This window comes from Mycobacterium sp. IS-1742, from assembly GCF_001500125.1.
Lineage (GTDB): Bacteria > Actinomycetota > Actinomycetes > Mycobacteriales > Mycobacteriaceae > Mycobacterium.
Genome location: NZ_LQIV01000034.1, coordinates 172,646 through 230,316 on the forward strand (window position 1 = coordinate 172,646; position 57,671 = coordinate 230,316).

Consider the following 57,671-nt stretch of genomic DNA (forward strand, 5'->3'; position numbering starts at 1 on the left):
CATCGAGGTCACACGCGAATTCTAGTTGTTTCGCAGATGTGAACTCGACGTGGATGCGCGCATTTCGCAACGGTTGACCTGCCTTTATCATCGATCTCACCGTGTAGCGGCAATGTCGATGTTTCAATGTTGTAGGAAACGATGCTGTTGTCGAATTTGGTCACCAGTAGACGGCGCTTTGAACACTCTGTGTTCCGGTTGACACCGCCACTACAGTCTGGGAAGCTTTGCTCACAAAGGTCGTTCTAATAAAGGGGGGGAAATGTCGACAATGACGACACCTTTTCGTGCGGGATTCACTCGACTGCAGGTGGGAACGGCAGCGTGCGCGGTCGCTGCCGCTGCTGCTTTCCCGGCGGTAGTTGCCAACGCCGAACCTGCCGTGCCGGCGCCCATGGCGCCGGTGACGCAGATCCTGATCGACGCGCCGCTCAGCCCGATCATGGACAAGGTCATGCCGCTGAGCCCGGTCATGAACCTCGCTGAGCAGCCCGCATGGCTGGAGAACGGTCGTAGGATCATCGATCGGTTCGGAGCGTTGGTGTTCGAAGTCGCTCGAGGATTCATTGCACCGATCGTGGAATTCGCCCAGGCGGTCATCACCGCCGTTCAGCGCTTCTTCCAGATCGGCCCCTACTCCACGGGCCGCGGCTAAACCTGCCCTCACGACACGTCAGGTGCGGTTCGCTCACTGAGCGGACCGCATCTGTACTGGCGGATATGCGAACTAGAGCTTCGAACGAACGCGGTTCATCACTGAGTCCACGTATTTGCTATTTGGTTGTCAATGCGTGAACTAAGCGGTGACGGCGATGCGCTAGGCGATTCTTCATTTACTGACAAGGGAGAGGGGCGGCCGAAGATGCTGCGACATCTTCGGCGGCGTCATATCGCCTTGGCGGGGTTGATCCTCATAGTGGTCGGCGTGGTATTCGTGAGTTGGCTTGCATTCCGTGCCTTCGAGGCGAAATCGAATCTCGAGGCGGCACGCAACAGCGCTCAGCAGGCGAAAGACGCGCTGTTGGAGGGCGACACCGACGTTGCCACTGAGCGCGCAGATCAGGCCTATGCGCACGCCCAGGAAGCGCGCGACGCGACCCATTCGATTCCCTGGAATGTTGTTTCGGCAATCCCGTGGTTAGGCGATCCGTTCACCACGGGTCAGGAAATCTCGGACGTGGTTCTCGGACTCGCGACTGATGTGCTTCAGCCGGCCGCAAAGGTCGGCGCCGTCCTGTCGCCTGACCAGCTGCTCCAGGGCAGCAGGGTGGATGTCGAGGTGCTTCGCGAGCGCGAACCGCAGCTGACCACATTGGCCGCGGCCGCCACCAAACTGAACGACAACGCCCGAGCAATCTCAGACCCGGGATTCGTCTCGCTTCTGGGTGACGCGCGTTCGCAATTGCAGGAACAGACCGCCAACGTCGCCGGCTTGCTCGACAACACCGCAATGGCCGCCCGTCTCGCGCCCTCCATGATGGGAGCGGACGGCACACGCACGTATTTCATGGCGTTCCAGACGAACGCCGAGGCGCGAGGCACGGGGGGCTTGCTCGGAGGCTTCGGACTGCTGCGGTTCGAGAACGGCACTGCGACCGTGGACACGTTGGCATCGAACCGAGATCTGGATACGGCGAAGGCGTCAGTGGATCTCGGTCGTGAGTTCACCGAGATGTACGGGTTCACCAATCCCACAACGGATTTCCGAAACAGCAACCTGAGCTCGCACTTCCCGTACGCGGCGCAGATCTGGAGGTCCATGTGGGCCGAGCAGACCGGGACGAACGTCGACGGGGTGATCGCGTTGGACCCTGTGGCGCTGAGTTACATCCTTGGCGCGGTTGGTTCGGTGCGAATGCCTGATGGTGAGGTGATCACCAAGGACAACGTCGTTGAACTCACCGAATCCACCGCGTACGCCCGCTTCCCCACGGATCAGACGGCGCGCAAGATGTACCTCCAGGACATCGCCAGCGAGGTGGTCCGAAAGATCACGGGGCGGGTTGAATCGCCGCAGAAGTTGCTCGACGCCCTGGGGAAGGCGGTGGGCGAACGGCGGATCGCGGTGTGGAGCTCGGCGCCCGCTGATCAGGAGTTGCTCGAAGAGACTCCATTGGCGCACGTCGTCCCCGACGACGCCGCACCTTACGCAGGAGTCGTGATCAACAATCTCGGTGGAAACAAGCTCGACTATTACTTGAGAAGGCAGATCGAGTACGTCGCCGACAGCTGCAACGGTGACAATCGGAACACCACCGTCACGATCCGGCTATCGAATGAAGCGCCTTCGTCTGGGCTTCCGGATTATGTTGCGGCGGCACCTGGAATCCGCCCCGATATTCCCCTTGATGTACCGAAGGGTGCGATGGTGACCTCCGTTCGTCTGCTGGCGACCACAGGTGCGACGCTGGTCAGCGCATTGGTCGACGGACAACAAGTTCCCGTCTTCAGCGGGATGGAACGGGGTCATCCGACCTTCGAAGTGCAGCTCGGTATACCTCCCGGGCAATCCGGAGAACTCACATTCCGCCTTTCCGAACCGACGCCACCCGGCCAAGCGCGTGTCCCGGTGCAGCCACTGATCGATACTGTCGAACCCAAGGTCTCGGTGCCGCAGTGTTCGGGCTAGACCGCATTTCGAGAGTCGATAGTCACTCCTGTACCGGCGCGGTGGCGAGCGGCTCTTGCCGAGGCTGCGGCGTTCTGAATTTCGACGACCAAGCTTCGACTACGGAACTCGACCATCGAAGGCATAAAGTGCAGGTCGCTGTACCGCCGGGTAAGTTGGTTGAGCCGACCTTTCGACTTTTCGAACTGACATCTGCCAGCGAAGCGCGCGTGCGTGTTCAACCCCTCATCGACGACGTCTCACCCGCAGAATCGGTGCCTGCATGCCGGATATGAGTATTCCATTGCTGGGAGTAAGCATTGCACCTGAGTGCCGGCCTGGACTGCGAAACACCTCTACTCCAGATCCGTCCGGGTCGGAGCAAAACGTGCCTTCTGATTTGAAAACCGGTGGGATACGGGTGCAGCCGTTTCTTCTAACGGTGAAAGGGCTGTTTTGACTCTGCAGGACTTCGTAAAGACTATGCGCGCCCGATGGATGACCATCTGCGTGACGGTTATCGCAGCGGGCCTATGCGCAGTTGCCTTCTCCCTCGCAACAACACCTTTGTACCAAGCTACAACGAGGCTTTTCGTCTCAACCAACGGCGGATCAACGCTGACGGAGACTTACCAAGGAAACCGATTTTCTCAGGAGCGCGTCATCTCGTACGCCCAGCTGCTCATGGGCGAGACGCTCGCCCAACGCACCATCGACAAGCTCGGCCTTGCTATGAGTGCCGAACAACTGCGTGAGAACGTGACGGCGAGCTCAAAGCTTGACACGGTATTGATCAATGTTGCGGTGCTCGATGAATCTGCAGTTCGGGCGCGTGACGTCGCGAATGCACTATCCGACGAGTTCGTCGTATTGGTGCGTGAGCTCGAAACGCCAGAGAGTGGAGCGACCCCCGAGGCTCGCGTTGTTGTCGAGCAACGGGCGTCAGTACCGAGTCAGCCCGTCGTGCCGAAAACCGGACGCAACATCGGGATTGGGCTTGCTGTTGGAATATTCTTAGGGATCTGCCTGGCTGTGATGCGCGAATTGCTCGACAATACGGTGAAGGACCGCCAGGTTCTGGAAGAGATCACCGGCGCCGGCTTGGTGGGCACAATACCGCTGGACAAGGAACGCCGTAAGGAGGCGGCAATATCCTTTGAAGCGGACAATTCTCCGACCGCCGAAGCTTTCCGTAAGATCAGGACAAACCTTCAGTTTCTATCCGTGGACAACCCGCCACGAACTATCGTCGTGACTAGTTCGACGCCTAGCGAGGGAAAGTCGATCACGGCGATTAACATCGCACTCGCGCTCGCTGAGGCTGAACACAATGTGGTCCTCGTCGATGGTGATATGCGGCGTCCGACTGTGCATAAGAATCTTAAGCTAGTGGGACCGGTGGGATTTAGCACGGTCCTCAGCGGCCAAGCGTCTCTTGACGAAGCTCTACAGAAGACTGGATTCCCCGGGCTGACCGTTTTGACCTCAGGGGCCATCCCTCCGAACCCGAGTGAGCTCTTGGGTTCCCAAACGGCTAAGAAACTATTAGGCGAGCTCGCGGCTCAGTTCGACTATGTGATCGTAGATTCGACGCCATTGCTTGCCGTGACAGACGCGGCCATTCTCGCAGCAGAGGCCGATGGTGTGCTCGTTATGACGAAGTTTGGTCAGACTAAACGCGATCAGCTCACGCACGCTGTGGGCAATCTCAGAGACGTGGGTGCATCTGTGCTCGGCGCGGTGTTCACAATGACTCCGAGTCGAGGCGGGTCTTCCTACAGTTACAGCTATAGCTACTACGGCGACGAAGGGAGTAGACGGTCGCCGCGGCATGGCGGCTCGCCCGATACGCCTAAGACGCCGGAGAGATTTTCAGGTGCCGCGAGTTCTCGCTCTAGCGCTCGTGACACCGCGGCGCAGTCGGTCGGCAATAGAGCATCCGAGAATCCTGACTGATGCCGCGTCGTTCAGAACCCCCGACGGTAGATGGCAGCCCGGCCAAGAGGGCTGAGCCGGCCCAGAGGGAGAGCAGTCCTTGGCCGCTGAAGAGCCTCATTCCGTTAGGCCTCAGGACGGCTGGTGTTCTGCTGAGGGCGCTCCTTGAGCGGTCGACCGGATTCCATTTGATCCATGGTGCGCATCTATTTCTGTGGCGTTTGTTCTCGATAAGTTCCCTTCTTCTCAAGCGGTCTAATGCAAATGCGCGGCAAGGTGTGTTGGTCGTATGCCCGCCCGGTGGGGGAAACATCGGAGACCAAGCGCTGGTTGAATCCGCGGCCTGGAACTTAGAGGGGCCGGTCACATTGGCTGTTCGCAGCGAGAGCAACTATGCCATCCCGCAGTGGTTAGTAGGCAAAAAGATTACAACGGTCCCCCTCGTTGACTTGGTGTACGGCGTGGGCTTTAAGCACCTGCGGGATGTGATTAGGTTTTTTGCTACCGCACAACGCGTGATATCAGTAGTAATCATCGGTGCGGATATTATGGACGGCAATTACAAGACCATTGCCTCGATAAACAGGTGGTCACTCGCTGTTCTCGCTAGCCGGTGTGGCGCGCGTGTATCAGTAATAGGATTCAGTTGGAATGCCACACCCAGTGAGTCGAGTAAAGCAGGCCTGTTAGAAGCAGGTAAGTCCGCGTATCTCTGGGTTCGGGATCCAACATCCCTACGTAGGGTAGAGGAGGCGGGCGCCTTGAACGCGCGATTATGTGCCGACATTGTGTTCGCGCACCCGGCAGCCGATGGTGATTTAGGATTAGATAAAATACCCGACGATATTGCAGCCCAAGTGCGCGCTTACCCGGAGTATGTGATACTCAATGCAAGTGGCTATATCGGCGATGATCAAACCGTTCATTCGGAATATCGGTCGATCGTGAAAATGTGTCAGGATGCGGGAGTCGGCGTTGTACTACTGCCGCACGTGATGCGCGGAAGCAGCGACTTCGACTGCTTACGCAGGCTCCGTGATGCCTGCGATGGTCAACTCATTCTGGTCGACAGACTGCTCACGCCGGCCCAAGTCACGCGGCTTGCAAGCGAAGCGAAACTAGTCGTAACGGGGCGAATGCATCTGGCTGTGCTGGCGTCGATGGCGGGGACGCCTGTGTTGACACTCGCCACACAGGGCAAGGTCGACGGTCTGTACGACCTGTTAGGGCGTCCTGATTGGGTGCTTGACGGGCACACCGATTTCAGCACCACTGTCAACCGTGCATTCGCGGAATCTAATGAGTCAGGTTTCGACTTCCCAGGTGACGATGCGCTCAGCCGAATACGGAAACTGTCTCGTCTTCCGTTCAACTGACTCAAAATGCACCTGAACTACGAACAAGCAAGTGGTAGCGGGCGCGGAAATAAAGAAGACGAATCTGACGGCAATCCGTTGACTCGTGCAGCATCGAGCAAGCGCTGCGCCACTGACCGATCGTCGGATACGATAAGAACGCCCCGAGACAGCTCAAGATTGCGGGATTGGCGAGTCCCTTACAACTGAGTGTCGCGGGGGTCGTGGACTCGTTCCGCTAGGGCGGAACAGAGGGGCGTATGGAAGCAGCAAGGCGGGCTTGGGGGTGAAGTGTCTGCTGATTTATCAAGAGCCCGCGCAAACGCGCGCCTAAACCTTGAAGCCCACGGTTGAGCATTCGTCTGAATGAAGTCAGGATTGCCAAGAATCAGACGAAGCACATGCTGAGTGAAAGTTAGAAGATGACCGCATTTGCAACACCTCGCGCCGAAGTGGATCACGGTGACGCCACAGTGCGCGTGCAAATACCGTTGACCGGCGTTACCGTAACTCCGATGACGGCAGCTGAGGTCACGGAGTACATCGACAGACTAATTCAGCAGCGACGCGGAGCGTGGATCGCCAATCACAACCTGCATTCACTTTATGTCCACCTCACTAACGTCAGCTTCGCGACGGCGTATCGCTACGCGGACCGCGTGTTGATCGACGGGTGGCCTGTGCTTGCACTCGCGCGTGCCACCCGGGAGGGACGAACACTCACAACGGATCATCGGATTGGTTCGACCGACTGGCTTTTTCGTCTGCTCGAGTGCTCTAAGCGGGAACTGAATATCGTCGCTATTGGAGGAACGCCCAGCTCGTCGGCTCGCGCAGCCGAGGTGGTTTCACGGCTCCACCCGAACCACACTTGGATCGCCTTCGACGGCTACCGATTCGCGCGGCGTGACGACGTTAACTCGCTGGAGTCACTCGACACCGCGTTGAAAGCAGCAGATCTCGTGGTCGTCGGTATGGGGATGCCCCAACAAGAACTTTGGATTGACAAGAACAGAGCGAAGCTCGACAGATGTGTCGTAGCGAACGTTGGTGGATGCATTGACTATCTCAGTGGCAGTCAGCCGCTGGCCCCGCGATGGATGGGAAAGTTGGGGTGCGAGTGGTTGTTTCGTCTTGCGCGTTCTCCGCGGCGGCTGTTCTACCGTTACATAATCGAGCCGCACCTCCTAGGCTTCCTGCTGATCCGGCGAGCTCTCCTTCGAAAGTTGAGGCAGACCTGTGGCTGATAGCAGATTTGAAGTGCAAGCCGTTATACCAACTACGGGGCGCCCCTCACTGGCGGCTGCTGTGAAGTCAGTTATGAGGCAAACGATTCCGGTGCACCCGATCATCGTGCTTGATCGTCCAGAGAAAGCTGACGACGTTCGCTCGGTCCTTGATCCCTTCGATCACACACTCGTCATTACCGAAGGAGCAACTGGGGGAGCAGCGGCACGGAACCTCGGGATAGAACATTCCGAAGCTGACTATATCTGTTTTCTCGATGACGATGACACCTGGTTACCCCACAAGACGGAGACTCAGCTAGAGGCGTGCTCGAAAGTGCAGAGTCCCTTCCTCCTGTCAGCATCGGCGATGGTTTTTGATCGGAGCTTCGATCACGTCGTTATACCTAGGAGACCGCCAGAGACACAAGACGGCATTGGAAGCTACATGGTGCAACGGCCCGAACTGCGCTTTGGAAGCAATGTTGTCCAAAGTAGTACGCTGCTCATGAGTAAGCTTCTTGTCCAACGTTGTACGTGGAACGCCAACCTACGTAAGCACCAGGACTGGGACTATGTAACCCGGTGCCTATCGTTCGAGGACGTAAATTTCGTGTGGGTGAACGAGCCTTTGGCCATCGTTACCAAGGGCTCTCAGGAGTCGATTTCCATGACATGCGATTGGCGTGCGAGTGCCGAATTTCTTCGTGATCACAGAAACGAACTTTCGCGAAAAGCGGCAGCAGATTTCGTGTGGAGTCAAATCATCCGTGCGTCGCTACAAAAGGGCGACTTCGCTGGCGTACGTTTTGCCCTTTCGCAACGAGAACTTATGCGGCCGCACTGGACCGCCGCAGTCGTAGGCCTCAGTGGGGCCGCCGAGCGGCTTAAGCAGAACTATAGAGCCAGCCGGAAGCGAAGCTGTTGACTAAGCGCGAGGAGCAGACCAGAATAACCGTCCTGCTGTCGATGAAGGCGCCAGACGGAACTACGCGCTTCGTCGACCAGATAGTCACCTTCAAGCCGCCGCAAGAAGTTATCAGGTATTTCTCTTGGCGAACAGCGGTACTCGGCGCTTACGACGTCTTGCATGTTCACTGGCCTGAGTGGATGTTACGGCATAGTCGACGTGCCGTTCGCTGGGCGAAGTACGTTCTCATGCTGTTGCTATTGCTCAGGCTCAGACTCAAATCTACTGCTGTCGTCCGTACTATCCATAATGTCGAGCCACACCGGGCTGGCGGATCGATCGAACGCTTCCTGGTGGCGGCACTTGACAGACGCACTACAGAGTACGTGATCCTGAACCCGTTTACGCCTAGTTCAGGGCCGACGACCCTGATCCGCCATGGAAGTTATGTCACGCGTTTCGCGGGCTATGCAAAGCAGCCGGTAATACCGGGTCGGATTTTATTTTTCGGTCGTATTGAGCCGTACAAGAATGTGAACGCGTTAATTGACGTATTCGCCGCAATGCGGTCGGAACGGCACACGCTCCGCATCGTTGGATCGCTCGATGAATCGGCATTCCCTGACCGTGGCGAGCGGCTGCGGCGGGCGGTGGAAGACACACCTCGCGTGACGGCGCGGTTCGAATTTGTTTCCGATGAAGCGCTCGTCGAAGAGATTACCAAGTCGCAGCTTGTGGTGCTCCACTACACTCAAATGCACAACTCGGGGGCCCTTCTTGTTGCACTTTCTCTGGGGCGCGTCGTCTACACCGTCCCGTCAGAGGTCAATGATTGGATCCAAGGAGAGGTAGGTCCCGACTGGCTCATTCTTGATCAAGAGCTGACGGGCGAACGGCTGTCGAAAGCGCTTGCGCAGGCAGAGTCAGTGGGCGTTGGCTCTGACCGCGCCCCGAACCTCGACAATCGGGAGTGGACCGCGGTGGCACACGAGCATTATGCGGTTTACAAGAAGGCTCTTATGTCGGTTCGTCGGCGTGGTTTTCGATGAGAGGCGTAATCCCAGGAAACGCCTCGGTAAAGACTCAGGCAGCGCGGGGCGCGTTAGCAACGCTCGCCGGTCAAGTCGTCCGGTTCGTAATTCAACTTGCGAGTATCGTAGTGCTCTCTCGCATCTTGGGCCCATCGGTTATTGGGTTGTTCGCGATGATCGTCATGATTGTCGCATTCGGGGAAGTTGTTCGGGATTTCGGTATGTCGTCGGCGATGATACAAGCGGAGGTGGTTACGCAGGGTCAACGGTCGAACTTGTTTTGGGTGAACTCGACGATAGGGCTGGTTCTGACCGTTGCGTGCGCCGCATCCGCGCCGTTGACTGCAAGTTTCTACGAATCGCCCGATCTGGCGCCAGCATGCGTCGCAATATCGGTTGTCTTCTTACTCGGCGGGATCGGTACGCAATTCAGGGCGCAACTGACGCGCGATTTTCGCTTCACCGCTATCTCGAGTATCGATGTGTTTGCGGCTCTCTCCGCGTTGATCGTCGCGGTCGTACTGGCTCTCTTGGGCGCCGGGCTGTGGGCCCTTGTGATCCAGCAGATCACCACTGCCGCTACAACAACACTCCTCAATATGGCAGCCGCACGCTGGATGCCCTCCCTTCCGTCACGGCATGCCGGCACTCGCGCGCTTCTCAAGTTCGGATGGCATGTGGGGTTGACGCAGGTCATCAATTACGTGTCAAGGAACGTGGACACAGTTGTTGTCGGCAGTATGTTCGGTGCAACTTCGCTTGGCTTCTATAACCGCGCTTACCAGCTCATGACGGTGCCGATCAATCAACTGAGTACGCCAGCGACGAAGGTCGCCTTCCCGGTCTTATCCCGTATTCGTGACGACCGCCAGCGATACGTTCGCTTCCTACTCATCGGTCAGCGTGCATTGGTTCATGTTGTAGCGCTTGTCTTCGTCTTCACCATCGTGATCGCTCCTGCAGGGATCGACATTGCACTCGGAACCGAGTGGAGCGACGTCGCACCGATCTACCAAATTCTGGCGGTTGGCGGTCTTGCTCAAGCGGCCAGTTTCGCGAGCTATTGGGTCTTTCTCTCGCAAGGCAAGACACGCGAGGTCTTGACGATGACCGCACTTACCCGGGGAGTCCTCGTTGCGGCGATTATCGGCGGTGCTTTCTTCGGTGTGATCGGAGTCGCCCTTGGCTACGCAATCGTCGTGGTTCTTACGTGGCCGTCTTTCCTGGTGTTCCTCAATAAGGTCTGTCCAGAAGTCCCAGCAGCGCGAATGTTCTTCCAGCCGGCTGCGCTGTACGTCATCTACGGTATCGCCGGTGGTGCGGCATATCTATCCACCGTTTCCATCGACAGCAGTTGGTTGGTCGTCTCCGTCGCCGCGTTTGTATACCTGTTTGTTCTCATTCTTCTGTACGGCCTAATACGTCGATTCCGTGAAGACGTACGCGAGGTCGTCACTTTGCGCCATCTTGTTAGAGGGGGTCCAGATGGATAGAGTGTTCTACTGGTGTAGCGGGCAAGACGACAACATCGGTGATGTCGTACTTCGACGCAACCTGTTTAACCGGGTCCGAGAACTTGGTGACGTGCACGTGTACGTCGGATCGGCGTCAGATAGCTTCGTCCAGGCTCTGCGGATTCCGGCCAACTCCGTGATCTACCGGTCGAAGACCGGTTGGCTGAAGGCGATTGCGAGACATAGTCGCCGTGCCGTGATTGTTTTCGATCCGGGCGAGTATCGCCTGGACGGTCAAGCCCGGAACGCCCACCTCGCGCTGATCCCGCTGCAAGTTCTCGTCAAGGCTCGTGGCGGCGCCTCGATCAAGTCCGGTATCGCTGTCAACCCAGACTGGATACCTGTCCCGCTCTCTGTACGACTGTTCGACCTGAGTAATCGGCTATCTGACTTGGTCACCTGGCGAGATCTCGAAACGCCCCGGCACTTTCCTGGAGGACTGCTCAGCTGCGACTGGGCTTTCGATTCATACGAAGCAGCAGCGTGGGCTCCCCGCCGTAGGGACCTTCTAGCGATTACATGCAGGGGCGACCGACCCGTCTGGCATAGCAAAATCATCGAGGGTGTTAAGCGTTTGTGCGATGAGCGCCAATTACGTCCGGTCGTATTTGTGCAAGTACTCCGCGACAACGACGTTGCCAGGGAGCTGTCGAATAAGCTTGGTTCTGACCTCATCAGCTGGGGCGCCTCGGTTTCCCATGCAGATCAGGAAGAGACCGTGCGTAAGCTGCTGCGATCGGCCGAAGGTGTTGTTAGCGACCGACTGCACGCCTTAATCATGGGGGTCAACGAGGGGTGTGTCCCGATCGGCCTGTCGCAGTTCGATGACTTCAAATTGCGCACCCACCTTGCGGCGGTCGGCTTGGGGCGTCACTCCACATTGATTTCGGACGCTGAAGCGTCAGATGTCGTGCAACGAATCGACACTATGCTTGACCGTCGCAATTACGTTGCCGATTGCGCCCGCGACGCGAAGGCTGTTTCAGAGCACATTGCCGACAGAATCGATGCGGTGTGCTCATGACACCCCTACAGGACATGCGCCCCGAGGTTAGCCAGCGGACAGGCTCTGTCGCACTGCTGCTCGGAATTGCCGCGGCGACGGTGGCAGTACGGCTACCCGGAAGCCTTAGCCAGATTTATCCGTCCTCCGTAATAGTTGTTATCGCTCTCCTTACGGTGGTGTGCACGGAACCTCGCCAATTGTTCCTGATTCGTCTTAGCAGTCTCGACGTTGCGCTCGTCGTCTTCGTGGCCATCAGAATTCTCACTGATGTTACAAACTCGGCTACCCTCGACGTAGCACTCCCTATACCGGCCCTTGCCGATTGGGTGATAATTCTACTCGCTTTCGTATCTGCCCGGGCGGTCGTCAACTTGCCTTCGGAGTTAGTGACGTTCCTTAGATATTTTCTTGCGCCAGGCTACTTTGTGGCCGCAATTGGAGTGTTGCAGATCGCTGGTGTCGGGGTCGTCACACGGTTGGTCGACACATTCACACGAAGCGCCGGACTGGACAATCGGATAGCGCTCGGCTGGACCGAGTTGCGAGCGACCAGCACGATCGGACATTGGACCGCGCTGGGCGGCTACCTCGTCGTTATGATTGCTGGCAGTTGCGCCCTTATCGCGTACACAGCGACCTGCGACCGCAAGAAAACGTGGCGATATGTGGCTGGATTGAACCTGTTGATGGGCGGCTTGTTATCGACCGCAACCTTCGCTCCGATTATCGCAGGTTTCGTAGTCATCCTCTTCACGATACTGCTGTATTTCCGGCGAATTGAGTCCGTACTGCTCGCGGGAGGGCCCGCCCTGGCATTCCTGTACTTGATGTATCCGGTGCTATCGGATAGATACGACAAACAGACTTACGAGACTACAGCAGCAACAACTCAGTACGCCTGGCTTCCCGAATCCATGGGTTACCGTATGAACATTTGGGTCACTGAGGCAATTCCTGCAGGACTGCGGCGCGAGTTCGTAGGGTGGGGTTCATGGGTATACAGCCGCATAGGGGAAAGTGCTACGCCCCCGGAGCTGCGGTGGCCGTCGCCGGAATCAGAGTGGATCCGGACTTTCGTGACGGGTGGCTGGCTGCTTCTAGCGGCGGAGGTGGTCTTGCTGTTGATCCTGATCTTCAAGGTCGCGCGAATTAGTAGGCTCTACGGCTCGTGGATTCAACCTGTCCTCTGGGGAATCGTTGGGTTGATAGTCATCAGCACCGTGCATTCGCACTTCACGAATCGCGGTGTCCCGCTAGCTATCTGGCCCATCGCGGGGGCTGTCCTATCTGCGTTCATCGCGCGGTACCCAGGCCGCGCGGATGCGGAGAGGTTGGCAGGGTCAGACCGGCGTGAGGAAGTCTGCTCTTGAATGCGCCTAATGTTGCAATTCGGCGTTCCGTATGTATCGCCGGCGCCGATCGACCCGGTGCCTATCCGCGCTCGATTATTGCCGGTCGCCCCCAAGAGGGGATCGGAGGAAAGGACTTACCTTGATAGGCGGGGACAACCGGCTCTACACAGCCAAGCGATTGATTTCTACTCGCGTGAAGCGGGCTTTACCCGAGCGTGCGCTTCTCGCCATGATCTCGGTGCGTTACAGAATGACACTTCGCTCGGAGTTTCGTACGGATCGATTGCGTTATGGCCGCCACTGCCTACCCGGCGAGACCAGCGGCTCGCGCGTGGAACCCAGGAACCTCGAGGCTCAATTGATCAAGGATTACCACCGGATCGAGAAGGGCCTGGCGCTACCGGAACCAAAGCGCCCGTTCGGGGTAGCGGTGACCAATCGCCTCGAAGGCAACGTGCGGGTGGGGAGGGAGGCAGGAACAGCCGATTTGGTTCTGACTTCGGCTGAAACTGCGCAGGAGGCGCTGCATCACTGGAACGTGCATGGCCATATCTCCGATGACGTCGCGCCGGTCGTGAAAGCAGGCGACCGCGGGATAAGTAACGCTGATCGCTTCTTTCGCTCGAGGCACAGTGTTCGGGACTTTGAGTCAGCAGAGGTACCCGACGACGTGTTGTTCAACGCGGTGGCTCTGGCTTTGCAATCTCCTTCGGTGTGCAATCGGCAAGCTTGGCTGATTCGTTTCTACCGGGATGGCGATGTTTCACGAGTGCTTCGTCATCAGAATGGGAACCGCGGTTTCTCGCACGTCGTGCCGGTCGTTGGTCTGATCACAGTGGACACCCGTTTGTTCTCGGCCCCAGGTGAACGCAATCAACCTTGGATCGAGGGCGGCATCTTCTCGATGTCCTTGGTCTGGGCGCTGCACGCACTTGGCTTGGACTCGTGCATGCTCAATATGAGTGTGCCTAATCGTCAATCAGACGCTCTTCGTGAGGAGTTTGGATTAGCAGACAGCGAACTGATCATAATGATGATCGCAATCGGCTATGCCCGTCCGGGCTACCGTGTCGCACGGTCGCCGCGACGACAGCTCGAGGAGGTAGTTGTCAGGATCTAGTTGAACGGGAGACGGACGGCTAACTGTAGCCGGAACATGTTGCGCCACTTCTACATTCAAAGCGTGAACCGAAGTTCCGCGCCGGTATCGCGGGCTGCCTAAGGAGTCTGGTTTGCACGTTCTTTTCGTCTGCACTGGAAACATCTGTCGATCTCCGATGGCAGAGCGGCTCGCCGCCGCAGCCGGCGCACAGCTTGAGCTGTCGGGCCTGCAGGTGTCTAGCGCAGGCACGCGCGCAGTCATTTCGCATCCAATCCATGAGCATGCCGCGCAGGTATTGAACAGACTCGGAGGCGATACGGCCGATTTTGCGGCCCGTCAACTCACCCCGAAGATCGCGTCAAATGCGGATCTTGTGCTCACCATGACCCGGTTCCACCGGGACCGGGTCCTCGAACTTGCTCCGCGTCAATTGCGCAGAACGTTCACGCTTACCGAGGCCGCGCAGCTTGTTTCAATCTTCAACCCACACGCAGTGGCGGATCTGGCAGATCTCCGTCCGCAGTTGGTGGCTGAGCAAGCGCCGGATGTTCAAGACCCGATTGGACAGAGCCCGGAAGTCTTCGCGAAAGTCGGTCAGCAAATCGCTGATTTGCTGCCGCCCATCATAAAACTCTGCCGTTCCGCCTCAATCGGGTGATAGAGCGACGACGCCACGAGCGACCAGCAAGGCAGCGCTACAGCCCGTCCCCAACGTCTCGTCGGGTCAACAGCTTCCGACCGACATTGCGTGAAGAGGGCGAACTACATCTCTGAGTACGCCCCCACGAGCGACGCGACCGCAGTGCTGAGGGAACCAGCTGGCCGTTATCAGAGCACTAAGGGCATTCGAGTAGGTCCACGGAGACGAACGCGACCCCCAACAGAAACGGGTCGACAGACGCAAATGTCTGACAGCTACGACGACGCAAGTGCCGCCTTCGCGGCACCGAACCGACAGGGCGGCCACGCGACATTCGTTCACATCGCGCAGCGGGGCACTTTGCCAATTCTCGTGCCGCGCCGTTGTGGGCGGCCGGGATGTCCCGCGTCACTCGTCGAAGTTTAGGCCTCAAAGGAATAGTCGCCCACTGGTCAACTCTGCGAACGACCCGTCCGTCACCACCCGGTCGTCAAGGTCGCCGTGATCGCCGCACCTTCAGCGGGAGAGCGGCGCGCCGCCGGCCCGCAGCGCAGAGGTGGCGCGGCTGTGAGTTCCTCGTAGCCCGTCTATCTCGGCGGCCTGCTTCTGCTGCGTGGCGGCCTCGTCGGCGTCGTCGCAACGAGCAGTAGCGCGAAGTAACGCATCGTGGCCACCTCTCCGGTAGTGAGCAGGACCTCCCAGCCCACATCTATCCCGACAAATAGGGCGAGGCAAATCCGACACAGGCGTGGTCGCGGTATGTGACCCTTTTACCCATGCGTAAGTCTGCAAACGCAAGCATCGTCATCGTCTCGCTCATCGCCACCGTCGGCCTCTGGCTCGCCTCCACCTTCGCCGCCGCGATTGCCTTCGGCGCCATCGCGCTCATCGTCCCCGGCACCGGTACGCACAACGTCACCACCGACACGCAATACCGCGACAACGCCGCCAATCGCTACATCAACCCGTCCGGCGTCCCCTGCACCTCGACCGACGGCTGCGACCTCCGAGGCGTCGACTATCCCGCCAGCTTCTGGCCCATCCCGCTGCCCGGCTGGTGCCCCGGCCTGACCTGCGACACCTGGAACAAGTCCGTGGGCGAGGGCGTCACCAACCTCGACACGCAACTCGCCGGCATCCTGGCCGACCCCACCAAAGACGACGAGGACATCATCGTCTTCGGCTACTCCCAGGGCGGCGCCGTTGTCTCCCGCGCCATGTACGACATCCCCGACGAGGACAAAGACCGCATCACCGTCGTCACCATCGGCAACATCAACAACCCCCAAGGGTTGTGGTCGCGGCTGAGCTTCCTGCGCTACATCCCGCTCCTCGACGTGTCCTTCGGGCCGCAGCTGCCGACCGACATCGGCGTCAAGAGCACCAACTACTCCTTCGAGTACGACCCCGTCGGCGACGCCCCGCAGTACTGGGGCAACCCCCTGGCGGTCCTCAACGCGCTCTTCGCATTCGACTACGTCCACGGCTACTACCTCGACCCCAACGCCAACTCACCCACCGACTCGATGCCCTACGGCTACGACGAGGCGAGCCTGGCCGCCGCCATCGCCGCCGCACCGAAGCGCGTCCACGGTGACGCCACCTTCGTGCTCATTCCCCAGCGCGGCACGCTGCCGATCCTCATGCCGCTCGTCGAACTCGGAAACGCCACCGGCACATCCGCATTCGTCGACCCCGTCGTCCGGTTCCTCCAGCCGGTGACCAAACTGCTGATCGACCTCGGCTACGACCGTCAGGCCAACCCCGGGCTCGCGCGGAACCTGTCGATCCTGCCGTTCAACCCGTTCACCTTCAATCCCATCCAGTTCTCGGTGGACTTCGTCGAAGCCATCGCCCAAGGGATCGAAGACGCCGTCCACGGCGGCGGCATGGTCGCCGTTCCGGTCCCGACGCCGGACCAGTCCGAGTCCGACGACGTGCTGGCCGCGGGCACGGCACTGGGCCGCCTCGCCGCCGACGACCAGGCCGAGGCGCCTGCCGCCGTGATCGAGCCCGTCGCCGATGACGGCGCCGCGTTGGTCGAAGAAACCCCCACACCGCAGCTCGCCGATACCGCCGCCGTCGACGAGCAGGAACCGGTCGAAGGCCCGAAAGAAGACCAGCTCGAGGAAGAGAGTTCGCCGCAAGAGGACCTCGAGGAGGCGGAACTCGAGCAGGACGTCGACGAGGACGACGAGGTCTCGGACGAGGAGACCGACGAGGCCGAGACCGAGAGCGCCGAACCGGAGACCGTCTCCGCACCCGCCGAAGAGCAGGCGGCCGCCTGACCGTCCCTGATTGGCGGCGGCGGTTTTCCGGGTATTCACCAGAACGCACCGAATCGGTCGGCGACGAGCAAGCGGTCGTTTACCGTAGCCGTAGGGGAGTTTCTGGAGGGGATGACGATGAAATACCGCATTGCTGCAGGCACCGTCGCGTTCGCGACGACGCTGGCGCTCACCGCACCGCCGGCCATGGCGCAACCGACCCGCTGGACGATGCCGGACCTGCGCGGCATGAATCTCGCCGCAGCGCAGGAGGCCTACACCGCGGCGACCGACGGCGCGGGCCCGGAGCTCGAGTACAGCAACGAGTCCGGCCCCAGCGAGGTCATCAACCTGACCAACTGGACCGTCTGCTGGCAGTCGCCGCGAGCGGGCCAGACGTTCACCGCGAAATCCTGGGCCGGGGTGGGTGTCAACCGCCCCAACAAGTGCTGACCACCTGATCCGACGACGTCGACCGGCCAGGGGAGTGCGCGGCCGCACCGCCGACGGCAACCCTTGAACTCGAAAAAACTTCGCCATTCGCCTGGCGTCGGACGGCGATGAACCGCATGCTGGTTACCGCAGGGGTGCAGCCAGAGGTCGCGGTAACGAGAGCGAACACAGCGGGGGCTAGGTGTCGGTCGATGAAGCGTGCAATTCGAGTATCTCGATCGTCATCGTGGACGGCCAGGACGTCGTTCACGCCGGCATCGCCTCCTGGCTCGCTGGGTCGCGACCACCCATCAAGATAGTCGGAAACTACTCCGCGCCAAAGGCTTTCATCAAAGAGCATCCGAAAGCCTCGCCCACCGTCGACGTTGTCCTGAGCGCACTCCAGTTCGGCGCCGGTGCACCCGACTTCGACGCCATCCGTCAGATGAGCCGGGTCGGCCACTGCGTCATCGTCTACTCCTACCTCGCCACCGACGAAGCGATCCTCCGGTGCCTCGACGCCGGCGCCATCTCGTTCGTCGTCAAATACGAAGACGGCATGCACCTCTGCCAAGCGATCTACAGCGCGCGCTCGAACCAACCGCACATCCCACCCCGCATGGCCGAAGCACTCCTCCGCGACAAAACGGTCGGCCGTCCACGCCTCAGCCAGCGTGAGATCGAGGTGCTCCAACAATGGTGTCGCACCGAGAACAAGGAAGAAGTCGCGCGCCGGCTCTTCATCGAGTCGGCGACCGTGCGCACGCACCTGCAACGCATCCGCTCCAAATATGCCGCCGCCGGCCGGCCGGCCTCCACCAAGGCGGCCCTCGTTGTCCGGGCCATCCAGGACGGCTTCCTCAGCACCGACGAGATCTGAGCTTTCCGCCTCGGACTGTTTGCGCTGACGCCACGGTCACGGTCGCCGGGCGGTGCCTTCGTGCCGCCGGTCGTTGCACCCCCAAGTTCTTGGTCGTCGACGGCTGCCCGATACCCGGTTGTGATCATGTTCGCCCTATACGTTGCTGAAACAGTGTCAGTACGTGCGTAAGGCGTCAGAACCAACGCTGTAGTACATCTGTGGCTACTTAGTGGCGCTGAACGCATGCGATGCGCTGTCCGCAAAGCCCCTGTATAACGCCCAGTAGCGGCTGGGTTTGTACGCCAAACGGCTTAAAAGTTGACTTAGGGGAAAATTTTTGACGAGCACGTCACCAAACTTGTATTACAGTCCTAACTGATTCGCTGAAACTGCGCTTGCGGTGCACATTCGAGAGATTGCGCCGACGAGCACTGACCAGGGGGAGTTCCACGTGTCGAGTCCGATCGCGTCCTGCCTGCCTCGCCCCGCCGAGGAGCCGCCGCGTTTCCCGAAACTGTTGGGATGCGCGAGCCCGCACAGGCCGCCGGCCGACACCGGGCTCTCCGCCGAAAACGTTGCCTGCCTCATCGCGGGCGTCCCGGTCCACGACGAGGTCTGCGCGCAGTACATCCGGTCGAGCCCGAGCCCCACCGGAGCCGTTGACCCGTACGGGGTCGTCCACGGGCTCAGCGGCGCCGCGCCGGTGTGGATCGTCGGTGGGGAGGAGCAGAAGTGACCGCGGAGCTCTACGTCCCGCTGCACGACATCGCCCCGATCGCCGAAGGGCTACCGCTGGACGGCCGGCGCGTCGCGGTGATCGGCATGGGCTACGTCGGACTGCCCACCGCGCTCTCCCTGGCCGACCGCGGCGCTGCGATCGTCGGATGCGACATCAGCGAGGTGCGGCTGGCCGACATCAAGTCCGGCCGCGTCGACATGCTCCCTCGCGAGCACGCGCGACTGAGCCGGCACCTGATCAACGAGTCGCTCGAGCTGACCACCGAGCCGTCGGCGGTCGCGGGGGCCGACGCCGTGATCATCTGCGTCCCAACGCCGGTCGATTCGCACCAGACCCCCGACCTCACCGCTCTGACCACCGCCTGCGCCAGTGTCGTCGAACACGCGGTTCGTGGGCAGACCATCGTGCTGACGTCCACCACCTACGCCGGATGCACCCGTGACCTGCTGATCAAGCCGCTCACAGCCCGAGGGTTCGAAGTCGGCACCGACGTGTACGTGGCCTTCAGCCCGGAACGCATCGACCCGGGTGTCGAGGCGCACGCGCCCGAGGCGACGCCGCGGGTGGTCGGCGGATCCACCCCGGAGTGCGCCGACCGGGCCGTCGACATCCTGCAGCACACCTCCAGCGGGATCCACCGGGTCTCATCGCCGGAGACCGCGGAGATGACGAAGCTGCTGGAGAACACGTTCCGGGCCGTCAACATCGCGCTCGCCAACGAGATCTCCGATGCGGCAAGGGAGCTCAAGGTCGACATCGTCGAGGTCATCGACGCGGCGGCGACCAAACCCTACGGGTTCATGCCGTTCTGGCCCGGCGCCGGTGTCGGCGGCCACTGCATCCCCTGCGATCCGCACTACCTCCTGTGGCAGTTGCGTGCCCGCCGGGCCACCGCACCGCTCATCGAAGCGGCCATGAAGGGAATCGCCACGCGCCCACGCCAGGTGGCGGCCCTGGCCCGGCAGACGCTCGGCGACAGCGGACGTAAGACTGCGGGAGCCAACGTCCTGGTGGTGGGGGTGACCTACAAGCCGGGCGTCGCCGACCTTCGCGAATCTCCCGCGCTGGAGATCATCGACGACCTCCGGGAGGCCGGCGCCGAGGTGGCGTTCTGGGACCCCTACATCGAGGTCATCCAGACCGCGGACGGTTGCCTGCCGCGGGTGGACCGGCCGGCCGAGCGGCAGTGGGACCTGGTGATCGTCCACACGAACCATCCGACCGAGGACCACGACTGGCTGGCGAGCCAGGAACACGTGCTGGACATGACGTTTCGCACCCAACCCGCGCTGAAGGCGGGGAAGTGACGACGCTCGACGAACCGCCCCGGCTTCTCGAACGGGACGGTGGCCCCGACGCGGGTACGCCCGCCGGTCGCCCGCTGAAGGTCACCCTGTTCGGGATCATCGCGCTGATCGTCGTCGCCGTCGTCCTCTTCAAGATCGCGAGCGTCGACAACCTGCGCCGCGAACCCGTCTGGGCGGTGTACAGCCTCGTCGTGACGGCGTTCATCTTCTCCCGGTTCGGCTTGGCGTGGCTGTACCGACCCCCGCGCGTCGACGGCGACACCGACTACCTGCCGGACGTCGCGATCATCATCCCCGCCTACAACGAGCCCGACATCGCCCGCACGCTGGCGGCATGCCTGGACGCCGACTATCCCGGCCGGCTGCGGGTGGTCGTCGTGGACGACAAGTCCACCGACGACACCCTGCGCCGGATCGAGGCCGTCGCCGCGTCGCGACCGGAACTGACGGTGATCGCCTCAGAGGTCAACCGAGGCAAACGGCATGCGATGGCGACCGGGATGAAGGCCGCCGACGACGCCGAGGTCTTCGTGTTCATCGACTCGGACTCACAGGTGACACCTGACGCGGTCCGGACCATCGTGCGCTACTTCGCCAACCCCGAAGTCGGTGCGGTGGCGGGGCATACCGACGTCGCCAACAGCGGGACCAACCTGCTGACGCGGATGCAGACGATCCAGTACTACGTCGCGTTCCGCATCCACAAGTCGGCCGAGGCGCTGTTCGGTTCGGTCACCTGCTGCTCCGGCTGCTTCTCGGCGTACCGGCGTGACGCCGTCGCCCCCGTCGCCGACGCGTGGCTCCACCAGACCTTCCTGGGGCAGCCGAGCACCTTCGGGGACGACCGCAGCCTGACCAACTTCCTGCTGCCGAACTGGCGGGTGCTCTACGCTCCGGACGCTCAGGCCTACACCAACGTTCCCGAGCATCTGCGCCAGTTCCTGCGCCAGCAGCTGCGCTGGAAGAAGAGCTGGCTGCGCGAATCCATGCGTGCCGCACGGGCAGTGATGCGCAAGAACCCGGTGATGGTCGTGATGTTCTCCCTGAGCATCATCCTGCCGCTGATGGCGCCGCAGGTCGTGTTCCGCGCCATGGTGGTCCAACCGCACTTCATCAACGAGCTGCCCTTCTGGTACTTCGGCGGCGTCGCGACGATCGCGTTGATCTACGGGCTCTACTACCGGATGCACCGGCCCGGCAAGCGGTGGTACCTCGGCATCTTCTTCACCATGTTCTACACCGTCGTCCTGGTCCTGCAGCTGCCGTACGCCATGGCCACCATCCGCGACTCGAAATGGGGAACACGGTGAGCACGAACATGTTTCGGGTCCGCCGCATGGGAGCGTTTCTCAAGTCGGTGGTGATCACCGTCGTGGCGTTCTCGGCGGTCGCCGCGTACCTCGTCGTCCCTGCGGTGGGGCAGTGGACGCGGGCAGAAGCCCGCGCCAACATCAACCCGGAGGTCTACGACCAGGTCGAGACACCGCCCCAGGACGTCGACGACCGACTGGTCGAGAAACTGCGCAACGCGACGACCGGCCGCCAGTCCGCGCCCCTGGTCATCACCTACCACGACATCGGTGATCGAGACTCCCGGTACACGCTCACCCCGCAGGCGTTCGAAGCGCAGATGCAGACGCTGCACCGTGCCGGTTGGCGCACCATCGGATCCGACGACCTGGTGCGCTGGCTACACGGAGAACCGGTTCCGCCGCACAGCGTTCTGATCACGTTCGACGACGGAGCGAAAGGGGTGTGGAAGTACGCCGACCCGATCCTGCGGCGTTACGGCTTCAACGCCGTCTCATTCGTCGTCACGGGATTCGTCGGCACCAGGGCGCCCTATTACATGACGTGGCAGGAGCTCACTCGGCTCCACGAGAGCGGCCGTTGGGAACTGCAGGCACACACCCACCTCGGCCACGTTCACATCCCCACCGACGCCGAGGGAGGGGAAGGCCCCTTCCTCACCAAGCTCCGGTACCTCACCGACAAGCGGCGTGTGGAGACATCCGACGAGTACGCGCACCGCGTCGTGAGCGATCTCGACGAGGGGATACGGCAGTTCGCGCTGCACGATCTGCCCGCTCCGACGTTGTTCGCCTATCCCTTCTCCGATCTCGACGACGCACCGACTGGCACCGGTGTCCTGAGGGACGCCCTCGCGGAACGCTTCGCGGCCTCGTTGAGCGACACCGCCGACAGGGAGCGCGTCACCAACACCGAGGACGTCTCGGCCGGCCTCGTCGCGCGGATGGACATCACCTCCGACGTCTCGACCGCCGACTGGGTCGACAGGCTGGTCGCGGCAAGCCCGTTGGAGCCCCGGTTCGCCAGACCGCTGGCCGATCCCGGTGGCTGGACCGACTACGGCGCACGACCGGTGCGGATCAACATCGACGGCAACGGGACCGCGCTGCTCGAACCCGCGCCGCGCGAACACCTGGGCCGGCGCTACGCGCCACAGCGGAGCTCCATGTGGGATACGTACGGCGTGTCGGTCGACGTGGGGAACTTCCGGTCGGCGACCGACGGGACGACCGCCGGTGTGATGGCGCTGTCCGGTGACGCCAAGCACGAGGTCGACGTCAGCATCGGCAGAAGCGGTTACACGATCAACGTGGGACGGGAGCCTCGGTTCTTCACGAAGAGAGGCAAACTCGCCGACACGTCCTCACATCACGTCGACATCGACGTCTCGCCGAATCAGGTGATCGTCAGAATCGACGGCGCGCTCGCCGCGGAGGTGCCCCTGCCCGCTGCGCCGCCGAGGCAGAAGGGCGGCGGTGTGGGGCTCCACGTCACCCGTGCGTTCGACTCGAGCCCCGCGGCGCTGTTCGCGAACCTGACCGTGCGCTAAACCGGCGCCACGATCACGCTGCCGAACCGCAGTTCGGCATTGTCTCCGCGCACACCCACACCACCTTCGGTGATGACCGGGCAGCCGACGCCCGTGTCGACGGCTCGCACCGAGCGACCGTCGCGGGTGGCGTCGATTTCGACACTGCCGTCGGACCGGTCGCGCACGGTCACCACGATCCGTTGCCATTCGCCCAGCGGGATGGGGGCATCGCGCACCGGTTCGCTGAGGTCGTGGTAGGTCCCGCCGTTGGTGTCGCCGCCCGGGCACTTCTTCTTGACGATCATCGTGCCGTCACGCCGGTCGACGCTGACGGCATAGAGCTGCGCCTCCGAGCTGTAGCGAACCCAGATGTGGGCCCCGTCGTAGCCCTGAGCCGGGGTGCGCTCGGTTTCCGACAACGCATCGACCCGGAGGGTGAGGGTCATGTCGACGTCGCGGAAGTCCCGCTCCCGAGAGACCATCCGGAAGACCGCCGACCCGTTCGACCCTTGCGCGCGGCCGTCGTCCGGAACACCCGACCACGCGGTGTTGTCGGCGCGAAAGAGCGTTCCGCTGGTCATCTCCCACGGTTCGCCCGCCGCGGGCGGATCGTCCGGTGCGGCGATGAGACCGTCGGGCCCGATGAACGTGTCCGCGATCGCACTCGGCGCCGACGGCTCGGACGCGCAGCCCGCGATGAGGGCCAACGCGAGCACGGTGAGGGCGCCGCGGGGGGATTTCAGCGGTCGGCGTCCTAAGCCGCGGCAGCGCCCGGCTTGAGGTAGGTGACCAGGCTGACGTCGAGCGCCTCGTCGACGAAGTAGTACTGGCAGCCGGTCAGGTACCGCATGTAGTCGTTGTAGCTCTGCTCCCCGGCGGCGGCGATCGCCTCGTCCTTGTGGTGCTCCAGGCGGGCGGCCCAGATGCCGAGGGTCTTGATGTAGTGGTTGCGCAGCGACAGCGTCTCCGGCACCACGAACCCGGCCTTCTCGCCGTGCTCGACCATCATCTGCGTGGTCGGGATGCGGCCACCCGGGAAGATCACCTCGTGGATGAACTTGGCGAACCGCGCCAGCTCGAAGGTGAGCTTCTTGCCGCGAGCCTGCAGGTCGTTGGGGTGATACCCGCAGCTGCTCTGCACCGTCATGCGGCCGTCGTCGGGCATGACGTCGAAGCACGTCTTGAAGAAGTCGTCATACCGCTCGAACCCGAAGTGCTCGAACGCCTCGATCGACACGATGCGGTCGACGGGGGAGTGGAACTGCTCCCAGCCCTCCAGCCGCACATCGAAGGTGCGCTCGCTGTTGAGCTCCGAGAGCATCTTGTTGCAGTACGCCTGCTGGTTCTTGCTCAGCGTCAGGCCGATGACGTTGACGTCGTACTTCTCCATCGCCCGCGCCAGCGTCAGCCCCCAGCCGCAGCCCACCTCGAGCAGCGTCATCCCCGGCTTGAGGTCCAGGCGGTCCAAATGCTGATCGACGTTGGCGATCTGCGCCTCGGACAGCGTCACGGTCGGCCCGGTGAAGTATGCGCAGCTGTACTTACGCGTCGGATCCTGGAAGACCCCGAAGAAATCGTCCGAGAGGTCGTAGTGGGCCTGGATGTCCTCGAAGTGAGGGATCAGATCCTTGGTGCCGGTGGCTTTGTCAGACATGGTCGCTATTCGGCCTTCCTGATGACAGGTCAAATCCAGTTCATCGAAACGTTGGTTGGACCGCACCCTACCTGCCTTCGGATGGCCTTCTGGCCACCCCGGCACGTGTCGGTGGACCCCGGCGCCAGCTGTTTGACGCCCGCGATAGTCAATGGCTTTGCTGGGTGTGCGCTACTTCACCAGCGTGAACTGGTTGACGTCGGTGTATCCCTTGCGGAACGCGTCCGCACAGCCGGTCAGGTAGTGCATGTAGCGGTCGTAGACCTCTTCGGACTGCACCGCGATGGCCTCGTCCCTGTGGGCCTGCAGCGCGTCGGCCCAATGGTCCAGCGTCTTGGCGTAGTGCGGCTGCAGCGACTGCTCACGCGTCAGCGTGAACCCGGCCTTGCCGGCGTGCTCACCCACCAGCTCGATCGTCGGCAGGTAACCACCGGGGAAGATCTCGGTGAGGATGAACTTGATGAACCGCGCCACCGAGAACGTCAGCGGGATGCCGCGCTCGATCATCTGCGGGATGGTCAGCGCCGTGATCGTGTGCAGCAGCATCACCCCGTCGTCCGGCAGCACCCGGTAGGCCATGGTGAAGAAGTCGTCCCAGCGGTCGCGGCCGAAGTGCTCGAACGCGCCGATCGAGACGATCCGATCGACGGGCTGGTCGAAATCCTCCCAGCCCTTCAGCAGCACCTGCTTGCTGCGCGGGCTGTCCGAGGCGGCGAACACGTTCTCGACATGCGCGTGCTGGTTCTTGCTCAGCGTCAGACCGATGACGTTGACGTCGTATTTCTCGACCGCGCGCATCATCGTGTAGCCCCAGCCGCAGCCGACGTCGAGCAGCGTCATACCGGGCTGCAGGCCCAGCTTGCCCAGCGCGAGGTCGACCTTGGCCCGCTGGGCCTCCTCGAGCGTCATGTCGTCGCGCTCGAAGTACGCGCAGCTGTACATCTGGCTGGGGTCGAGGAACAGCCGGAAGAAGTCGTCGGACAGGTCGTAATGGGCCTGGACGTCTTCGAAATGCGGCTTCAGTTTGCCCGTGGGGGCCATGGTGGTGCCTTTCCTGGCGGGATCGGGCCTCGCGCGCGTCGTCATTGACGGCCGCAATGGCCCACCTGCGCTCAAGTGGCGATGGTATCGGATGGATTACCACCAGCCCAATTACGAAATATTTGTCGCTGGTCAGGGCCGCTCGGCGAAGGTGGTCTTGAGTTCGCCGACGATGTCGTCCCACAGCGGCTCCGGCAACTCGTGGCCCATCCCGTCGAACAACACCAACCGCGCGTGCGGAATCGCCTTCGCGATCGCCTTCCCGCCCGACGGCCGCATGAGCTTGTCGGCTTTGCCGTGGATGACGACGGTCGGCACGGTCGTCTGCCGGTTGTACTTGCGCAGGCTGCCGCTGCCGGTGATCGCGTTGAACTGCCGGGCCACACCGACCGGGTTGAACGCCCGGTCGTAGAACGCCATGGCGTCGGCGCGCAGCGCGTCCTCCGATCGCGGATAGCCCGGGCTGCCGATGATCCGGCTGACCTTGACCGAGTTCTCGATGATGACCTCGCGCGGCGAGCTCGGCGACGGTCCGGTGATGACGGCGAGCAGGTGGCGCGGTCCGGGCGGCGGTAGGAACGCCTGATTGTTCGACGAGAAGATGACGCCGAGCGTCTTCGTGCGCTCGGCGTGCCGCGCCGCGACGATCTGCGCGATCATCCCGCCCATCGAGCCGCCGACGACGTGCGCCCGGTCGATGCCCAGGTGGTCGAGCAGCGCCGCCGCGTCGTCGGCCATGTCCTCGAGCGTGTACAGCGCGGGGCTGGGCCGGCCGAGCACCGAGCGGACCATGTTGCCGACCTGCGACCCCTTCGTGCGCTGGCCGTCAAAGTAGGTCGACAGGCCGACGTCGCGGTTGTCGTAGCGGATCACCCGCAGCCCCTGGTCGACGAGCTTGCGGCAGAAGTCCTCACGCCAGAACGTCAGCTGCGCGCCGAGGCCCATGATGAGCAGGACGGCCGGATCGCCGACGTTGCCCATGTCCTCGTAGTGGATCTCGATGTCGCCCGAGACCGCCTTGCCCTCCCGGACCTGCACGTCAGACCTCCACGTCTTCGTCTTCGCGTTCCTTGTGCTCACGGCTGATGTCGACCATGAAGTTGGCGAAGTACCCGGTCAGCTGCGGATCGCTCATCATCTGCCACTTCGGCGCCAACAACTTCATGTACCGCTCGACGTAGAGGAACTGTTTTCCGATGAGCACCAGCTCGCGGGGCAGCTTCACGTCGTAGGCGTCGGCCAGCGCCGAGAGCTGCTTGCCGATCTCGGCGTAGCTCATATCGCCCAGCGTCGACATGGTCAGCGGTGTCGCGAACCTCTCCAGGTCCTTGGCGGCCTGGGCCTCCGGTTTGACGGTGCCTACCGCGCCCATCATCACGACGATCTTGCCCGCCGCGGCGTGGTCCTTCTTCACCAGCAGCGCGTACACCAGTTCGCGCAGCAGCCACCGGGTGCGCGGGTCGATCCGGCCCATGATCCCGAAGTCGAAGAAGACGATCTTGCCGTCGGCGTCGATGTAGAGGTTGCCCGCGTGCAGGTCACCGTGGAACAGCCCGTGCCGCAGCCCGCCCTCGAACAGGCTGAACAGCAGCGCCTTGACCAGTTCGGTGCCGTCGAAGCCGGCCTTGCGGATCGCGGCGGCGTCGTCGATGCGGATGCCCGACACCCGCTCCATGGTCAGCACCCGCTCGCTGGTCAGATCCCAGTACACCTGCGGCACCCGGATGTTGCGGCCCAGCGGGCTGGCGTGCATGTGCGCCACCCACGCGTCCATCGACTGCGCCTCGAGCCGGAAGTCGAGTTCCTCGGCGAGGTTGTCGGCGAAGTCGGCGACGACGTCCTGGGCGCTGAGCCGCTGGCCGAGTTTGGCGAACTCGACGATGCGGGCGCCGCGCTTGAGGATCTGCAGGTCGGCGGCGACCCGTCGGCGGATGCCGGGCCGCTGGATCTTGACCACGACCTCTTCACCGGTGTGCAGCGTCGCGTAGTGCACCTGCGCGATGGACGCCGAGGCGAACGGCTTGTCGTCGAAGGTCTTGTAGAGGTTCTTCGGGTCGTCACCGAGTTCCTCGCGCAGCAGCTTGGCCACCTGCTCGGGGTTGGCCGGCGGCACCCGGTCGAGCAGGCTGCGGAACTCCTTGGACAGCCCCTCGCCGAACGCGCCCGGGCTGGACGCGATGATCTGCCCGAACTTGACGTAGGTGGGTCCGAGATCGGCGAACGTCTGCGGGACCTGTTTGATGATCTTCTGCGAGAGGTTGCCGCGGCCGCGGATGTTCGTGACGACACGGGCGCCGGTGCGGGTGATCTGCCACCCGGTCGCGCCGAAGCGCGCGGCCTCGACCGGCAACGGCACCCGGTCCAGGCTGGCCACCTCTCGGTGCTGGGTCTTACGCGTGGCACTCATGGGTTCCAGTGTTGCAAAATGCGCGGTGACGCGAAAAAACGTGTGCCCCGGGTCACAGTCCGTCGGTGACGACCGTTGCCGGCCGTGGCGCCGGATCATAGGCGTCCGGACGGCACCGCAGCGCGATAACTGTTCTTGCGCAGTACCGGCAGAATTCACCGGGGATTCCGGGGGAAGTGGCTGGTCGACGGGTATGGCGGAGGTGATCCGTTCCACTATCGAGAAACCAGGTGTTGAGATGACGAAGCACGCGACGGCACTCGGCGCGGCGGTCCTGTTCGCCGCAGGCACCCTCGGGATGGCGGGCCCGGCCTCAGCGGCAGAGGCGTGGGCGATGCCCGACGTCGAAGGGATGATCCTCCAGCAGGCCTGGGACGAGATCCTCTCCACGAGCGACGGCGCCCTGGTGCCCGAGACCTCCGCCGCCGACGGGACGCCCTACGAGCAGATCAACCTGACGAACTGGGTGGTGTGCGAGCAGTCGCCGTCCGAAGGCGGGGTGGTCACCGCGGACGAGCCGCCGGAACTCGAGGTCGCGCGGCCCAACCAGTGCGAGTAGGCCGGCTCAGGCGAAGCTGTGCTCGACCTCGTCGCGGCTGAGCTTCGGGTCTGATCCCAGGACGTACGTCGGCACGGTGTGCGGGACCGTGGTGCCGCCCTTGACACGTGCCTGCGCCTGCTGGAACTCCGGCGCCGGGCCGGCCGCGGCGTGCAGCCCGTTGATCACGCCCCACACCGCGGTGCGCCGGGCCGTGCGTTCGACGATGTTCGGGTCGCTGTGCTGAATCAGCTGCTTGGCCCACTTCGGCATGGTGTCGCGGATGGCCCAGTCGACGATGCTCTGCGGTATCGCGACGTTCGGCCCGGTGGCCATCGCGGTGCCGTGGGTGACCGCGAGCCTGGGCAGATAGGACTTGAGGCATTCGGCGGTGTCGGCCTTGGTGGCGGGCAGGTCGGTGCCGCCCAGCGCGTGGCCGACGCGGACGAACTCGCCGTAGTAGCGGTCGATTTCCTTGCCGCGCAATGGGTTCGGGTGGTAGAGCTCGTGCGCGGTGGCGATGCCCCAGACGACGGTGGCGTAGTTCCACCGCAACCAGTCCGGATCGTCGGCGTCGTAGCGCAGCCCGTCTGGGCGCACCCCCTTGATGGTGTGGTGCATGGACCGGACGGTGGTCGCCAGCTTCTCTGCCGTCTCCGTCGACCCGTAGGCGGTGCCGATGAAGAACGCCACCGAATGCCCGAGGCGGGCCATCGCGCCTTCGGGGTCGAGGCGTCCGGTGGCGGTGCCGCTCTCGTCGCGTTGGACCAGACGGGAGTGATGCATGCCCATCCAGAAGATGCTGGGGTCGAGGCGTTCCATGTAGGCCGCGCACTGCAGACCGAAGATCAGCGCCTCCATGTGCGAATGCACATGCCAGACCGCGCTTTTCGGCCCGAACCAGCCCGGGTCGCCGACCGGCGCCGCGAACTCCATCCCGCGGAAGTAATTGCGCCGCATGCCGCCGTAGTCGATGCGGCCGCGCAACCACTGGGTGAGGATCTCGTGCGGCATGTCCACGGTGGGCCTCCAGATGCGGTGTGGCGACGGGTGTGCCCAACCCTACCGCTTTGGCTACATCTGTGACCAGATCACGCGTCGACACGTACGCTGAACGGATGCCGACACCCACCCGCTGGGCCGGTGTGCCGTTGACCGACCGGCGCGCCGAACGCCGCGCCCTGCTGATCGGCGCGGCGCTGCGGTTGTTCGGCGAAGGCGGCGAGAGCGCGCTCGCGGTGCGCTCGGTGTGTCGCGAATGCGGGCTCAACACCCGCTACTTCTACGAGAGCTTCGCCGACACCGACGACCTGCTCGGCGCGCTGTATGACGAGGTGAGCGCCCAATTGGCCGCCGACGTCGACGCCGCCATGGCCGCGGCGGGGGAGTCGTTGCGCGCGCGCACCCGCGCCGGGGTGGCCGCGGTGCTCGGGTTCAGCTCGGCCGACCCGCGGCGCGGGCGCGTGCTGTTCACCGACGCGCGGGCCAACCCGGTGCTGGCCGCCCGCCGCACCGCCACCCAGGACCTGCTGCGCGAGGCGGTGCTGGTCGAGGGGTGGCGGCTGCATCCGGGCTCGGATCCGGTGGCCGCGCAGGTGGGCGCCGCGATGTACACCGGCGCGATGGCGGAATTGGCCCAGCAGTGGCTGGCCGGCACATTGGGCGACGACCTCGACGCCGTCGTCGACTACGCCCTGCGGTTGGTGCTCGACCGCTGAAGTCGAGCCCGCCGAACGCACGGTTGTTGTACGCATTGGCCGAGAGGGGCCGTCAACAACCGTGCGCTCGCGGGCACTACGCGGGCTGCGTCGGCCGCCAGCGCCGGATGAAGTCCGTCTCCGGCCACTCCTCGTTCGCCGCCATCAACTCGTACATCGTCGCCCGGTCGATCGACTCGCGGATGATGTCGGCGTGCCCGGCGTGCCGCGTCAGTTCCTCGATGAGGTGCAGCGCCACCCAGCGCACCGACCAGTGGTCGATGTCGTGCGGGAACCACGGCACCTCGTGCGGGACCGGCACCGGTGTGTCGAGGTCGGCCTCACGCAGCACCCGCAACGTCTCGGCGTTCTGCACACGGAGCGCCTCCAGCAGGCCCTCGAGCGTCTCGTCCTCGCGCATCACGTACTGGTCCTGGTAGTCGCGCATCTGCTCCTCGATCGGCCGCGGGTCCGGCGGCGGGAACTCCGGGGCACATGCGGCCCGCTGCGCCCATCCGTGCTGCACTCCGGCCGCATGTTTGATCAGGCCGCCGATCGACAGCGCACTCACCGACGGTGTCGAGCGGGCCTGCTCGTCGGTCAACCCGTAGGCGACCGAGAAGAACGCGTTCTGGTTGAACGCCAGGAACTCGATGAGGGTCTGCCGTTCGTCGGCGGCGGGCGGGGGCATACCGGGCATCAGTGATTCTCCTTCATGGTGTGGACGTACAGGTCTCGCAGACAAGCGATCTCGGCGCCGTGGTGGATCACTTCGCGGTTGATGTGCAACACCAGCGCGAGCATCGGATAGTCGGCGTACGGACCCTCGGCCGGTCCGCACGGACGAGCCAGCGCGTCGGCGTCGAGCGTGCGCACCCCGGTGATCCAGCGCGCGTACTCCTCGTCGAGTTGGCGCAGCGCCGTGGCGGCGTCGGTGGCGTAGGGCCAGGACTGGTAGTCCGCGGGCGGGCCGCCGAAGTGCGAATGGCTGCGCATTGCGAGGACGCCGATGATCACGTGCGCCATCCGCCACGCGATCGTGGTGAACGGTTCCGGTTGCGGTGGCGGATAACTGAAGTCGACGCCGCCGTCGGGGTGCACGGTCCAGCAGTCGGGCACCGGCTGCCAGAAGTACTCGTCGTCGGACAGGCCCTCCAGGCGGGGCCGCAACGCCTGTGTCCAGTGGAAGTCCAGCTGGTCGACCAGTTGCTCGGTGAGATCCATGCGAACAGCGTCGCATCCTCTTAGGACAGTTTCGGTCCTATGAGTCTGGCAGGCTGACCGTGTGTCCGAAACGACCAGCCGGGTGCTGCAACTGCTGGGGCTGTTGCAGTCGCGACGGGTGTGGAGCGGTGAGGAACTGGCCGAGCGCCTCGGCGTGACCACCCGCAGCGTGCGCCGCGACATCGACCGCCTGCGCGAGCTCGGCTACCCCGTCGCGGCCAGCAAGGGCCACGGCGGCGGCTACCAACTGGGCGCCGGCGCCGCCCTGCCGCCGCTGTTGCTCGACCCCGACGAGGCTGTCGCGATGGCCGTCTGCCTGCGGCTGGCCGCCGGCGGTTCCGTTGCCGGGGTCGGGGAGTCCGCGCTGCGCGCCCTGAGCAAGCTCGACCAGGTGATGCCCGCCCGACTGCGCTCACAGGTCTCCGCCATCCACGACGCGACCGTCACGATCACGTCGAACACCTCCGAGGTCGTCGCACCCGACGCGCTGATGACCCTGGCCCGGGCCTGCCGCGACCACGAACACGTCACCGCCGCCTACGTCGACCGCGGCGGCAACGCCACCCGGCGCCGCCTCGAGCCCTACCAACTGGTGACCACCGGGCGGCGCTGGTACCTGCTGGGCTACGACCGCGACAGACAGGACTGGCGCAGCCTGCGGTTGGACCGGATGGCCGACGTCACCGCGGCAGGAACCACATTCGCCCCGCGCGAGGCGCCCGACGCCGCCGACTACGTGCGGCGCTCCATCAGCACCTCGCCCTACCGCTACGTCGCGCGGGTGCGCTACCGCGCGCCCGTCGATGTCATCGCCGCGCACTTCCCACCCGCCTCGGCGCAGATCGAGCCCGACGGGCCGAACGCGTGCATCGTCACCGCGGGCGCTGACGACCCCGAACGCATGGCGCTCTACTTCGCCGTCGCCGGAGCCGAATTCGAGGTGCTCGAACCCCCCGAGGTGATCGCCGCCGTCGGCACCGTCGCCGACCGGTTGCGCCGCGCCGTCAGCCCGTGATGCCGGGGTCAGCTACAGGACACGCCCACGACACGGCATCCGGGGCCGTATCGACTGCACGAAATGAAGGCCAACTTCTGCGCACCGGCGCTGTCGCGGGCCACGCCCGACGCCCACGACGCGTCGGGCGCCTGGGCGACAGCGCCGCAGCCCTTCGTGAAGTTCACGACTGCCCGACAGTCGCGGGCCTTGCAGAGGCCGATCGCCGCGCGCTCGGCCTCGACGGCCGAGTTGAAGCCCTGCGTGTAGCCCACCCTGCCGGTATCGGGCGACACCGCGATCGCGCCCCAACCCAGGGCACCGGCGGTCGGGGCCGTCAACGCCGCACCTCCGCCGAGGCACCCGGCCACCAGCGCAATCGCGAGCACACGCCGGAACGCCACCATGGAGCGGATCGTATGGGGAACGGGCCGTCGCCGACGGTGGAGACACCGAAGCGGTACCTACCTGAGACTGAGGTGAGATCGCCGCGCCCTCAGCCCGTGATGCCCAGCCTGTCGGTCAGAACCAAGAACGTACTGGCGAAAGGGTTTTCGGCGGTGTCGGCGCGCACCATTTCCCAGTCCACGGTCTCGCGGACCGCGCGCGCCGCGGGCAGGAGCGCCGAGAAGTCGCAGTTGTGTTCGTTGAGCGAATTGAGCTTCTCGGTCATCACGTGCGTCGGCGGCAGCACCCGCATCCGGATCGCCAGCACGTCGAGTTCCTCGGCGGCGGCCACATCCTGCGCCGTCACCGGCGTTCCGTTGAGCGCGTGCAGAACGTCGATCACGAAGTCGTCGCCCACACACGCCTTGAACAACCAGTCCTCCGGGGTGCGCTCGATGCGGAACCCGGCCTTCTCCAGCGTCAGCGCCGCCGACTCGGTGTCCTCCTCGGCGACCACGAAGTCCACATCGTGCACCGGTTCCGGACCGCCGTACGCCCACAGCGCGTAGCTGCCCGCCAGCGCGAAATCGGGGCCGTGCGCGCGCAATGCGGAGGCCGAGCGGCGCAGCGCGTCACGCAGCGCGTCGTTACGGGCGGACATCGGCCTACTTTCGAGGTGTCTGTGACTTGCCGGGGCGGGTACCTAGTACCCCATGCGGGTGGCGACATTCAACATTCTGCACGGGCGCAGCGTGCACGACGGCGACGTCGACCTCGACCGGCTGGCGGAGTCCATCCGCGAACTCGACGCCGACATCATCGCGCTCCAAGAGGTGGACCTCGACCAGCCGCGCTCCGGCAAAGCCGATCTGACCGCCGTCGCGGCCGAGGCCATGCGCGCGGTCAGCCACCGCTTCGTCGCCGCGATCGCCGGCACCCCCGGGGCGACGTGGATGGCGGCGACGGGCCGTGAGCAGCCCGGCACCGCCGCCTACGGCATCGCACTGCTGTCCCGGTTCCCGGCCGAGACCTGGCAGGTGGTGCGGCTGCCGCGGATCCCGGTGCGCTTCCCCATGTACCTGCCCGGGCCGAACCGCGTACAGGTGGTCAACGAGGAACCCCGCGCCGCGATGGTCGGAACCTTCGACACCCCGCTCGGACCGCTGACCGTCGCCAACACGCACCTGTCGTTCGTGCCCGGCTGGAACCGTATGCAGATGCGTCACCTCGTCCGGGACCTGCGCGGGTTCAAGGGACCGCGGATGCTCGTCGGCGACCTCAACATGACCCCGCCGACACCGGCCCGGTGGGCGCGGATGCGCCAGCTCGGCGAGGCGCTGACCTTCCCCGCCCACGCCCCCGACCGTCAGCTCGACCACGTCCTGACCGACGATCCGCGACTGCGGGTCGACAACTGTGCGGCGGTGAGCCTGCCGATCTCCGACCACCGCGCGCTCGTGGTCGACATCAGCCGCGACTGATGACGGAGGTGACCCTCGCGCTCGACATCGGGGGCACGAAGATCGCCGCCGGGCTCGTCGACGCCGACGGGACGATCGTGCACCGCGCCCAGTCACCCACTCCCCGGGCCGATGCCGAGGCGGTGTGGGCGGCCACCTCGGCGCTCATCGGTGAGGCGATGGCGGCGGGCGGTGGTGCCGTCCGGCGGGTGGGGATCGCCTCGGCCGGGCCCATCGACCTGCCGACGGGCACCGTGAGCCCCATCAATCTGATTGCCTGGCAACGGTTTCCGATCGTCTCGCGGGTCTCTTCGGTGACCGGTCTGCCGGTCCGGCTCGGCGGCGACGGGCTGTGCATGGCGATGGGGGAGCGGTGGCGCGGCGCCGGTCGGGACGCGCAGTTCCTGCTCGGGATCGTCGTGTCGACGGGGGTCGGCGGCGGACTGGTGCTCGACGGCGCCCCCTATGACGGGCGCACCGGCAACGCGGGCCACGTCGGCCACGTCGTCGTCGACCCGGCGGGGACGTCGTGCACGTGCGGCGGACGCGGCTGCGTGGAGACCGTCGCGGCCGGACCGCGGATGGCGCAGTGGGCGCGCAGCCAGGGATGGGACGCCCCGCCCGACGCCGACGCCAGGGAACTGGCCGACGCCGCGGCCGCGGGCTCCGACATCGCTGCGCGGGCGTATGCGCGCGGCGCGCGGGCGGTCGCGGCGATGATCGCCTCCGTCGGTGCGGTGTGCGACCTCGACCGGGTGGTGGTCGGCGGGGGAGTGGCCCGCGCCGGCGCGCTGCTGTTCGACCCGTTGCGGGCGGCACTCGCCGACTATGCGGGCCTGTCGTTCCTGCGTGACCTGCGCGTGGTCCCCGCCGCACTGGGCGGCGACGCCGGCCTGGTCGGCGCCGCGGCGCTCGCGGTTGCCGGATAGACCGATCGGGTACGCCACCGGCATGACCGCTCCGTCCGAACCCCAGCCCGCCCAGACACCCAACCCCGGCACGCCGAGCGAGACCCCCGAACGCCTCGTCCCCGCGGAGACGCCCGAGCGGCTCACCCCCGCGGAAGCCCCCGAGCGCCTGTCGCCCGAGTAGCGCGTTCGGCTGATCGTCGTTTTGGCTGATCGCGGACCCGTCCGCTATCCTTCTTCTCGTTCCACCGAAGACCGTCGGTCACCAAGCAATTGGTTGAAGGTCCCGGATCATTCCGGGCGGCCCACGCAGGAGGACGAGGTAGTACTGAGTATTCAGCCGCGCCCCGACCTGTCTGCGTCGGGGCGTTCGTCGTTTCCGGCCTTCCTTCGCTTCGGTGGGGCATCCGATACCCACCACAAGGAGGCATGCATGGCCAAGGCTGACAAGGCCACGGCGGTTGCCGACATTGCCGAGCAGTTCAAGGAGGCGACGGCCACCGTCGTCACCGAGTACCGCGGGCTGACGGTGGCCAACCTCGCGCAGCTTCGTCGCTCGCTCGGGGAATCCGCCACCTACTCCGTCGCAAAGAACACGCTGGTCAAGCGCGCCGCTGCCGAAGCAGGCATCGACGGCCTCGACGAGCTGTTCACCGGCCCGACCGCGATCGCGTTCGTCCAGGGCGAGCCGGTCGACGCCGCCAAGGCGATCAAGGCGTTCGCCAAGGAGCACAAGGCGCTCGTCATCAAGGGCGGCTACATGGAGGGCCGCGCGCTCTCCGTCGACGAGGTCAACCGGATCGCCGACCTCGAATCCCGCGAGGTGCTGCTGGCCAAGCTGGCCGGCGCGATGAAGGGCAACCTGGCCAAGGCCGCCGGGCTGTTCAACGCTCCCGCTTCTCAGGTCGCCCGCCTCGCCGCGGCGCTGCAGGAGAAGAAGTCCGCCGAAGAAGCTGCGTAGCAGTTTCTCGAACCCCACCAGACCGAAGAAACTAGGAAGGACCAATCATGGCCAAGCTGTCCACTGATGAGCTGCTCGACGCGTTCAAGGAAATGACGCTGCTGGAGCTCTCGGAGTTCGTCAAGCAGTTCGAGGAGACCTTCGAGGTCACCGCTGCCGCTCCGGTCGCGGTCGCCGCTGCCGGCCCCGCCGGTGGCGCCCCCGCCGAGGCCGCCGAGGAGCAGTCGGAGTTCGACGTCATCCTCGAGAGCGCCGGTGAGAAGAAGATCGGCGTCATCAAGGTCGTCCGCGAGATCGTCTCGGGCCTGGGCCTCAAGGAAGCCAAGGACCTGGTCGACAGCGCTCCCAAGCCGATCCTGGAGAAGGCCGCCAAGGAGGCTGCCGACGACGCCAAGGCCAAGCTCGAGGCCGCAGGCGCGACGGTCACCGTCAAGTAGTTCACGGCTACACGCGAACCGCCCGGGATCCACGGATCCCGGGCGGTTTCGTCATCTGCGGGCCGCGCGCGTATGTGCCTGAGATGCGAAGATGTTGAGCCCGAGCGCCCGGGACAGATAGGCCGTCGCCCGCTGGCCACGCACGCTGTTGCCCGCCGGATCCAGCGGCGGGGAGAACGTGCCGATGCCGCCCTTGCCGGGGGCGACGGTGACGATGCCGCCTGCCACCCCCGACTTCCCGGGCAGGCCGATCTCGAAGAGCCATTCCCCCGACCGCTCGTACGCGCCGTTGGCCGCCAGGATCGCCAGCGTGTCGCGGCAGACGTCCGCCGACACCACCCGTCGGCCCGTCCTCGGGTTGACCCCGCCGTCGGCCAACGTGGCGCCCATGACGGCGAGGTCTTCCGTCGTCACCCGCAGCGCGCACTGCCTGGTGTAGACGTCGACCACGGCGAGCGGATCGACGTCGATGCGCCCGTAGCTCTCGAGCAGTCGGGCGATCGCGCGGTTGCGCTGATTCGTTCGCGACGCCGATTCGTAGACGACCTCGTCGACCGCCAACGGGTGGCCGGCGAACTCCGAGAGACCGGCCCGGATGGTCTCCCACTTCTCCTCGGGGGTGTCTCCCCGAACCAGTGCGGTGGTGGCGATCGCACCCGCGTTGACCATCGGGTTCATCGGATGGCCGTGGTTGAGCTCGATCGCGATGATCGAGTTGAACGGTAGGCCGGTGTTGTTCACACCGATCCGGTCGCGCACCACGTCGTGGCCGAACTCGTCGCAGACGAGCGCGTAGACGAAGGCCTTCGAGATGGACTGGACGGAGAATTCGACGTCGCTGTCGCCCGACGAGTGCACACCGCCGTCGACGTCGGCCACGCACACCGCGAACCAGTTCGGGTCGGCCGTCGCGAGCGCCGGGATGTAGTCGGCCACCGCACCGCCGGATTCCGCACTGCATCGGCGGTGGGCGGCCTCGACCAGCGCCTCGACCTCGGAGGGTTCGGGCAGCCCGCCGGTGGACACCAATTGGGCAACCCCGTCGACCGCGACGTCCATCGGGGGTCCCCTTCCCGCAGGCCCTTGCACCATTCAAGCTCACGACGCGTATTGCGTAGCGCAATCCGCCGGACTGGGGTATGCGGTTCGGCACACACGCCGTGGGCCGAAGCCGTGTGCGCTACAGTGACTCAAGCCACAAGCCTGGTAGACGTGGCAAAAAGGCACTCTTGGGAAGGATCGCGCGTGGGCATTGGCATTCAGGTTGAGGGACTGACGAAGTCCTTCGGGCCCCAGCGAATCTGGGAAGACGTCACCATGGAGGTGCCGGCCGGTGAGGTCAGCGTTCTGCTCGGCCCGTCCGGTACCGGTAAGTCGGTGTTCCTGAAGTCGCTCATCGGCCTGCTGCGCCCCGAGCGCGGCAAGATCATCGTCGACGGCACCAACATCATCGAGTGCTCGGCCAAAGAGCTCTACGAAATCCGCACCCTGTTCGGCGTCATGTTCCAGGACGGTGCGCTGTTCGGCTCGATGAGCCTCTACGACAACACCGCTTTCCCGCTTCGTGAGCACACGAAGAAGAAGGAGAGCGAGATCCGCAAGATCGTCATGGAGAAGTTGGAGCTCGTCGGTCTCGGCGGCGACGAGAACAAGTTCCCCGGCGAGATCTCCGGCGGTATGCGCAAGCGCGCCGGCCTGGCCCGGTCGCTGGTGCTGGACCCGCAGATCATCCTCTGCGACGAGCCCGACTCCGGTCTGGACCCGGTGCGTACCGCGTACCTCTCGCAGCTGCTGATCGACATCAACGCGCAGATCGACTGCACGATCCTCATCGTCACGCACAACATCAACATCGCCCGCACGGTCCCCGACAACATGGGCATGCTCTTCCGCAAGCACCTGGTCATGTTCGGCCCGCGCGAGGTGCTGCTGACCTCGGACGAGCCGGTGGTGCGCCAGTTCCTCAACGGCCGGCGTCTCGGGCCGATCGGTATGTCGGAGGAGAAGGACGAGTCGACGATGGCCGAAGAGCAGGCCATGGTCGACGCCGGTCACCACGACGGCGGCGTCGAGGAAATCGAGGGCGTGCCGCCGCAGATCCAGGCGACCCCGGGTATGCCGGAGCGTCGCGCGGTCGGCCGTCGGCAGGCTCGTGTGCGCGAGATCCTGCACACGCTGCCCCCGAAGGCCCAGCAGGCGATCCGTGAGGACCTCGACAGCACCGGCGGCGGTTCGCAGGTCCAGGATTACCCCGACGAGTCGACCCACCGGCACCGTCAGCACGAGGACGACGCCCCGACCGCGTCGATCCCCGTGTCGCGCGAGGCCTGAACTTTCCACTATCGCGTCAGCCCCGGCAGAGTCTGCCGGGGCTGACGTGTTTGTGGGGGTCCGTCTGCGCCGAACGTGCGTGCAGTGCGAAACTCCGGCTGGTTTCTCGCAGTGAGCGCACGCTCGGCGTCGAGGCGCGGCCCGGTCCAGGACAGAACTCCGCACCAAGATCGTGTTATCTCTTGACGGACACCGTTTGACGCGCCAATCTGTTGGGCAGCATGTATGCACCGATTGAGGACGCCAGCCAGCGCCTGACCGGTCGTGTCATACCGCCGCTGTATGGCAGTTGAGGAATGCGCCCTCCTGCGCTATTGTTGGACGTTGCGCTGGCTGCATCCTGCCCACCTCACCTGCACCCGACACGCTAGTCTCAGCCTGAGCCCCAAAACTCAGTGATCTAGACGCGTGCCGTGTTTCGGAGAGTCCGGACGGGCCGCTATGCCAGCCGAACCGACGCAGATACGCGGCAAACGGAACCGGCCACCTGCCCTTCCCGTAGTCGCTTGAGGTGCTGGAAGGATGCATCTTGGCAGTCTCTAGCCAGAGCAAGTCAGCAAAAGCTATCACCAATAACTCCGTTCCCGGAGCACCAAATCGCATTTCCTTCGCCAAGCTCCGCGAGCCTCTCGAGGTTCCGGGGCTTCTCGACGTGCAGACGGAGTCCTTCGACTGGCTGATCGGCGCCGATGCCTGGCGCGAGCGGGCCGTCGCACGCGGTGACGTGAACCCGACCGGTGGCCTCGAAGAGGTGCTGACCGAGCTCTCGCCCATCGAGGACTTCTCCGGCTCGATGTCGCTGTCCTTCTCCGATCCGCGCTTCGACGAGGTCAAGGCGCCCGTCGACGAGTGCAAAGACAAGGACATGACGTACGCGGCCCCGCTGTTCGTCACGGCCGAGTTCATCAACAACAACACCGGTGAGATCAAGAGCCAGACGGTCTTCATGGGTGATTTCCCGATGATGACCGAGAAGGGCACCTTCATCATCAACGGCACCGAGCGTGTCGTGGTGAGCCAGCTGGTCCGCTCGCCGGGTGTGTACTTCGACGAGTCGATCGACAAGTCCACCGAGAAGACGCTGCACAGCGTCAAGGTGATCCCCGGCCGCGGCGCGTGGCTGGAGTTCGACGTCGACAAGCGCGACACCGTCGGCGTCCGCATCGACCGCAAGCGCCGCCAGCCCGTCACCGTGCTGCTCAAGGCCCTCGGTTGGACCAACGAGCAGATCACCGAGCGGTTCGGCTTCAGCGAGATCATGATGAGCACGCTGGAGAAGGACAACACGGCAGGCACCGACGAGGCGCTGCTCGACATCTACCGGAAGCTGCGTCCGGGCGAGCCCCCCACCAAGGAGTCCGCGCAGACCCTGCTGGAGAACCTGTTCTTCAAGGAGAAGCGCTACGACCTGGCCCGCGTCGGCCGCTACAAGGTCAACAAGAAGCTGGGCCTCAACACCGGCCAGCCGATCACCAGCTCGACGCTGACCGAAGAGGACGTCGTCGCCACCATCGAGTACCTGGTGCGCCTGCACCAGGGCGACACGGTGATGACCGTGCCCGGCGGCACCGAGGTGCCCGTCGAGGTCGACGACATCGACCACTTCGGCAACCGTCGTCTGCGGACCGTGGGCGAGCTGATCCAGAACCAGATCCGCGTCGGCCTCTCGCGTATGGAACGCGTCGTGCGTGAGCGCATGACCACCCAGGACGTCGAGGCGATCACGCCGCAGACCCTGATCAACATCCGTCCCGTCGTGGCGGCGATCAAGGAGTTCTTCGGCACCAGCCAGCTGTCGCAGTTCATGGACCAGAACAACCCGCTGTCGGGTCTGACCCACAAGCGCCGCCTGTCGGCGCTGGGCCCCGGCGGTCTGTCCCGTGAGCGCGCCGGCCTCGAGGTCCGCGACGTGCACTCGAGCCACTACGGCCGCATGTGCCCGATCGAGACCCCTGAGGGCCCGAACATTGGCCTGATCGGCTCGCTGTCGGTGTACGCGCGGGTCAACCCGTTCGGCTTCATCGAGACGCCGTACCGCAAGGTCGAGAACGGTGTGGTCACCGACCAGATCGACTACCTCACCGCCGACGAGGAGGACCGCCACGTCGTGGCGCAGGCCAACTCGCCGCTCGACGACGAGGGCCACTTCACCGAGGACCGCGTCCTGGTCCGCCGTAAGGGCGGCGAGGTCGAGTTCGTCTCGGCGACCGAGGTGGACTACATGGACGTCTCACCGCGCCAGATGGTGTCGGTTGCGACGGCGATGATCCCGTTCCTCGAGCACGACGACGCCAACCGTGCCCTCATGGGTGCCAACATGCAGCGCCAGGCCGTTCCGCTGGTCCGCAGCGAGGCCCCGCTGGTCGGCACCGGTATGGAGCTGCGCGCCGCGATCGACGCCGGCGACGTCGTCGTCAGCGAGAAGGCGGGCGTGGTCGAAGAGGTCTCCGCGGACTACATCACCGTGATGGCCGACGACGGCACCCGGCACACCTACCGGATGCGCAAGTTCGCCCGCTCCAACCACGGCACCTGCGCCAACCAGCGTCCGATCGTGGACGCCGGCCAGCGTGTCGAGGCGGGGCAGGTCGTCGCCGACGGCCCCTGCACCCAGAACGGTGAGATGGCCCTGGGCAAGAACCTGCTCGTGGCGATCATGCCGTGGGAGGGCCACAACTACGAGGACGCGATCATCCTCTCCAACCGCCTGGTTGAGGAGGACGTGCTCACCTCGATCCACATCGAGGAGCACGAGATCGATGCGCGCGACACCAAGCTGGGCGCCGAGGAGATCACCCGGGACATCCCGAACGTCTCCGACGAGGTGCTCGCCGACCTCGACGAGCGCGGCATCGTCCGCATCGGCGCCGAGGTCCGCGACGGCGACATCCTGGTCGGCAAGGTCACCCCGAAGGGCGAGACCGAGCTGACCCCGGAGGAGCGGCTGCTCCGCGCGATCTTCGGTGAGAAGGCGCGCGAGGTCCGCGACACGTCGCTCAAGGTGCCCCACGGTGAGTCCGGCAAGGTCATCGGCATCCGCGTGTTCTCCCGCGAGGACGACGACGAGCTGCCCGCCGGCGTCAACGAGCTGGTCCGCGTGTACGTCGCGCAGAAGCGCAAGATCTCCGACGGCGACAAGCTGGCCGGACGCCACGGGAACAAGGGCGTCATCGGCAAGATCCTGCCCGTCGAGGACATGCCGTTCCTGCCCGACGGCACCCCGGTGGACATCATCCTGAACACCCACGGCGTGCCGCGTCGTATGAACATCGGCCAGATCCTGGAAACCCACCTCGGGTGGGTCGCCAAGGCCGGCTGGAACATCAACGTGGCCGGCGCCGAGGGTGTGCCGGACTGGGCGGAGAAGCTGCCCGAGGAGCTGTACTCGGCTCCGTCGGACAGCATCGTCGCCACCCCGGTGTTCGACGGTGCCCGCGAGAACGAGCTGTCGGGTCTGCTCGGCTCCACGCTGCCCAACCGCGACGGCGACGTCATGGTCAACGAGGACGGCAAGGCCGAGTTGTTCGACGGACGCAGTGGCGAGCCGTTCCCGTACCCGGTGACGGTCGGCTACATGTACATCCTCAAGCTGCACCACCTGGTGGACGACAAGATCCACGCCCGCTCGACCGGTCCGTACTCGATGATCACCCAGCAGCCGCTCGGTGGTAAGGCGCAGTTCGGTGGTCAGCGGTTCGGCGAGATGGAGTGCTGGGCCATGCAGGCCTACGGCGCCGCCTACACGCTGCAGGAGCTGCTGACGATCAAGTCCGACGACACCGTCGGCCGCGTCAAGGTGTACGAGGCCATCGTCAAGGGCGAGAACATCCCCGAACCCGGTATCCCGGAGTCGTTCAAGGTGCTTCTCAAGGAGCTGCAGTCGCTCTGCCTGAATGTCGAGGTGCTGTCTTCGGACGGCGCGGCGATCGAGATGCGCGACGGTGACGACGAGGACCTGGAGCGTGCCGCTGCCAACCTCGGCATCAACCTGTCCCGCAACGAGTCCGCCTCTGTCGAAGACCTGGCCTGATCGCGGCGTAGCCGCGGTGATTCAGATTTCTAGTCCCGAAAGGGGAAAGGGAGTTACGTGCTAGACGTCAACTTCTTCGATGAACTCCGCATCGGTCTCGCGACCGCGGACGACATCCGTCAGTGGTCCTACGGTGAGGTCAAGAAGCCGGAGACCATCAACTACCGCACGCTCAAGCCCGAGAAGGACGGCTTGTTCTGCGAGAAGATCTTCGGACCGACTCGCGACTGGGAGTGCTACTGCGGTAAGTACAAGCGCGTCCGCTTCAAGGGCATCATCTGCGAGCGCTGCGGCGTCGAGGTGACCCGCGCCAAGGTGCGCCGTGAGCGGATGGGCCACATCGAGCTGGCCGCGCCCGTCACGCACATCTGGTACTTCAAGGGTGTGCCGTCGCGGTTGGGCTACCTGCTCGACCTGGCCCCGAAGGATCTCGAGAAGATCATCTACTTCGCGGCGTACGTCATCACCGACGTCAACGACGAGATGCGCCACAACGAGCTCTCGACCCTCGAGGCCGAGATGGTCGTCGAGAAGAAGGCCGTCGAGGATCAGCGCGACGCCGACCTGGAGGCCCGGGCCCAGAAGCTCGAAGCCGACCTGGCCGAGCTCGAGGCCGAAGGCGCCAAGAGCGATGTGCGCCGCAAGGTGCGCGACGGCGGCGAGCGGGAGATGCGTCAGCTCCGCGACCGGGCCCAGCGTGAGCTGGACCGGCTCGACGAGATCTGGACCACCTTCACCAAGCTGGCTCCCAAGCAGCTCATCGTCGACGAGGTGCTCTACCGCGAGCTCGTCGACCGCTACGGCGAGTACTTCACCGGTGCCATGGGCGCGGAGTCGATCAAGAAGCTCATCGAGAACTTCGACATCGACGCCGAGGCCGAGAACCTGCGCGACACCATCAAGAACGGCAAGGGGCAGAAGAAGCTCCGTGCGCTCAAGCGGCTCAAGGTCGTCGCGGCGTTCCAGAGCAACGCCAACTCGCCGATGGGCATGGTCCTCGACGCCGTTCCGGTGATCCCGCCGGAGCTGCGCCCGATGGTTCAGCTCGACGGTGGCCGCTTCGCCACCTCCGACCTGAACGACCTGTACCGCCGCGTGATCAACCGCAACAACCGGTTGAAGCGACTGATCGACCTCGGCGCGCCCGAGATCATCGTCAACAACGAGAAGCGCATGCTGCAGGAGTCGGTGGACGCGCTGTTCGACAACGGCCGTCGCGGCCGGCCCGTCACCGGGCCCGGCAACCGTCCGCTCAAGTCGCTGTCCGATCTGCTCAAGGGCAAGCAGGGCCGGTTCCGTCAGAACCTGCTCGGCAAGCGCGTCGACTACTCGGGCCGTTCGGTCATCGTCGTCGGCCCGCAGCTCAAGCTGCACCAGTGCGGTCTGCCGAAGCTGATGGCGCTCGAGCTGTTCAAGCCGTTCGTGATGAAGCGTCTGGTCGACCTGAACCACGCGCAGAACATCAAGAGCGCCAAGCGCATGGTGGAGCGTCAGCGTCCGCAGGTGTGGGACGTGCTCGAAGAGGTCATCGCCGAGCATCCGGTGCTGCTCAACCGCGCACCCACGCTGCACCGCCTGGGCATCCAGGCCTTCGAGCCGCAGCTGGTGGAGGGCAAGGCCATCCAGCTGCACCCGCTGGTCTGTGAGGCGTTCAACGCCGACTTCGACGGCGACCAGATGGCCGTGCACCTCCCGCTGAGTGCGGAGGCGCAGGCCGAGGCCCGCATCCTGATGCTGTCCAGCAACAACATCCTGTCGCCCGCGTCGGGTAAGCCGCTGGCCATGCCGCGTCTGGACATGGTCACCGGTCTGTACTTCCTGACCACGATGATCGAGGGCGACAAGGGCGAGTACCGCCCCGCCGCCAAGGATCAGCCGGAGGAGGGCGTCTACAGCTCGCCCGCCGAGGCGATCATGGCGATGGACCGCGGTGCGCTGAGCGTGCGCGCGAAGATCAAGGTGCGCCTGACCCAGCTGCGGCCGCCGGCCGCCCTGGAGCAGGAGCTGTTCGAGAACGGCTGGAAGCCGGGCGACGCCTGGACCGCCGAGACCACGCTGGGTCGCGTGCTGTTCAACGAGCTGCTGCCGATCTCGTATCCGTTCATCAACGAGCAGATGCACAAGAAGGTCCAGGCCCGGATCATCAACGATCTGGCCGAGCGCTTCCCGATGATCGTCGTGGCGCAGACCGTCGACAAGCTCAAGGACGCCGGTTTCCACTGGGCCACCCGTTCGGGTGTCACGGTCTCGATGGCCGACGTGCTCGTGCCGCCACAGAAGCAGGAGATCCTCGACCGCTACGAGCGCGAAGCCGACGGGATCGAGCGCAAGTACCAGCGTGGCGCCCTGAACCACAAGGAGCGCAACGACTCGCTGGTCAAGATCTGGCAGGACGCCACCGAAGAGGTCGGTAAGGCCCTTGAGGAGCACTACCCGGCGGACAACCCGATCATCACGATCGTGAAGTCGGGCGCCACGGGTAACTTCACGCAGACCAGAACGCTGGCCGGCATGAAGGGTCTGGTGACCAACCCGAAGGGTGAGTTCATCCCGCGGCCGATCAAGTCCTCGTTCCGCGAGGGCCTGACGGTGCTGGAGTACTTCATCAACACCCACGGCGCCCGTAAGGGTCTGGCGGACACCGCTCTGCGTACCGCCGACTCGGGTTACCTGACCCGTCGTCTGGTCGACGTCAGCCAGGACGTCATCGTGCGCGAGCACGACTGCGAGACCGAGCGTGGCATCAACGTCACGCTGGCCGAGCGTCAGCCCGACGGCTCGCTCATCCGCGATCCGCATGTCGAGACCTCGGCGTTCGCGCGGACCCTGGCCACCGACGCGGTCGACGCCGACGGCAACGTCGTCATCGAGCGCGGGCACGACCTGGGCGATCCGGCCATCGACAAGCTGCTGGCGGCCGGCATCGACCACGTCAAGGTGCGTTCGGTGCTGACCTGTGCGTCGGCCAGCGGTGTGTGCGCCATGTGCTACGGCCGGTCGATGGCGACCGGCAAGCTGGTCGACATCGGTGAGGCCGTCGGCATCGTGGCCGCGCAGTCCATCGGCGAGCCCGGCACGCAGCTGACCATGCGCACCTTCCACCAGGGCGGTGTGGGTGAGGACATCACCGGCGGTCTGCCCCGCGTGCAGGAGCTGTTCGAGGCCCGCGTGCCGCGCAACAAGGCGCCGATCGCCGACGTCTCCGGCCGGGTGCAGCTCGAGGAGGGCGAGCGCTTCTACAAGATCACCATCGTCCCGGACGACGGTGGCGAGGAAGTGGTCTACGACAAGCTCTCCAAGCGTCAGCGGCTGCGCGTGATCAAGCACGAGGACGGCTCCGAAGGTGTGCTCTCCGACGGCGACCACGTCGAGGTCGGCGACCAGCTGATGGAGGGTTCGGCCGATCCGCACGAGGTCCTGCGTGTGCAGGGTCCGCGTGAGGTGCAGATCCACCTGGTCCACGAGGTCCAGGAGGTCTACCGGGCCCAGGGCGTGTCGATCCACGACAAGCACATCGAGGTCATCGTCCGGCAGATGCTGCGTCGCGTCACGATCATCGATTCGGGTGCGACGGAGTTCCTGCCCGGCTCGCTGACCGAGCGTGCGGAGTTCGAGTCGGAGAACCGTCGCGTCGTCGCGGAAGGTGGCGAGCCCGCCGCCGGCCGCCCGGTGCTGATGGGTATCACGAAGGCATCGCTGGCCACGGATTCGTGGCTGTCGGCGGCGTCGTTCCAGGAGACCACTCGCGTGCTGACCGATGCGGCGATCAACTGCCGCAGCGACAAGCTGCAGGGTCTGAAGGAGAACGTGATCATCGGCAAGCTGATCCCGGCCGGTACCGGGATCAACCGCTACCGCAACATCCAGGTGCAGCCGACCGAAGAGGCGCGGGCCGCGGCGTACACGATCCCGTCCTACGAGGATCAGTACTACAGCCCCGACTTCGGCCAGGCGACCGGCGCTGCGGTGCCGCTGGACGACTACGGATACAGCGACTACCGCTAGTCACGTCACGAGAAAGCCCCCGGGTTCGCCCCGGGGGCTTTTTCGTTGGAGGGCCTGCGGTCAGGTGCCGCTGATCCACTCGTCGTAGAACGGCGGCATGTCGGCCGAGGCGCGCGCGGTGAACCGCGGCTCCCGCTTCTCGCGGAACGCGGCGGCGCCGTCGGCGCCGTCGCCGATGCTGGTGTAGAACATCGCCAGCGAGTCGACCCGGTGGGCGTCGACCGGATGGTCGAGCGTGACGTTGCGGTGGAGCATCTGACGAGCGAGCGCCACGGCGACCGGGGAGCGGCCCTTGGTCCACCGGTCCGCGAGAGCCTTCGCCGCACCGAGCAGTTCGTCGGCACTGTGCACCGAACGGACCAGGCCGATCCGGTGGGCCGACTCCGCGTCGAGGATGTCGGCCGAGAACACGAGGTCCAGCGCCGCGTCCAGGCCGACGATCCGCGGCAGGAACCACGTCGACGCCGCCTCGGGGGTGATCCCGAGTTTGCCGAACACGAAACCGATCCGACCGCGATCGGCGATCAGGCGGGCATCCATCGCCAGCGTCATCGTCGCCCCGATCCCGACCGCCGCGCCGTTGATCGCGGCGATCACCGGTTTGCGGCAGGCGTGGATGGCCAACGTGACCCGCCCTCCGGTGTCGCGGACCCGGCTCAGGTTCGGGTCGGACAGGTGGTCCATGTCGGCGAGCGTCGGCCGTTGCGTCTCGTCGAGCCCGAACGCGTTACCCGACGCCGCGAGATCCATACCCGCGCAGAAGGCCCGCCCGGCCCCGGTCACGATCACCGCTCGGATGTCGTCACGCTCGTTGACGTGCTGGAAGGTCCATTCCAGTTCCTCGGCCATCGCCACGGTGAACGCATTCAGGTGGTCGGGACGGTTGAGCGTCACCACGAGCACGTTGTCGTCGACGTCGTGCTGCAGCGTGGTCAGTTCCACATCGGTCTCCCATGGTCGGCCGGATCATGTCGGACGGTAGCAGCGCACCGCTTCTGGCCCCGCGCGGTCGCACTGACTAGGTTCTGCGGAGATGCTGACGAACGCCGCGTGGTTCCTCGCCGGGCTGACCGTGTTGGCCGTGGGGTCCGAGGTGATGGTCCGCGGCGCGACCGCGCTGGCGTCGAGGTTGGGCGTCACCCCGATCGTCATCGGCCTCACCGTGGTCTCGATCGGCACCAGCATGCCCGAACTCGCCGTCGGTGTGATCGCGGTGGGGGAGGGTACCGGTGCGCTCGCGGTGGGCAACATCGCCGGCACCAACGTGGTCAACGTGCTGCTGATCCTCGGCCTCAGCGCGCTGCTGGTGCCGCTCGCACTGCAGATGCGGACCATCCGCTCCGAACTTCCGGTAATGGCCGGTGTCGCGGTGCTGTTCTGGTTGCTGGCCGCTGACGGCCTCTTGTCCCGGCTCGACGGGACGATCCTGGTCACCTGCGCGGTCGGCTACACGGTTGCGGTGGTGCAGTCGGCTCGACGGGAGTCTCGGCAGGTTGCGCTGGAGTTCGCCGACGAGTTCGGGCCCGGCGCGGTCGGCACGGTCATGACGGGCGGACGCGGTGCGGTGATGGACGTCGTGATGACCGTCGGCGGCATCGCGCTCCTGGTGGTCGGTGCGGACTGGCTCGTCGACGGCGCGGTCGGGGTGTCCCGGGAACTCGGAGTGTCCGACGCGCTGATCGGGCTGACGGTGGTGGCCATCGGCACGTCCGCACCGGAGCTGATGACCACGGTGATCTCCACACTGCGCGGTGACCGCGACGTCGCGATCGGCAACCTGATCGGCAGCTCGGTCTACAACATCCTGCTGATCCTCGGCCTCACCTGTCTGGTCGCCGACGGCATCGCGCTGCCGGAGAGCCTGGTGCGCATCGACATCCCCATCATGGTCACCGTCGCCCTGGCCTGTGTCCCGATCTTCCTGTCCGGACGCCGGGTGTCCCGCGGCGAGGGCGGCGCGATGGTCGTCGTGTACCTCGGGTATCTCGCCTTCCTGCTCAGCACGCAGACCTGACACGGCCTCACCGGCCGTCGATCACCACACCCGCCGCGTCCTCGAAGGGTTTGACCACCGACGTGAAATCGGAGTCGGGGCCGCACTCGGCCATGACCTGCTCCCAGATCTCGCGCACCGCGGCGGCGATCGGTGCCGGAGATCCCGCCGTCTGTGCCTCGTCGACGTAGAGCCGGACGTCCTTGACCATCAGGCCGGTGGCGAAGCCGTAGTCGAAGGTGCGCGGCAGCACCGCGCGGGGGAACTTGTCACGGCTGGCGTGCGTGGCCCCGGAGCCGGCGTTGAGGACGTCGAGGATGGTCTGCGGTGCGAGACCGGCCTTCACGCCCATCACCATGACCTCCGCGGTGACCGCCAGGGTCGTGGCCGCCACGAGGTTGTTCATCAGCTTCATGGTCTGTGCCGCACCGGGTGTCTCGCCGACGAAGATGGGCCGGCCGATCGCCTCGAGCGCAGGCGCCACGGTGTCGAATCGCTCGCGCGGTCCGGAGACCATGACCGCCAGCGTCCCGTTCTCCGCACCCGCGACACCGCCGCTGACCGGGGCGTCGAACGCCGCGATGCCGCGCGCCGCCAGCACGTCGTGATTGTCACCGGCGACCGTGCTGCCGACCGTGGAGAGGTCGACGAACTGCTTGACTCGCGTGCCGTCGAGGACGCCGTCGGGGCCGGTGGCCACCTGCTTCGACACCTCCGGCGTCGGCAGGCTGGCCAACACCGTGTCCGCGCGGTCGCCGACGGCCCGGACCGACGGCGCGGCCTGCGCGCCGAGCGCCGCCGCGGCGTCGAGCGCCTCACCGCGGGGATCGAACGCGACGACCCGGTGACCCGCTGCGACCAGCCGTCCGACCATCGGCAGCCCCATGTTGCCGAGCCCGATGAACCCGAGATCCAGACCCGCCACCGTCACTGCCCGCCGTCGAGTTCGGTGAACACCTCGCGCGCCGCGCGGAATCCGTCGACACCCGCGGGCGCGCCGGCGTAGACGGTCACCTGCAGCAGCACCTCTTGGATCTCCTCGCGTGTGACACCGTTGGTCAGCGCCCCCCGGATGTGGGTGCGCAGTTCGTGGGGCCGGTTGAGCACCGAGAGCATCGCGATGTTGAGCATGCTGCGGACGGTGCGCGGCAGCCCGTCGCGGCCCCACACCGCACCCCAGCAGTACTCGGTGAGCAGATCCTGCAGCGGCTTGGCGAACTCGTCGGCGCCGGCCGTGGCGTTGCGTACGTAGGCCTCGCCGAGGACCTCGGTGCGTACCCGCCTGCCCTTGTCATAGGTGTCCTGATCCATGGGGAGTCATTGTGCGCGCCGCGGAGCGCGCCGGCCGGCATGTCGGCCCCCGCGCCTAGACTCGACGGCGTGCTCATCGGTTCCCATGTCCGCAACGACGATCCCCTGGCCGCCGCCGAGGCCGACGGCGCCGACGTGGTGCAGTTCTTCCTCGGCGACCCGCAGAGCTGGAAGAAGCCCAAACCCCGCGAGGACGCCGAGACGCTGAAGGCCTCGAGCATCCCGCTCTACGTCCACGCGCCGTACCTGATCAACGTGGCGTCGGCGAACAACCGGGTGCGGATCCCGTCGCGCAAGATCCTTCAGGACACCTGCGACGCGGCGGCCGAGGTGGGCGCCACCGCGGTGATCGTGCACGGCGGGCACGCCGACGACAAGGACATGGAGGCCGGGTTCGAGCGGTGGGTCAAGGCGCTCGACCGGCTCGAGACCACGGTGCCCGTCTACCTGGAGAACACCGCCGGCGGCGAGCACGCCATGGCCCGCTACTTCGACACCATCGGCCGGCTGTGGGACCACATCGGCGACTACGGCATCGGCTTCTGCCTCGACACCTGCCACGCCTGGGCGGCCGGCGAGGCGCTGATCGACGCCGTCTCGCGGATCAAGCGCATCACCGGGCGGATCGACCTGGTCCACTGCAACGACTCCCGCGATGCGGCGGGGTCGGGGGCCGACCGGCACGCCAACTTCGGCAACGGCCAGATCGATCCGCAACTGCTCGTCGCGGTGGTGCAGGCCGCCGATGCGCCGGTCATCTGCGAGACCTCCGACGACGGCCGCAAAGACGACATCGCCTTCCTGCGCGAGAACCTCTGAGGGTCACACTTCGATCGCGCAAACGGACGTCGAACGACGGGTAGCGGAACGGTTAACTAGGCTCAGTCGGACCAGCACCGACTCCGAAAGGCCGATGTGTCCGCGGTTGACCAGTCGTCGATTGCGCTGACGCCACCTGACGTCTCCTCGAGGAGGCGTTGGCTGACGATCGCGCGGTGGACGGCGATCGCCGTGTGGGCCGTCGTCGTGGTGTATCGCACGGCCACCGACGGTCTGGCCTTCAACCGCGAACTGGTGCTGCTCTACATCGCCACCGGACTGCTGGCCGCGAGCATCGGCCGGGGCCGCCGGATGCTGTTCGTGATCCGCGACTGGCTGCCGTTCGCGCTGGTCCTGCTGGCCTACGACCTGAGCCGCGGCGCGGCCACGCTGATCGGTAGGCCCACCCTGTGGCACTGGCAGGCCGACGCCGACCGGTGGCTCTTCTTCGGGACGATGCCGACCGTATGGCTGCAGGAGCGGCTCAAAGAGCGCACCCCACCGTGGTGGGAGATCGGCATCAGCACCGTCTACATGTCGTTCTTCATCCTCCCGTACGTGATCGCCGGCGTGCTGTGGCTGCGCAACCGCGAGGAGTGGAAGGCGTTCGTGCGGTTGTTCGTCGGCCTGAACGTCGCCGCGCTGATCGTCTACGCGTTGTTCCCGGCCGCGCCGCCGTGGGCCGCGGCGCGCTGCACGGCGGCCGACGTGGAGGGCGGTCCGTCGGATCCGCGGTGCATGTTCCGTTCCGCCCGCGGCGTGCCCGACGGCGGCGTCCTCGGCTCGATGCAGTTCAGCCAGGACGGCGCGAACCAGTGGATCGAGCGGATCGTCGGGCGCGGGTGGGGCAAGTTGAACCTGCACTCGGCGACGGCACTGCTCGACGCCGGGCAGGCGAGTGTGAACCTGGTGGCGGCCATCCCGTCGCTGCACGCCGGGATGACCGCGGCGATCGCGGCGTTCCTGTGGCACCGCGTCCACCGCGGGTGGCGTCCGGTGCTGGTCGGCTACGTGCTGGTGATGGCCTTCACGCTGGTGTACACCGCCGAGCACTACGTCGTCGACATCCTGCTGGGCTGGGCGTTCGCCGCGGTCGCGGTGGTCGCGCTCAACCGCTACGACGCCTGGCGCAGGTCGAGGGCCGCGGCCGAGCGTCTCGACGGCAGTCCGGACCGGGTGACCTCCCATCCGGAAGGGGACCAGGTCGCGGCGGTTCCGGTCGAGCACCGGGCTGCCGTGGGAGAACTCGACCCGCGCTGAGCGTATTACAGGTCTTGTGCGGTTGTCGACGTAGGTGTAACACTGCGGGTATGGCCGTCAATGTCTCGCGCCCCGCATCCGCGGGCACGCACCTCGTCACCAACCAGGTCCCGCCGCTGGAGGACCACAACCCGGCGGCCTCGCCGGTGCTCACCGAGGCGCTCATCCGCGAGGGCGGGGAGTGGGGCCTCGACGAGGTCACCGAGTTGGGCGCGCTCTCGGGAAGCGCCCGGGCCCAGCGCTGGGGCGAACTCGCCGACCGCAACCGGCCCGTGCTGCACACCCATGACCGCGTCGGCCACCGCATCGACGAGGTCGAATTCGACCCCGCCTATCACGAGCTGATGACGGTCGCGGTCGAACACGGGCTACACGCCGCGCCGTGGGCGGACGACCGCGCCGGGGCGCACGTCGTGCGCGCGGCCAAGACGTCGGTGTGGACACCCGAACCCGGACACATCTGCCCGATCTCGATGACCTACGCCGTCGTCCCCGCGCTGCGCGTCAACCCCGATCTCGCCGCGGTCTACAAACCGCTACTGACCAGCCGGGTCTACGACCCCGAACTCAAGGTGCCCGCCACCAAGGCCGGCATCACCGCGGGAATGTCGATGACCGAGAAGCAGGGCGGCTCCGACGTGCGGGCGGGCACCACGCAGGCGGTGCCCAACGGCGACGGCACCTACTCGCTGACCGGCCACAAGTGGTTCACCTCGGCGCCGATGTGCGACATCTTCCTGGTGCTCGCGCAGGCTCCCGGCGGTCTGTCGTGCTTCTTCCTGCCGCGCATCCTGCCGGATGGAACACGCAACCGGATGTTCCTGCAGCGCCTCAAGGACAAGCTCGGCAACCACGCCAACGCCTCGAGCGAGGTCGAATACGACGGCGCGACGGCGTGGCTGGTCGGCGAGGAGGGCCGCGGCGTGCCGACCATCATCGAGATGGTCAACCTGACGCGACTCGACTGCACGCTGGGGTCGGCGACCAGCATGCGCAGCGGGCTCACCCGGGCGATCCACCACGCCCAGCACCGCAAGGCCTTCGGCGAGTACCTCATCGACCAACCGCTGATGCGCAACGTCCTGGCCGACCTGGCCGTCGAGGCCGAGGCCGCCACCATGGTCGCGATGCGGATGGCCGGCGCCACCGACCGTGCGGTGCGCGGCGACTCCCGCGAAGCGCTGCTGCGCCGCATCGGCCTGGCCGCCGCGAAGTACTGGGTGTGCAAACGCGCGACCCCGCACGCGGCCGAGGCGATGGAATGCCTGGGCGGCAACGGCTACGTCGAGGACTCGGGCATGCCGCGGCTCTACCGGGAGGCGCCGCTGATGGGCATCTGGGAGGGGTCCGGAAACGTCAGCGCGCTGGATACGTTGCGCGCCATGGCAACCCGCCCGGAGAGCGTCGAGGTGCTGTTCGACGAGCTCGCCCAGACCGCCGGTCAGGACGCCCGGCTCGACGCGCACGTCGACGCGCTGCGCCCGGCGCTCGACGACCTCGCGACCGTCCAGTACCGCGCCCGCAAGGTGGCCGAGGACATCTGCCTCGCGCTGCAGGGCGCGCTGCTGGTCCGGCACGGGCACCCCGCAGTCGCCGAGGCGTTCCTGGCCACCCGGATGGGCGGGCAGTGGGGTGGCGCGTTCGGCACGCTGCCCGTCGGCCTGGACCTCGCGCCGATCCTCGAGCGCGCGCTGGTGAAGGGATGACGGGGTCACGCCTCCGCCGCGAAACAGCATTCCCTGTCGTCAAGACGCGCGCTTCGCAGCAGGGAATGCTGTTTCGGCGCACTAGGGTGACCCGATGACGCACGCGATACGGCCCGTCGACTTCGACGACCTCAAGACCATGACCTACGAGGTCACCGACCGCATCGCCCGGATCACGTTCAACCGGCCCGAGAAGGGCAACGCGATCGTCGCGGACACGCCGCTGGAACTGTCGGCCCTGGTCGAACGCGCCGATCTCGACCCGAACGTCCACGTGATCCTGGTGTCCGGCCGGGGGGAGGGTTTCTGCGCCGGATTCGACCTGTCCGCCTACGCCGAAGGGTCGTCGTCGGCCGGCGGGGGCAGCCCGTACCGCGACACGGTGCTCTCCGGTAAGACCCAGGCGGTCAACCACCTGCCGGACCAGCCGTGGGATCCGATGATCGACTACCAGATGATGAGCCGCTTCGTCCGCGGCTTCTCCAGCCTGCTGCACTGCGACAAGCCGACGGTGGTCAAGATCCACGGCTACTGCGTGGCCGGCGGCACCGACATCGCCCTGCACGCCGACCAGGTGATCGCCGCCGCGGACGCCAAGATCGGTTACCCGCCCACCCGGGTCTGGGGTGTGCCCGCCGCCGGCATGTGGGCCCACCGGCTCGGCGACCAGCGCGCCAAACGCCTTCTGCTGACCGGGGATTGCCTCACCGGCCGCCAGGCCGCCGAATGGGGTCTGGCCGTCGAGGCGCCCGAACCCGAGGACCTCGACGAACGCACCGAACGCCTCGTCGAGCGCATCGCCGCTGTCCCGATCAACCAGCTGATCATGGTCAAACTCGCGATGAACTCGGCGCTGCTCCAGCAGGGCGTGGCCACCAGCCGCATGGTGAGCACGGTGTTCGACGGCATCGCGCGGCACACGCCCGAGGGGCACGCGTTCGTCGCGCAGTCTCGCGAACACGGCTTTCGCGAGGCGGTCCGGCAGCGTGACGAACCGTTCGGCGACCACGGCCGTCGAGCGTCCGGGGTGTGACCGTGCGGTTGACGGCGCGTTCGGTGGTGCTGTCGGTCCTGCTCGGCGCGCATCCGGCCTGGGCCACGGCCGGCGAATTGATCCGTCTGACCGCCGATTTCGGCCTGCGCGAACAGACCGTGCGGGTGGCGCTGACGCGGATGGTGAGCGCGGGTGACCTGGTCCGCTCCGCGGACGGCTACCGGCTCTCCGATCGGCTGCTGGCCCGGCAGCGCCGGCAGGACGACGCGATCAACCCGCGGGTGCGTCCATGGGACGGAACCTGGACCACGCTGGTGATCACCAGCATCGGGACCGACGCCCGCACCCGCGCCGCCATGCGCAACACGTTGCAGGACAACCGTTTCGGCGAACTGCGCGAAGGAGTGTGGCTGCGGCCGCACAATCTGGACGCGACGGTGCCCGACGACATCGCCGACCGCGTGCGCGTGCTGCACGCCCGCGACGACGATCCGCACAGCCTGACGGGCCGGCTCTGGGACCTGCCCGGCTGGGCCGACCGGGGCCGTCGGCTGCTCGACGACATGGCCGCCGCGCACGACGTCCCGGCCCGGTTCGTCACCGCCGCCGCGATCGTCCGGCACCTGCTCACCGATCCCGTGCTGCCGGCCGAACTGCTGCCCGACACCTGGCCCGGTGACGAACTCCGCAGGGCCTACACCGCTTTCGCCGCCGAACTCGTCGAGCGGCGCGATGCCCAACTGATGGAGGCGACATGACAGGACCCGTCCGCGTCGACCGCAACGGTGCGGTGACCACCGTCATCCTCGACCGGCCCGACGCCCGCAACGCCGTCAACCGGCCCACCGCCGAGGCGCTCTACGAAGCCTTCGACGACTTCGACCGCGACGACTCGGCAGCGGTCGCGGTGCTGTGGGGCGATCACGGGACGTTCTGCGCCGGCGCCGATCTCAAGGCGTTCGGCACCCCGGACGCCAACGCCGTGCACCGCAGCGGGCCGGGACCGATGGGGCCGACGCGCATGGTGCTGTCCAAACCGGTGATCGCGGCGGTCAGCGGCTACGCCGTCGCCGGTGGACTCGAACTCGCGCTGTGGTGCGATCTGCGGGTCGTCGAGGAGGACGCGGTGCTCGGGGTGTTCTGCCGCCGCTGGGGCGTCCCGCTGATCGACGGCGGCACCGTGCGGCTGCCCCGGCTGATCGGGCAGAGCCGGGCGATGGACCTGATCCTCACCGGCCGCGCCGTCGACGCCGCCGAGGCCCACGCGATCGGCCTGGCCAACCGCGTCGTCCCGAAGGGTCAGGCCCGGCGGCAGGCCGAGGAGTTGGCGGCCGAGATCGCCCGGTTCCCGCAGCAGTGCATGCGCGCCGACCGGCTCTCGGCGCTGGGGCAGTGGGGGTTGCCGGAGGCCGAGGCGATCGACCGGGAGTTCGCCAGCATCTCGCGGGTCAAACACGAGGCGCTCGAGGGCGCGGGGCGCTTCGCCGCCGGCGCGGGCCGCCACGGCGCGACCGCGTGACTCAGCCCTTGGTGATCTTGTTGTTCGAGCCGAGATCGTCGATCTTGGGGTCGCCGTCGGCGTAGGTGATCGTGTTGTTGAGCCCCACGACGGTGATCTCCTTGTCGACGCGCTCGAAGGAGATGGTGTTGTCGGTGCCACCGATGTTGACGTTCGCGCACGTCCCGGTCACCGTCAGCTTGTTGTTCGATCCGCCGACGTTGAGCGCCTTGCCGTCGGCGCAGTCGACGTCCGCGGTGGTGCCGACCGAGCCGTAGTTGATCGTGTTGCCGATCTCCACCTGCGCGCCCGACGAGCCCGCCGTCGCGGTCGGGGTGTTCGTGTCGCCGCTCTCCGAGCCGCACCCGGCCAGCGCGAACGCGGCCGCCGCCGCCAGGGCCACGAACCCGGTACGGACCACGGGGCAGGCGGACATGGCTTCTCGCTTTCCGGTCATTCGGACGGTCAGGCCGGCACCTTGTTGATCCGGTTGGTCATGCCCAGTTCACGGCCGCGGTCCCAGATGATGGGGTCGCCGTTCTTGTACATCACGGTCTGATCCCAGCCGTAGACGGTGATGTCGTTGATCACGTTGTCGGCCACCACGAGGTTGCCCGACCCCTGCATCGTCACCGCGTAACAGGTGCCGAGCGCGTAGATCTGGTTGTTGTTGCCGTTGATGTGCAGGGTGGCGTTGCGGCAGTCGATGGTCTGAGCCGTCCCGGTGCTGGTGATGTGGGTGTCGCCGTTCTCGGCGTGCGCGCTCGGGGCCCCCACCACCGCCGCGGCGAACAACACGGCGGCTCCGGCCGCCACACAACCGATCGATCGCACCGTCGGATCCCTTCGTCGCGCCCACTCGATATGAGCAGCGTACGTGGCCCCGCT

General features: G+C 65.4%; 53 protein-coding genes. 37 read left to right on the forward strand and 16 right to left on the reverse strand.

Annotation, left to right across the window (positions count from 1 at the left end; translation table 11 throughout):
- Positions 1 to 262 precede the first annotated feature (262 nt).
- The 19 genes from AU196_RS18310 to AU196_RS18380 all read left to right on the forward strand — a co-directional run bounded on the left by AU196_RS18310 (position 263) and on the right by AU196_RS18380 (position 23,146).
- Entirely contained in the window at positions 263 to 655 is a 393-nt protein-coding gene (locus AU196_RS18310; protein ID WP_059096485.1) for a hypothetical protein, read from the forward strand.
- A gap of 207 nt (positions 656 to 862) precedes the next feature.
- Positions 863 to 2,629 (forward strand): DUF4012 domain-containing protein, encoded by a 1,767-nt coding sequence (locus tag AU196_RS18315; RefSeq protein WP_059096486.1) that lies wholly within the window; start codon positions 863 to 865, stop codon positions 2,627 to 2,629.
- 435 nt (positions 2,630 to 3,064) lie between these two features.
- Positions 3,065 to 4,564 (forward strand): tyrosine-protein kinase domain-containing protein, encoded by a 1,500-nt coding sequence (locus tag AU196_RS18320; RefSeq protein WP_059096487.1) that lies wholly within the window; start codon positions 3,065 to 3,067, stop codon positions 4,562 to 4,564.
- Entirely contained in the window at positions 4,564 to 5,919 is a 1,356-nt protein-coding gene (locus AU196_RS25255; RefSeq protein WP_082695771.1) for a polysaccharide pyruvyl transferase family protein, read from the forward strand. The genes AU196_RS18320 and AU196_RS25255 overlap by 1 nt, the downstream gene beginning before the upstream one ends.
- Before the next feature lie 401 nt (positions 5,920 to 6,320).
- Complete coding sequence (locus AU196_RS25260; protein ID WP_082695772.1) at positions 6,321 to 7,145, forward strand: WecB/TagA/CpsF family glycosyltransferase; 825 nt, start codon at positions 6,321 to 6,323, stop codon at positions 7,143 to 7,145.
- A 13-nt stretch (positions 7,146 to 7,158) separates the two neighbouring features.
- Positions 7,159 to 8,052: a glycosyltransferase family A protein gene (locus AU196_RS26395; RefSeq protein ID WP_353647252.1), complete on the forward strand. Its 894-nt coding sequence runs from the start codon at positions 7,159 to 7,161 to the stop codon at positions 8,050 to 8,052.
- Positions 8,049 to 9,083, forward strand: coding sequence for a glycosyltransferase (locus AU196_RS25635; RefSeq protein WP_157546471.1), 1,035 nt, complete (start codon positions 8,049 to 8,051; stop codon positions 9,081 to 9,083). The genes AU196_RS26395 and AU196_RS25635 overlap by 4 nt, the downstream gene beginning before the upstream one ends.
- Positions 9,080 to 10,558: a lipopolysaccharide biosynthesis protein gene (locus tag AU196_RS18330; protein WP_082695774.1), complete on the forward strand. Its 1,479-nt coding sequence runs from the start codon at positions 9,080 to 9,082 to the stop codon at positions 10,556 to 10,558. The genes AU196_RS25635 and AU196_RS18330 overlap by 4 nt, the downstream gene beginning before the upstream one ends.
- Positions 10,551 to 11,603 carry a polysaccharide pyruvyl transferase family protein gene (locus tag AU196_RS25270; protein WP_082695775.1) on the forward strand — a complete coding sequence of 351 codons (1,053 nt, stop codon included), beginning with the start codon at positions 10,551 to 10,553 and terminating at the stop codon, positions 11,601 to 11,603. The genes AU196_RS18330 and AU196_RS25270 overlap by 8 nt, the downstream gene beginning before the upstream one ends.
- Positions 11,600 to 12,955, forward strand: a complete 1,356-nt coding sequence (locus AU196_RS18340) for an O-antigen ligase family protein (protein ID WP_157546474.1) — start codon at positions 11,600 to 11,602, stop codon at positions 12,953 to 12,955. Before AU196_RS25270 ends, AU196_RS18340 begins: the two co-directional genes overlap by 4 nt.
- A 121-nt stretch (positions 12,956 to 13,076) precedes the next feature.
- On the forward strand, positions 13,077 to 14,057 hold the full coding sequence (locus AU196_RS25275; protein ID WP_197415835.1) for a nitroreductase family protein: 981 nt from the start codon (positions 13,077 to 13,079) through the stop codon (positions 14,055 to 14,057).
- A gap of 112 nt (positions 14,058 to 14,169) precedes the next feature.
- On the forward strand, positions 14,170 to 14,697 hold the full coding sequence (locus AU196_RS18345; RefSeq protein ID WP_082695777.1) for an arsenate reductase/protein-tyrosine-phosphatase family protein: 528 nt from the start codon (positions 14,170 to 14,172) through the stop codon (positions 14,695 to 14,697).
- A 758-nt stretch (positions 14,698 to 15,455) separates the two neighbouring features.
- On the forward strand, positions 15,456 to 16,967 hold the full coding sequence (locus AU196_RS18350) for a PE-PPE domain-containing protein (protein ID WP_059096493.1): 1,512 nt from the start codon (positions 15,456 to 15,458) through the stop codon (positions 16,965 to 16,967).
- 117 nt (positions 16,968 to 17,084) lie between these two features.
- Entirely contained in the window at positions 17,085 to 17,399 is a 315-nt protein-coding gene (locus tag AU196_RS18355) for a hypothetical protein (protein WP_059096650.1), read from the forward strand.
- A gap of 181 nt (positions 17,400 to 17,580) precedes the next feature.
- Positions 17,581 to 18,258 carry a response regulator transcription factor gene (locus AU196_RS18360; protein ID WP_059096494.1) on the forward strand — a complete coding sequence of 226 codons (678 nt, stop codon included), beginning with the start codon at positions 17,581 to 17,583 and terminating at the stop codon, positions 18,256 to 18,258.
- 433 nt (positions 18,259 to 18,691) lie between these two features.
- Complete coding sequence (locus AU196_RS18365) at positions 18,692 to 18,976, forward strand: hypothetical protein (protein ID WP_157546477.1); 285 nt, start codon at positions 18,692 to 18,694, stop codon at positions 18,974 to 18,976.
- Positions 18,973 to 20,286: a nucleotide sugar dehydrogenase gene (locus AU196_RS18370; RefSeq protein WP_059096496.1), complete on the forward strand. Its 1,314-nt coding sequence runs from the start codon at positions 18,973 to 18,975 to the stop codon at positions 20,284 to 20,286. Before AU196_RS18365 ends, AU196_RS18370 begins: the two co-directional genes overlap by 4 nt.
- On the forward strand, positions 20,283 to 21,596 hold the full coding sequence (locus AU196_RS18375; RefSeq protein WP_082695778.1) for a glycosyltransferase family 2 protein: 1,314 nt from the start codon (positions 20,283 to 20,285) through the stop codon (positions 21,594 to 21,596). Before AU196_RS18370 ends, AU196_RS18375 begins: the two co-directional genes overlap by 4 nt.
- A gap of 26 nt (positions 21,597 to 21,622) precedes the next feature.
- Complete coding sequence (locus tag AU196_RS18380; protein WP_231737639.1) at positions 21,623 to 23,146, forward strand: polysaccharide deacetylase family protein; 1,524 nt, start codon at positions 21,623 to 21,625, stop codon at positions 23,144 to 23,146.
- On the opposite strand, the gene AU196_RS18385 is transcribed toward AU196_RS18380, so the two are convergent.
- From AU196_RS18385 to AU196_RS18405, 5 genes are all read right to left on the reverse strand, one after another.
- Positions 23,143 to 23,844, reverse strand: a complete 702-nt coding sequence (locus AU196_RS18385) for a hypothetical protein (protein WP_231737640.1) — start codon at positions 23,842 to 23,844, stop codon at positions 23,143 to 23,145. The two genes, AU196_RS18380 and AU196_RS18385, sit on opposite strands and share 4 nt — an antisense overlap.
- A gap of 38 nt (positions 23,845 to 23,882) precedes the next feature.
- Positions 23,883 to 24,782 (reverse strand): cyclopropane mycolic acid synthase family methyltransferase, encoded by a 900-nt coding sequence (locus AU196_RS18390; RefSeq protein ID WP_059096498.1) that lies wholly within the window; start codon positions 24,780 to 24,782, stop codon positions 23,883 to 23,885.
- Positions 24,783 to 24,953: 171 nt separating this feature from the next.
- A complete protein-coding gene (locus AU196_RS18395; RefSeq protein WP_059096499.1) occupies positions 24,954 to 25,823 on the reverse strand; it encodes a cyclopropane mycolic acid synthase family methyltransferase in 870 nt (289 codons plus the stop codon).
- 132 nt (positions 25,824 to 25,955) lie between these two features.
- A complete protein-coding gene (locus AU196_RS18400) occupies positions 25,956 to 26,861 on the reverse strand; it encodes an alpha/beta fold hydrolase (RefSeq protein ID WP_059096500.1) in 906 nt (301 codons plus the stop codon).
- Between the two features lies 1 nt (position 26,862).
- Positions 26,863 to 28,230, reverse strand: a complete 1,368-nt coding sequence (locus tag AU196_RS18405; protein WP_059096501.1) for an ABC1 kinase family protein — start codon at positions 28,228 to 28,230, stop codon at positions 26,863 to 26,865.
- A 238-nt stretch (positions 28,231 to 28,468) separates the two neighbouring features.
- Between AU196_RS18405 and AU196_RS18410 the strand changes: the two genes are divergently transcribed.
- On the forward strand, positions 28,469 to 28,789 hold the full coding sequence (locus AU196_RS18410) for a hypothetical protein (protein ID WP_059096653.1): 321 nt from the start codon (positions 28,469 to 28,471) through the stop codon (positions 28,787 to 28,789).
- Positions 28,790 to 28,795: 6 nt separating this feature from the next.
- Here AU196_RS18410 and AU196_RS18415 read toward each other — a convergent pair whose 3' ends face one another.
- Positions 28,796 to 29,788, reverse strand: coding sequence for an oxygenase MpaB family protein (locus tag AU196_RS18415; protein ID WP_059096502.1), 993 nt, complete (start codon positions 29,786 to 29,788; stop codon positions 28,796 to 28,798).
- 98 nt (positions 29,789 to 29,886) lie between these two features.
- Here AU196_RS18415 and AU196_RS18420 point away from each other — a divergent pair, with 98 nt between their 5' ends.
- Positions 29,887 to 30,486: a TetR/AcrR family transcriptional regulator gene (locus tag AU196_RS18420; RefSeq protein WP_059096503.1), complete on the forward strand. Its 600-nt coding sequence runs from the start codon at positions 29,887 to 29,889 to the stop codon at positions 30,484 to 30,486.
- 76 nt (positions 30,487 to 30,562) lie between these two features.
- Here AU196_RS18420 and AU196_RS18425 read toward each other — a convergent pair whose 3' ends face one another.
- Positions 30,563 to 31,165, reverse strand: coding sequence for a DinB family protein (locus tag AU196_RS18425; protein ID WP_059096504.1), 603 nt, complete (start codon positions 31,163 to 31,165; stop codon positions 30,563 to 30,565).
- The gene (locus tag AU196_RS18430; protein WP_059096505.1) at positions 31,165 to 31,689 is read right to left on the reverse strand and encodes a DinB family protein; all 525 of its coding nucleotides are present in this window, start codon (positions 31,687 to 31,689) and stop codon (positions 31,165 to 31,167) included. The genes AU196_RS18425 and AU196_RS18430 overlap by 1 nt, the downstream gene beginning before the upstream one ends.
- Before the next feature lie 61 nt (positions 31,690 to 31,750).
- Here AU196_RS18430 and AU196_RS18435 point away from each other — a divergent pair, with 61 nt between their 5' ends.
- Positions 31,751 to 32,704, forward strand: coding sequence for a helix-turn-helix transcriptional regulator (locus AU196_RS18435; protein ID WP_059096506.1), 954 nt, complete (start codon positions 31,751 to 31,753; stop codon positions 32,702 to 32,704).
- Positions 32,705 to 32,712: 8 nt separating this feature from the next.
- Here AU196_RS18435 and AU196_RS18440 read toward each other — a convergent pair whose 3' ends face one another.
- Together AU196_RS18440 and AU196_RS18445 are read right to left on the reverse strand one after the other, a co-directional pair.
- Positions 32,713 to 33,090: a DUF4189 domain-containing protein gene (locus AU196_RS18440; protein ID WP_059096507.1), complete on the reverse strand. Its 378-nt coding sequence runs from the start codon at positions 33,088 to 33,090 to the stop codon at positions 32,713 to 32,715.
- 89 nt (positions 33,091 to 33,179) lie between these two features.
- Positions 33,180 to 33,731, reverse strand: a complete 552-nt coding sequence (locus AU196_RS18445) for a nucleotidyltransferase family protein (protein ID WP_059096508.1) — start codon at positions 33,729 to 33,731, stop codon at positions 33,180 to 33,182.
- A 52-nt stretch (positions 33,732 to 33,783) separates the two neighbouring features.
- On the opposite strand from AU196_RS18445, the gene AU196_RS18450 reads away from it, so the two are divergent.
- The 5 genes from AU196_RS18450 (at position 33,784) to rplL (ending at position 36,836) form a co-directional block, all read left to right on the forward strand.
- Positions 33,784 to 34,551, forward strand: a complete 768-nt coding sequence (locus AU196_RS18450) for an endonuclease/exonuclease/phosphatase family protein (protein WP_059096509.1) — start codon at positions 33,784 to 33,786, stop codon at positions 34,549 to 34,551.
- Positions 34,551 to 35,459: an ROK family protein gene (locus tag AU196_RS18455; RefSeq protein ID WP_059096510.1), complete on the forward strand. Its 909-nt coding sequence runs from the start codon at positions 34,551 to 34,553 to the stop codon at positions 35,457 to 35,459. The genes AU196_RS18450 and AU196_RS18455 overlap by 1 nt, the downstream gene beginning before the upstream one ends.
- Positions 35,460 to 35,481: 22 nt before the next feature.
- Positions 35,482 to 35,622, forward strand: a complete 141-nt coding sequence (locus tag AU196_RS25895) for a hypothetical protein (protein WP_197415836.1) — start codon at positions 35,482 to 35,484, stop codon at positions 35,620 to 35,622.
- Positions 35,623 to 35,871: 249 nt separating this feature from the next.
- Positions 35,872 to 36,399 carry a 50S ribosomal protein L10 gene (gene rplJ, locus AU196_RS18460; protein ID WP_059096511.1) on the forward strand — a complete coding sequence of 176 codons (528 nt, stop codon included), beginning with the start codon at positions 35,872 to 35,874 and terminating at the stop codon, positions 36,397 to 36,399.
- A 47-nt stretch (positions 36,400 to 36,446) separates the two neighbouring features.
- The gene (gene rplL, locus AU196_RS18465) at positions 36,447 to 36,836 is read left to right on the forward strand and encodes a 50S ribosomal protein L7/L12 (RefSeq protein WP_059096512.1); all 390 of its coding nucleotides are present in this window, start codon (positions 36,447 to 36,449) and stop codon (positions 36,834 to 36,836) included.
- 51 nt (positions 36,837 to 36,887) lie between these two features.
- Here rplL and glsA read toward each other — a convergent pair whose 3' ends face one another.
- Positions 36,888 to 37,895, reverse strand: coding sequence for a glutaminase A (gene glsA / locus AU196_RS18470; protein ID WP_059096513.1), 1,008 nt, complete (start codon positions 37,893 to 37,895; stop codon positions 36,888 to 36,890).
- 186 nt (positions 37,896 to 38,081) lie between these two features.
- Between glsA and AU196_RS18475 the strand changes: the two genes are divergently transcribed.
- The 3 genes from AU196_RS18475 (at position 38,082) to AU196_RS18485 (ending at position 47,202) form a co-directional block, all read left to right on the forward strand.
- Entirely contained in the window at positions 38,082 to 39,167 is a 1,086-nt protein-coding gene (locus AU196_RS18475) for an ABC transporter ATP-binding protein (protein WP_059096514.1), read from the forward strand.
- 529 nt (positions 39,168 to 39,696) lie between these two features.
- Positions 39,697 to 43,197: a DNA-directed RNA polymerase subunit beta gene (gene rpoB, locus AU196_RS18480; RefSeq protein ID WP_502687271.1), complete on the forward strand. Its 3,501-nt coding sequence runs from the start codon at positions 39,697 to 39,699 to the stop codon at positions 43,195 to 43,197.
- 57 nt (positions 43,198 to 43,254) lie between these two features.
- Positions 43,255 to 47,202, forward strand: coding sequence for a DNA-directed RNA polymerase subunit beta' (locus tag AU196_RS18485; protein ID WP_059096516.1), 3,948 nt, complete (start codon positions 43,255 to 43,257; stop codon positions 47,200 to 47,202).
- Positions 47,203 to 47,262: 60 nt separating this feature from the next.
- On the opposite strand, the gene AU196_RS18490 is transcribed toward AU196_RS18485, so the two are convergent.
- On the reverse strand, positions 47,263 to 48,144 hold the full coding sequence (locus AU196_RS18490) for a crotonase/enoyl-CoA hydratase family protein (protein ID WP_059096517.1): 882 nt from the start codon (positions 48,142 to 48,144) through the stop codon (positions 47,263 to 47,265).
- A gap of 91 nt (positions 48,145 to 48,235) precedes the next feature.
- Here AU196_RS18490 and AU196_RS18495 point away from each other — a divergent pair, with 91 nt between their 5' ends.
- Positions 48,236 to 49,216 (forward strand): calcium/sodium antiporter, encoded by a 981-nt coding sequence (locus tag AU196_RS18495; RefSeq protein ID WP_059096518.1) that lies wholly within the window; start codon positions 48,236 to 48,238, stop codon positions 49,214 to 49,216.
- A gap of 7 nt (positions 49,217 to 49,223) precedes the next feature.
- On the opposite strand, the gene AU196_RS18500 is transcribed toward AU196_RS18495, so the two are convergent.
- Both AU196_RS18500 and AU196_RS18505 read right to left on the reverse strand, forming a co-directional pair.
- Positions 49,224 to 50,111, reverse strand: coding sequence for an NAD(P)-dependent oxidoreductase (locus AU196_RS18500; RefSeq protein ID WP_059096654.1), 888 nt, complete (start codon positions 50,109 to 50,111; stop codon positions 49,224 to 49,226).
- An 11-nt stretch (positions 50,112 to 50,122) separates the two neighbouring features.
- Positions 50,123 to 50,506, reverse strand: a complete 384-nt coding sequence (locus AU196_RS18505; protein WP_059096519.1) for a carboxymuconolactone decarboxylase family protein — start codon at positions 50,504 to 50,506, stop codon at positions 50,123 to 50,125.
- Positions 50,507 to 50,575: 69 nt separating this feature from the next.
- Between AU196_RS18505 and AU196_RS18510 the strand changes: the two genes are divergently transcribed.
- The 6 genes from AU196_RS18510 to AU196_RS18535 all read left to right on the forward strand — a co-directional run bounded on the left by AU196_RS18510 (position 50,576) and on the right by AU196_RS18535 (position 56,804).
- Positions 50,576 to 51,325 carry a deoxyribonuclease IV gene (locus tag AU196_RS18510; RefSeq protein ID WP_059096520.1) on the forward strand — a complete coding sequence of 250 codons (750 nt, stop codon included), beginning with the start codon at positions 50,576 to 50,578 and terminating at the stop codon, positions 51,323 to 51,325.
- Positions 51,326 to 51,421: 96 nt separating this feature from the next.
- Positions 51,422 to 52,585: a phosphatase PAP2 family protein gene (locus AU196_RS18515; protein ID WP_157546480.1), complete on the forward strand. Its 1,164-nt coding sequence runs from the start codon at positions 51,422 to 51,424 to the stop codon at positions 52,583 to 52,585.
- Positions 52,586 to 52,635: 50 nt separating this feature from the next.
- Positions 52,636 to 54,291, forward strand: coding sequence for an acyl-CoA dehydrogenase family protein (locus AU196_RS18520; RefSeq protein WP_059096521.1), 1,656 nt, complete (start codon positions 52,636 to 52,638; stop codon positions 54,289 to 54,291).
- 94 nt (positions 54,292 to 54,385) lie between these two features.
- A complete protein-coding gene (locus AU196_RS18525; RefSeq protein ID WP_059096522.1) occupies positions 54,386 to 55,324 on the forward strand; it encodes a crotonase/enoyl-CoA hydratase family protein in 939 nt (312 codons plus the stop codon).
- A 2-nt stretch (positions 55,325 to 55,326) separates the two neighbouring features.
- Entirely contained in the window at positions 55,327 to 56,043 is a 717-nt protein-coding gene (locus AU196_RS18530; RefSeq protein ID WP_059096656.1) for a PaaX family transcriptional regulator C-terminal domain-containing protein, read from the forward strand.
- Positions 56,040 to 56,804 carry a crotonase/enoyl-CoA hydratase family protein gene (locus AU196_RS18535; protein ID WP_059096523.1) on the forward strand — a complete coding sequence of 255 codons (765 nt, stop codon included), beginning with the start codon at positions 56,040 to 56,042 and terminating at the stop codon, positions 56,802 to 56,804. Before AU196_RS18530 ends, AU196_RS18535 begins: the two co-directional genes overlap by 4 nt.
- A 1-nt stretch (position 56,805) precedes the next feature.
- Here AU196_RS18535 and AU196_RS18540 read toward each other — a convergent pair whose 3' ends face one another.
- Positions 56,806 to 57,219, reverse strand: coding sequence for a DUF3060 domain-containing protein (locus tag AU196_RS18540; RefSeq protein WP_059096524.1), 414 nt, complete (start codon positions 57,217 to 57,219; stop codon positions 56,806 to 56,808).
- Between the two features lie 29 nt (positions 57,220 to 57,248).
- A complete protein-coding gene (locus AU196_RS18545; RefSeq protein WP_059096525.1) occupies positions 57,249 to 57,617 on the reverse strand; it encodes a DUF3060 domain-containing protein in 369 nt (122 codons plus the stop codon).
- Positions 57,618 to 57,671 lie beyond the last annotated feature (54 nt).

What these genes read in the sequence shown, in the direction of transcription:
- AU196_RS18310 (WP_059096485.1), top strand. Translation starts at nt 263, where the DNA reads ATGTCGACAATGACGACACCTTTTCGTGCGGGATTCACTCGACTGCAG.
- AU196_RS18315 (WP_059096486.1), top strand. Translation starts at nt 863, where the DNA reads ATGCTGCGACATCTTCGGCGGCGTCATATCGCCTTGGCGGGGTTGATC.
- AU196_RS25255 (WP_082695771.1), top strand. Translation starts at nt 4,564, where the DNA reads ATGCCGCGTCGTTCAGAACCCCCGACGGTAGATGGCAGCCCGGCCAAG.
- AU196_RS25260 (WP_082695772.1), top strand. Translation starts at nt 6,321, where the DNA reads ATGACCGCATTTGCAACACCTCGCGCCGAAGTGGATCACGGTGACGCC.
- AU196_RS18330 (WP_082695774.1), top strand. Translation starts at nt 9,080, where the DNA reads ATGAGAGGCGTAATCCCAGGAAACGCCTCGGTAAAGACTCAGGCAGCG.
- AU196_RS25270 (WP_082695775.1), top strand. Translation starts at nt 10,551, where the DNA reads ATGGATAGAGTGTTCTACTGGTGTAGCGGGCAAGACGACAACATCGGT.
- AU196_RS18340 (WP_157546474.1), top strand. Translation starts at nt 11,600, where the DNA reads ATGACACCCCTACAGGACATGCGCCCCGAGGTTAGCCAGCGGACAGGC.
- AU196_RS18350 (WP_059096493.1), top strand. Translation starts at nt 15,456, where the DNA reads ATGCGTAAGTCTGCAAACGCAAGCATCGTCATCGTCTCGCTCATCGCC.
- AU196_RS18355 (WP_059096650.1), top strand. Translation starts at nt 17,085, where the DNA reads ATGAAATACCGCATTGCTGCAGGCACCGTCGCGTTCGCGACGACGCTG.
- AU196_RS18380 (WP_231737639.1), top strand. Translation starts at nt 21,623, where the DNA reads ATGGGAGCGTTTCTCAAGTCGGTGGTGATCACCGTCGTGGCGTTCTCG.
- AU196_RS18390 (WP_059096498.1), bottom strand. Translation starts at nt 24,782, where the DNA reads ATGTCTGACAAAGCCACCGGCACCAAGGATCTGATCCCTCACTTCGAG.
- AU196_RS18395 (WP_059096499.1), bottom strand. Translation starts at nt 25,823, where the DNA reads ATGGCCCCCACGGGCAAACTGAAGCCGCATTTCGAAGACGTCCAGGCC.
- AU196_RS18405 (WP_059096501.1), bottom strand. Translation starts at nt 28,230, where the DNA reads ATGAGTGCCACGCGTAAGACCCAGCACCGAGAGGTGGCCAGCCTGGAC.
- AU196_RS18410 (WP_059096653.1), top strand. Translation starts at nt 28,469, where the DNA reads ATGACGAAGCACGCGACGGCACTCGGCGCGGCGGTCCTGTTCGCCGCA.
- AU196_RS18420 (WP_059096503.1), top strand. Translation starts at nt 29,887, where the DNA reads ATGCCGACACCCACCCGCTGGGCCGGTGTGCCGTTGACCGACCGGCGC.
- AU196_RS18425 (WP_059096504.1), bottom strand. Translation starts at nt 31,165, where the DNA reads ATGCCCGGTATGCCCCCGCCCGCCGCCGACGAACGGCAGACCCTCATC.
- AU196_RS18430 (WP_059096505.1), bottom strand. Translation starts at nt 31,689, where the DNA reads ATGGATCTCACCGAGCAACTGGTCGACCAGCTGGACTTCCACTGGACA.
- AU196_RS18440 (WP_059096507.1), bottom strand. Translation starts at nt 33,090, where the DNA reads ATGGTGGCGTTCCGGCGTGTGCTCGCGATTGCGCTGGTGGCCGGGTGC.
- AU196_RS18445 (WP_059096508.1), bottom strand. Translation starts at nt 33,731, where the DNA reads ATGTCCGCCCGTAACGACGCGCTGCGTGACGCGCTGCGCCGCTCGGCC.
- AU196_RS18450 (WP_059096509.1), top strand. Translation starts at nt 33,784, where the DNA reads ATGCGGGTGGCGACATTCAACATTCTGCACGGGCGCAGCGTGCACGAC.
- AU196_RS18455 (WP_059096510.1), top strand. Translation starts at nt 34,551, where the DNA reads ATGACGGAGGTGACCCTCGCGCTCGACATCGGGGGCACGAAGATCGCC.
- AU196_RS25895 (WP_197415836.1), top strand. Translation starts at nt 35,482, where the DNA reads ATGACCGCTCCGTCCGAACCCCAGCCCGCCCAGACACCCAACCCCGGC.
- rplJ (WP_059096511.1), top strand. Translation starts at nt 35,872, where the DNA reads ATGGCCAAGGCTGACAAGGCCACGGCGGTTGCCGACATTGCCGAGCAG.
- rplL (WP_059096512.1), top strand. Translation starts at nt 36,447, where the DNA reads ATGGCCAAGCTGTCCACTGATGAGCTGCTCGACGCGTTCAAGGAAATG.
- glsA (WP_059096513.1), bottom strand. Translation starts at nt 37,895, where the DNA reads ATGGACGTCGCGGTCGACGGGGTTGCCCAATTGGTGTCCACCGGCGGG.
- AU196_RS18495 (WP_059096518.1), top strand. Translation starts at nt 48,236, where the DNA reads ATGCTGACGAACGCCGCGTGGTTCCTCGCCGGGCTGACCGTGTTGGCC.
- AU196_RS18505 (WP_059096519.1), bottom strand. Translation starts at nt 50,506, where the DNA reads ATGGATCAGGACACCTATGACAAGGGCAGGCGGGTACGCACCGAGGTC.
- AU196_RS18520 (WP_059096521.1), top strand. Translation starts at nt 52,636, where the DNA reads ATGGCCGTCAATGTCTCGCGCCCCGCATCCGCGGGCACGCACCTCGTC.
- AU196_RS18525 (WP_059096522.1), top strand. Translation starts at nt 54,386, where the DNA reads ATGACGCACGCGATACGGCCCGTCGACTTCGACGACCTCAAGACCATG.
- AU196_RS18535 (WP_059096523.1), top strand. Translation starts at nt 56,040, where the DNA reads ATGACAGGACCCGTCCGCGTCGACCGCAACGGTGCGGTGACCACCGTC.
- AU196_RS18540 (WP_059096524.1), bottom strand. Translation starts at nt 57,219, where the DNA reads ATGTCCGCCTGCCCCGTGGTCCGTACCGGGTTCGTGGCCCTGGCGGCG.